Raw genomic sequence first — 56,337 nt, forward strand, 5'->3', positions numbered from 1 at the left:
CCGGGGGTTCAGGCATCCACGCCGATCGGGCAGCTGACGCCGGTGCCGCCGATGCGGGTAAACGGCCCAGCGGCGCGAGATCGGCCGCCCGTGCATCCGGGTAGACGGCCTTGCGGGTGGGAAGTGGGTAGAGCCGAGCCATGCTCGGCTGGCCGGGCGCCAGCCCGGCCGATGTGTCGGCGCAGGCGGTGCGTGGGTGGGGAGGCAGCCGAGCGTGGCTCGGCGCTACCCCACCCGGGGGTTCAGGCATCCACGCCGATCGGGCAGCTGACGCCGGTGCCGCCGATGCCGCAGTAGCCGTTGGGGTTCTTGGCCAGGTACTGCTGGTGGTAATCCTCGGCGTAGTAGTACTCGGGGGCCGGGAATTCGATGTCGGTGGTGATGGTGCCGTGGCCGGCGGCGGTCAGGCGCTGCTGGTAGGCGTCGCGGCTGGCGAGGGCGGCGTCGCGTTGGGCCTGGCTGGTGGCGTGGATGGCCGAGCGGTACTGGGTGCCGGTGTCGTTGCCCTGGCGCATGCCCTGGGTGGGGTCGTGGTTTTCCCAGAACACCTGCAGGAGTTTGTCCAGGGAGATGACCGCCGGGTCGAACACCACCTCGACGATCTCGGTATGCCCGGTCAGGCCCGAGCAGACTTCCTCGTAGGTGGGGTTCGGGGTGATGCCGCCGGCGTAGCCGACGGAGGTGGTGTACACGCCCGGGAGGGTCCAGAACATGCGCTCGGCACCCCAGAAGCAGCCCATCGCGAAGCGGATGCGCTGCAGGCCGGCGAAGCCGTCCTTGAGCGGGTGGCTGTTGACGTAATGCTGGTTGTGCAGCGGCAGCGGATGCTCGCGGCCCGGCAGGGCCTCGTCCGGACGCGGCAGGCGCTGTTTGAACGCGCCGATCCCCAACAAGCCCTTGGCAATGCCCAACATGGCGTTCTCCTAGGCCGGCAACGGGCCGGCGCTTTCGTCACCCTCCACTATGGGGTCGTCCCCGCCGCCGCCCAAGTCGAGGCGGGCGACGATGTCTTCCGCCTCGGGACGGGCGAGGTCGGGCACGCAGACCCGCAGCACTCCGAACAGCGGCAGTTCGCCCATGCCGCCCAGCAGCGACTCGCCGAACACGAACGCCGGGATGCCGGCATCCTCCAGCGCGTGTTTCACCAGATGGGCATCGAACAGGTTGTCGGCCTGGTAGATCACGTGCATGGGTGGGCTCCGAAAGGCGTCCGCCCAGCATACCCCCGGGGCGCCGAAGGGGCGCCGACCGCTGGCCGACTCCCCATGACCCGCCAGACAACCGGTAATGCCGGCCGCTGGCAGGCTCTGCACATCGCCGGCGGTACGGGGAGCCGGCCAGCGGCCGGCACTACCCGGACGGGTCTGGGGGAAAGCCCCCCTGAGTCAGGGGGCGGCGCCGTAGGCGCGCGGGTCTGGGAGACGGTGAAAGGGACCCGCGATGTGCGCAGCAACGCGTGGGGCGAAAGCGCGAATGCGATGGCGCGTCCCCGACAGGCTAAACTGTGGGTCTTTCTGCCTTTCAGACTGCGACCGCGCATCATGTCCGAGCCTACTGCCGCCCCCACCGACGCCCTTCCGGAAACCCAGGAAAAACGGGACTTCATCCGTCAGATCGTTCGCGAGGACCTGGCCGCTGGCAAGCATGCCGCGATCAAGACGCGCTTCCCGCCCGAGCCCAACGGCTACCTGCACATCGGCCACGCCAAGTCGATCTGCCTGAACTTCGGCATCGCCGGCGAGTTCGGCGGCGTGTGCAACCTGCGTTTCGACGACACCAACCCGGCCAAGGAAGACCCCGAGTATGTCGCCGCCATCCAGGACGACGTGCGCTGGCTGGGCTTTGAATGGAACGAGCTGCGCCACGCCTCGGATTACTTCGATGCCTATTATCTGGCCGCGCAGAAGCTGATCACCGATGGCAAGGCCTACGTGTGCGACCTGTCGGCCGAGGAAGTGCGCGCCTATCGCGGCACCCTGACCGAGCCGGGCCGCCCGTCGCCGTACCGCGAGCGCAGCGTCGAAGAGAACCTGGACCTGTTCGCGCGCATGCGCGCCGGCGAATTCCCGGACGGTGCGCGCACCGTGCGCGCGAAGATCGACATGGCCAGCGGCAACATCAACCTGCGCGACCCGGCCCTGTACCGGATCAAGCACGTCGAGCACCAGAACACCGGCAATGCGTGGCCGATCTACCCGATGTACGACTTCGCGCATGCGCTGGGCGATTCCATCGAAGGCATCACCCACTCGCTGTGCACGCTGGAGTTCGAGGACCATCGCCCGCTGTACGACTGGTGCGTGGACAACGTCGATTTCGCCCGCAACGACGCGCTGACCCAGCCGCTGGTCGATCGCGGCCTGCCGCGTGAAGCGGCCAAGCCGCGCCAGATCGAGTTCTCGCGGTTGAACATCAACTACACGGTGATGAGCAAGCGCAAGCTGATGGCGCTGGTCACCGAACAGCTGGTGGACGGCTGGGAAGACCCGCGCATGCCGACCCTGCAGGGCCTGCGTCGCCGCGGCTACACCCCGGCGGCGATGCGCCTGTTCGCCGAGCGCGTGGGGATCAGCAAGCAGAACTCGCTGATCGATTTCAGCGTGCTCGAAGGCGCGCTGCGCGAAGACCTGGACAGCGCCGCGGCGCGTCGCATGGCGGTCATCGATCCGGTCAAGCTGGTGCTGACCAACCTGCCCGACGGCCACGAAGAAACCCTGACCTTCTCCAACCATCCCAAGGACGAAGCCTTCGGTACCCGCGAGGTGCCGTTCGCACGTGACCTGTGGATCGAGCGCGAAGATTTCGCCGAGGTGCCGCCGAAGGGCTGGAAGCGCCTGGTCCCGGGCGGCGAAGTACGCCTGCGCGGCGCCGGCATCATCCGCTGCGATGAAGTGATCAAGGATGCCGACGGCACCATCACCGAGCTGCGCGGCTGGCTGGATCCGGACTCGCGCCCGGGCATGGAAGGGGCCAACCGCAAGGTCAAGGGCACCATCCACTGGGTCAGCGCAGTGCACGCGGTGCCCGCCGAGATCCGCCTCTACGACCGCCTGTTCTCGGTGCCCAACCCGGACGACGAGTCCGAGGGCAAGACCTACCGCGATTACCTCAATCCCGAATCGCGCCGCACCGTCACCGGCTATGTCGAGCCGGCCGCGGCCAGCGCCGCGCCGGAGCAGTCGTTGCAGTTCGAGCGTACCGGCTACTTTGTCGCCGACCGCCGCGACCATACCGCCGCCGCGCCGGTGTTCAACCGCAGCGTGACCCTGCGCGATACCTGGTCGGCCTGAGACCGTCCGGCCGGTGCCTGGCACCGGCCAATGCATGCTGCACGGGCATCCCTGTGATCGCAGGGATGCCGCTCCAGAACGACTGCGACCGGCGCATCCCCCGCGCCGGCACGCGCGTGGCCGCGTTCAGCGCGGGCACGGCATCCCCACGCGCGGCCCGATACACTGCCGCTGCTCCACCTTTGAAGAGGCCCACGTCCCGATGCTGTACGCGCAAGTCCATCTCACCCTGCCCGCCTGGATCCACGACCAGATCGACCTGGGCCGTGCCTATCCCGGTGACGCCGCCAAGGTCGCGCTGGCCATCGAGCTGTCGCGCCTGAATGTCGAGGCGCAGACCGGCGGTCCGTTCGGCGCGGTGGTGTTCGGCCCGGACGACCGCGTCATCGCCGCCGGCGTCAACCGCGTGGTGCCGCACAACACCTCGCTGGCGCATGCCGAAAACATGGCCTACATGCTGGCCCAGCAGCGCCTGCAGACCCCGCGACTGAACGCCGTGCTGAGCCCGATCACCCTGGCCACCTCGTCGCAGCCGTGCTGCCAGTGCTACGGCGCCACCGTCTGGGCCGGCATCGACCGGCTGTTGATCGGTGCCAGCGCGCAGGACGTGGAAGAACTGACCCCGTTCGACGAAGGCCCGCTGCCGGCGGACTGGGTCGGCGAACTCAACACGCGTGGCATCGAGGTCGTGCGCGACATCGAGCGCGACGCCGCGCGCGCGGTACTGCGCCAGTATGGAGAAACCAACGGTGCGCATTACTGATCGCCGCGCTTCGGGCGCGATGGTATGACCGGCCTGCTGTGTCTGTGCCGGCAGGGTTTCGAGCCGGAACTGGCGGGCGAGCTGTCCGAGCGCGCCGCTTATGCCGGTATCGCCGGCTACGCGCGCACCCAGCGCAACGACGGCTATGTGCTGTTTGCCACCGACGAAGGCGCGGCGCTGTCCAAGGCATTGCCGTGGCGTTCGCTGATCTTCGCCCGGCAGAAGATGGTGGTGCTGGCCGAGCTGCCGCAACTGGATGCCGCCGACCGCATCACGCCGATCATCGCGGCGCTGCAGGGCCAGCAGCGTTTCGGCGACATGTGGGTGGAGCACCCCGATTCGGATGAAGGCAAACCGCTGGCCGGCCTGGCCCGCGCCTTCGGCAACGCGCTGCGCCCGGCGCTGCGCAAGGCCGGCCTGCTTACCGACAAGCCCAACACCGGGCTGCCGCGCCTGCACATCGTGTTCGTCGACGGTCGCCATGCCTTCGTGTGCGTGGCCGACACCCGCGACAGCGCGCCGTGGGCGCTGGGCATTCCGCGCCTGAAGCTGTTGCCCGATGCGCCGTCGCGCTCGGCGCTGAAGCTGGACGAGGCCCTGCTCACCCTGATGACCCCGGAAGAGCGCGAGCTGCTGGTCAAGCCGGGCATGCGCGCGGCCGACCTGGGCGCCGCGCCCGGCGGCTGGACCTGGGTATTGACCCGCCAGCACGTCAAGGTGATCAGCGTGGACAACGGCCCGCTGCGCGAGCACGTGCTGGAAACCGGGCTGGTCGAGCACCTGCGCGCCGATGGCTTCCATTGGCAGCCGGAAACGCCGCTGGACTGGATGGTCTGCGACATGGTCGAACAGCCGCGCCGGGTCGCCGAGCGCATGGCCACCTGGTTCCGCGAGGGCTGGTGCAAGCATGCGATCTTCAACCTCAAGCTGCCGATGAAAAAGCGCTGGGACGAAACCCGCCTGTGCCTGGACCTGTTCCAGGAACAGGCCGGCAAGCCGCTGGTGGTGCGTGCCAAGCAGCTGTACCACGATCGCGAAGAGATCACGGTGCTGGCCTCGCCGCTGCGCTGACCCGCGCGCAGCACCGGTAGCGCCGGGCCATGCTCGGCCATGCTTCGATCATTGCCGCGCGTTGCGCGGCCAGCCGGGCATGGCCCGGCGCTATCCCCCACGCCAACAACGGAGTGTCCATGCGACGTCGCCCTGCCCCGGTCCTGCTGCTGTCCCTGCTACCGGTGTTGGGCGGGGCGCAGGTGCACACACCCTCGCCGGCAATCAGCGAACCGCTCCGCGAGGTCCCGGCGAGCGTACGCACCCAGTCGCTGTCGGAAGGACGCGTCACCGAACAGGTGACCCTGCCCGCCGCCGCGGGCGAAGCGCAGGTGACGGTGCGTTCGGTGCAGCCGGTGAGCGTGGTCGGGCAATACCGGTTCGCGTTCAGTACGCTGGACGTGGACGGCGACGGCTTCATCAGTCGTGCCGAGGCCCAGGCCAACCCGGCACTGGCCGATGAGTTCAGCGCGCTGGACGTGAAGCGGCGCGGCAAGCTGGATCGCGCCGACCTGGCCGGTTGGCTGGTGGATTGATGCCGCCGGGCAGCGCCCGGCGCTACAACCCGGCCGCGCGCTTCCAGAACATGGACACCAGCGGCGGCAGCTTGCCGGCACAGCCCAGCGCGCGACCGCGTGCCAGGGTCAGGTGTATCTCATCGTTGGAGAACACCGTGTTGATCGCATCGAAACTGTAGGCGGCGACCGTATTCTCGCTGCGCCGTTCGCGCGCCCAGCGCTGCAACCGGTGCGGCGACATCCAGTCCTGGCGGCGCCGCTGCGCGGCCAGCACCATCGCCTGCAGGGCCGCGACATCGCGCAGGCCCAGATTGACGCCCTGCCCGGCCAGCGGATGCACCACGTGCGCGGCATCGCCCAGCGCCAGCACGCGACCGGCCACATACCCGGTGGCCAGCTGACGACGCAGCGGAAACGCCGCGCGCGGGGACGCCAGCGTCATTGCGCCCAGTCGCCCGGCAAAGGCGTTGGTCAGCTCGCGCCCGAAGGCCGCCTCGTCCAGCGCCAGCACGCGCTCGGCCTCGGCGTCGGGCAGGGTCCACACGATCGAGCTGCGACGCGCGCCGATCGGCAGCACCGCCAGGGGCCCGGTCACCAGGAAGCGCTGCCATGCCGTGGCTTCATTGTCCTTCTCGCTGTCCACATAGGCGACCACGCCGCGCTGGCCGTAGTCCTGGCGCGTGACCTCCAGACCGGCCAGTCGGCGCAGCGTGGATTCGGCACCGTCGGCGGCGATCGCCAGCGAGGCCTCCAGCCGGCGTCCATCCTCCAGCCGCAGGCGCACGCCGTCGGCGTCCTGTTCCAGCGCGTCTACCCGCGCCGGGTAGCACAGTTGCACACCGGCGGTGGACAGCGCCGCCCACAACCGATCCACCAGCAGATCGTTCTCGACGATCCAGCCGAGTTGTTCGCGCCCCAGGCTGTCGGCATCGAAGCGCAGCTCATCGCCACCGGCGGCATCCCACACGCGCATGCGCCGGTAGGCGCAGGCACGCGCGGCGGTGACCGCCGGCCACACGCCGAGCGCGGTGAGCAGCTGCGCGTTGTCCGGGGCGAAGGCATACACGCGCAGGTCCGGTTGTTGCGGCTGCCACGAGGCGGGCTCCCGCCCTTCCACCAGGGTCACCTCCAGCCCGGCCTCGGCCAGTGCCAGCGCGCAGGCCGCACCGACCACGCCGCCACCGACCACGATCACATCGCGCGCGCGCCGGCTCATGCGCCCGCCCCGCGGCACAGCGCCGGCACCTGTCCACGGAAGCCCATCGCACCGCCGACCAGCATCGACTGCATCGGCGTGGCCTGTGCCGCCAGCAGCCCCAGGCTGCGCAGCGGGCGCATCAGCGGCGCCGGATTGCTGGTCAACCGGGCCAGTCCACCGGAGAAGGCGATGGTCTGCTGACGGTCTTCCTCGCGGCGGGCCACATGCGCCTGCAGCAGTGCATCGCTGCCCGCATCGTCGGCCTCGGCGACCAGTTCGGCCAGGGTCAGCGCATCGCGCAGGCCCAGATTGAAGCCTTGTGCACCGAGCGGATGGATGGTCTGCGCAGCGTTGCCGAGCAGCACCGCGCGTTCGCCGACCAGCGCCTGGGCCAGCACCTGGATCAACGGGTAGGCACTGCGCGGTCCGCTCTCCAGCAGCCGCCCGGCACGCCAGCCGATCGCCTCCTGCAGGCGCTGCAGCCACGCCGCCTCGCCCAGCGCCATGACCGCGTCGGCCGCCTCGCGGGCCACGCCATGCACGGCGCCGTAGTGGCGGTCGCCACGCGGCAGCAGCGCGGTGGGGCCGGTGTTGGTGAAGCGCTCGTAGGCGGTGCCGTCCGGCGCACGTGCACTGCGCACCCGCGAGACGAACAGGGTCTGCTCGAAATCGTGCTCGTCCACGCCGATGCCGAGCGCCTCGCGCACGCCGCTGCGGGTCCCATCGGCGCCCACCACCAGCCGCGCCAGCAGACGGCGCTCACCACTGTCATCGGCGATGAACACCTCACGATGGCCGTCGACGGTGCCGCCCAGGCGCACGAAGCGCGCCGGACGGTAGCGGGTGAGATGGGCCAGCGACTGCAGCCGGGTTTCCAGCGCCGCGCCGAAATCGCGCGCCACCACCACCTGGCCAAACCACGGCCGCTGGTACTGGGCCGCGTCCATCTGCACGCGGCCGAAATCTCCGGCACGGCTGACATGGATGCGGGTGATCGCCCCGGTGGCCGATCCCAGCAGCTGCATCACGCCCAAGGCGGTCAAGGCGTTGACCGTGGCTGCGGCAAAGCTGAGGTTGCGCTGGTCGAACACCGCCGGCAGCGTCCCTGCCGGGGTGGCTTCCACCAGCCCGACGTCGCGCCCGGCGCGGTCCAGCGCAATGGCCAGGCTGGCCCCGACCAGCCCGCCGCCCACGATCACTACATCATGTCGTTCACTCATGGCGCCCATGATAAGCGGTCGACCGTTGTAGGCGCGTGCGGCGGCATGCCGCAGCAGGCGCTAGAATGAACGCTGAACCCCTTCCCGTGTCTGCCATGACCACCACTGCCCACCGCGCCTTCGTCCTGTCCGTGCTCGTGCTGCTGATGGCCGCGACCCGGGTCAACCATTTCGCGGCGATCCCGGATGCGTCCTGGGCGGTGTTCTTCGTCGGCGGCTTCTACCTGCGCAGCTGGACCCGCTGGGCGTTCCCGCTGCTGATGGCGCTGGCGATCGTGATCGACGTACTGGTGATCCGCAGCAGCGGTCAGCAGTACCTGCAGCATTACTGCGTATCGCCCGGCACCTGGATGCTGCTGCCGGCGTACTTCTCGATGTGGGCCGGCGGCATGCTGCTGCGGCAGGGCTACCACGGGGCGCGCTGGAGCACGCTGGGCAAGGCGGCGCTGCTGCTGGTGGGCGCGGTGGCGGTATGCCACCTGTTCGCGCAGGGCGGTTTCTACTGGAGCAGCGACATGGTCGCCAACCCGACGCTGGCCGGCTGGCTGCAGAACTACGCCGACTGGTTCGTGCCGTACCTGCGTACCGCCGCGATCTACGTCGGCCTGGCCGCTGCGCTGCAGGTAGCCACCGAGCAGGTCGGCAAGCTGCTGCAGGCCCGCCACGACGTGCTGCACTGAGCCGCCGTCGCGATGGGCAACCGGCTTTCGCGCATCTATACCCGCACCGGCGATGACGGCAGCACCGGGCTCGGCGATGGCAGCCGGGTGTCCAAGGACGACGCGCGGGTCAATGCCTACGGCACGGTCGACGAGGCCAATTCGGCGCTGGGGGTGCTGCTGGCGGTCAACCTGCCCGACGACGTGCGGGCGCTGCTCACCACGGTGCAGCACCAGCTGTTCGACCTGGGCGGCGAGCTGTGCATTCCCGGGCACGCCGCCATCCAGGCCGCCGACATCGACGCGCTGGAGGCGCAGCTGGACCAGTACAACGCCGACCTGCCGGTCTTGAAGGAATTCATCCTGCCCGCCGGTGGCGAGGCCGCCGCGCGCTGCCACCTGGCCCGCACCATCGTCCGCCGCGCCGAGCGCGACACGGTGACGCTGGCGCGGCTGGCGCCGGTCCGCGCCGAGGCCATCGGTTACCTCAACCGGCTCTCGGACCTGCTGTTCGTGCTGGCCCGCGTGCTGGCCCGTGCCGATGGCCACGGCGAAGTGCTGTGGCGGCACGAACGCCGCCACGCCTGAGCGCCCTGGCGCCCGAACGGAACCCCTGCCCGCATGCTGGTCTTTACCCATCCTGCCTGTCTGCAACACGACCCCGGCCGCGGCCACCCCGAATGCCCGCAGCGCCTGCAGGTGGTGCTCGATGCGCTGCGTGCGGCCTTTCCCGACCAGCTCGACTGGCGAGAAGCACCGGCCGCCAAGCTCGGCGAGCTGGCCCGGGTACATGACAGCGAGCTGATCGACCTGGTCCTCAAGCCGCAGTCCGAACCGCTGCGGCTGATCGACATGGACACCCTGACCTCGCCCGGCTCGGCCAGCGCCGCCCTGCATGCCGCCGGTGCCGGCGTGGCCGCCGTGGATGCGGTGATGCTCGGCGATGACCCGGTCGCCTTCTGCGCGGTGCGTCCGCCCGGCCACCACGCCACCGCCAGTACCGCGATGGGCTTCTGTCTGTTCAACAACATCGCCGTGGCCGCGGCCTACGCGCGCGACCGCTACGGGCTGGAGCGCATCGCCATCGTCGATTTCGACGTGCACCACGGCAATGGCACCCAGGACATCTTCATCGCCGACCCCGGGGTGGCCTACTACAGCACCCACCAGGCCGGGCTGTTCCCGAACTCGGGCCTGCGTCGCGACCGCGGCGCCGGCAACCTGATGAACATCCTGCTGCCCCCGGGCAGCGGCGGCTTCCGCTTCCGCAATACCTGGGCCGACGAGATGCTGCCGGCGATCGATGATTTCCGCCCGCAGCTGCTGCTGATCTCGGCCGGCTTCGATGCCCATCTGCGCGATCCACAGGCCGACCTGATGCTGGAGACCGATGATTTCGCCTGGATCACCGCCGAGCTGCGCAGCCTGGCGCGCCGCCATGGCGGCGGCCGCGTGGTGTCGATGCTGGAGGGCGGTTACGACCTGCTGGCCTTGGCCGAGTGCAGTGTGGCCCACGTCGGCCAACTGCGCTGAGTGCCTGCGCGGGCGGCCCCCGCGCATGAACCTGAACCCCCGGCCGGGCAAAGCCTTCATTGCCCCTATGCAAGGGATGGGGCAAGCTACGATCCGTTTTCGCCCGAATCCGACTACCGCGTGCGCCGAGCCCTCCGCCTGCTGCCTCTCCCCCTGAGCATCGCCATCTGCCTGCCGGCCCTGGCCGACGACAAACCGGTGAACTGGGGCCTGTGTCCAGCCACCGATGTCCTGCCGGTGTTCGACGATGCCCCCAAAGCCGACAAGGCTGCTGCCGCCACCCGCGACCAGCAGGACACCGACATCGAGGGGGACCAGCTGTTCGGCACCACCACGGTCCCGCAATACCAGGGCAACGTCGCGCTCAAGCGCGGCGACCAGTTCCTGGGTACCGACCACCTGAGCTTCGACACCGAAAGCGGCAACTACATCGCCGAGGGCAACGTCCGCTACCAGGACTCCTCGATCCGGATGGTGGCCAAGCGTGCCGAGGGCAACCAGGAAGCGGACACCCACAAGATCAGCGACATCAAGTACCAGCTGGTCTCGCGGCGCGGCAACGGCGTGGCCGATTCGGTCGACCTGCAGGGCGCGGTGGGGCAGATGCACCGCTCCACCTACACCACCTGCGACCCGTCGCAGCCGGTGTGGAAGCTGTCGGCGCCGCAGATCGAAGTGGACAACGACGAAGGCTTCGGCACCGCGCGCAACGCGGTACTGCGGATCGGCAAGGTGCCGGTGCTGTGGGCGCCGTACTTCAAGTTCCCGATCGATGACCGTCGCCAGACCGGCCTGCTGTACCCGCAGCTGGGCCTGTCCGGGCGCAACGGCTTCGACTATGCCCAGCCGATCTATTTCAACCTGGCGCCGAACTACGACGACACGTTGACCCCGCGCTACATGAGCAAGCGCGGCCTGATGCTGAGCAACGAGTTCCGCTACCTGTACGAAGGTGGCCGTGGCGAGCTGCAGACCAGCTACCTGCCCAACGACAAACTGCGCGACCGCGACCGCGGCCAGTTCCAGTTCGGCGGTTACCACAACATCAACGCCAACTGGCAGGCCCGTGCCAACCTGGCCTGGGTCAGCGACGAGCGCTACACCGAAGACTTCGCCAACCGCCTGCTCGGGGTGACCGCGTCCAACCTGCAGAGCCAGATCGGCATCTACGGTACCGGTGAAAACTGGACCGGCGGCCTAATGGCCGACTACTGGCAGCTGACCGATTACACCCTGACCGAGGCCGCGCTGCCCTACGCGCGCCAGCCGCGCGCATTCTTCACCTGGGACAAGCCGCTGCTGCCGTGGCTGGAAACCGGCGTGTATGCCGAGGCCGTGCGCTTCACCCACAAGGACATCAACGGCAAGATCCTTGATGCCGAGGGTGAGTACGTGCGCGACGGGACCAGCACCGAGATGTTCGGCGGCTCGCGCCTGGACATCAAACCGTATGTGTCCATGCCCTTCAGTGGCGCGGCCTGGTACGTGACCCCGACCCTGGCCTATCGCTACACCGCCTACCAGCTGGACCGCGGGCTGGCCGACCAGGTCCGCCTGCAGAACCTGAACGCCGCCGGGATCACCAACCCGACCCCGGAACAGCTGCGTGGCGACACCTCGCCCACCCGCAGCCTGCCGATCGTCAGTCTGGACGCGGGCATGTTCTTCGACCGCGAAACCACCATCGGCGGCAAGTCGTTCCTGCACACGCTGGAGCCGCGCCTGTTCTACCTGCGCACGCCCTACCGCGACCAGAGCGACCTGCCGATCTTCGACACCCGCGACTTCACCTTCAGCTGGGGCCAGCTGTTCCGCGATTCGCGCTACACCGGCGCCGATCGGCAGAACGATGCCAACCAGCTGACCATGGCGATGAGCACCCGCTTCATCGACCAGACCACCGGCAAGGAGCGTTTCTCGGGCAGCATCGGCCAGATCCTGTACTTCGACGACTCGCGGGTGACCATCAACAACTCGCAGTCGCCGGTGGAACAGGGCAAGTCGGCGTGGATCGCCGATGCCAATTACGCCATCAACGACCGCTGGAACCTGGGCGCCACCTACCAGTGGGATCCCAAGTACAAGCGTGAGGACCTGGCCAGCGTGCGTGCGCGCTACCTGATGTCCAACGACGGCATCGTCAACATCTCCTATCGCCACCGCCTCAACCCCGATGGCACCGACCTGCTCAAGCAGGCCGACCTGTCCTTCCTGTATCCGCTCAGCCCGCGCTGGAGCCTGGTGGGGCGCTACTACTACTCCATCGAAGACAGGAAGCCGCTGGAAATCATCGGTGGCGTGCAATGGGACAGCTGCTGCCTGGCCGTCCGCGCGATTGCCCGCCGCTACGTGCGCAACCGCGAGGGCGAGCTCAACAATTCCTTCCAGATCGAGTTCGTGCTCAAGGGCCTGAGCTCCATCGGCCAGGACACGGACCGTACCTTGCGCCGTGCTATTCTCGGGTACTACCGAGACGACCTGTATCTCGTGCCGCCCAGCAATACCGGGGCGGACCGTGACGACTATGATCCGAACCTGATCCCATGACCAAGACCCTTCCCGTTCTACTCGCTTCCCTGCTGGCGGTCTCGACCGTCTCCGCACCGCTGCAGGTGCTGGCCCAGCAGAGCCAGCCGCTGGATCGCATTGCCGCCATCGTCGATGAAGACGTGGTGTTGCAGAGCGAACTGGACCGCGCGATCCAGAACATCAAGGCGCAGTACGCCGGGCGCGAGAACCAGCTGCCGCCGGAAGACGTGCTCAGCCGCCAGGTGCTCGAGCGCCTGGTGCTGGTCAAGCTGCAGGTGGCGCGTGCCGAAAGCAGCGGGATCAAGGTCAGCGACCAGGAGCTCAACCAGGCTCTGAACGCGATCGCCCAGCAGAACGGGTCCAACCTGGACGCCCTGCGCCAGCGTCTGGCCCATGACGGCATCGACTTCAACGACTTCCGCGCCTCGGTCCGCGACGAAATCACCGTGCAGCGCCTGCGCCAGAGTTTCGCGCAGAGCCGCATCAGCGTCAGCGAGGGTGAAGTGGACGCCGCGCTGAAGCAGCAGGCCACCGTGGGCACCCAGTACCACCTGGCGCACATCCTGATCGCCCTGCCGGAAGGCGCCACCGCCGATCAGATCAGCACCGGCCAGAAGAAGGCCGATGGCGTCAAGGCACTGCTGGACAAGAACGAGCTGGACTTCAACGCCGCTGCGGTGCGCTATTCCGACAGCCCCAACGCGCTGGAAGGCGGCGACCTGGGCTGGCGTTCGCTGGATGAAATCCCCAATGCGTTCGCGCAGATGATGACCCAGATGAAGGCCGGCGACGTGGTCGGCCCGATCCGCGGCCCAAGCGGCTTCCAGCTGCTCAAGCTGGTGGAAGTGCGTGATGCCAGCGCTGCCGCGGGCGGCCAGACCATGACCGAATACCACGGTCGCCACATCCTGGTGCGCGTGACCGACCAGCAGGACAACGCGGCGGCCAAGGCCAAGATCGACACCCTGCGTGCGCGCATCGCCGGCGGCGCGGACTTCCAGGACGTGGCCAAGGAATCCTCCGAGGACACCAACAGCAAGGGCCAGGGCGGCGATCTGGGCTGGTTCCCGGCCGACGCGTTCGGTCCGGAATTCGGCAAGCAGGTCTCCGGCGTGGCCGACGGCGGCGTCAGCCAGCCGTTCCGCACCGATGCCGGCTGGCACATCGTGCAGCGCGTTGCCACGCGCCAGACCGACGCCACCACCGACAACCAGCGTGCGCAGATCCGCGAAACCATTGGCCGTCGCAAGCTGGAAGAAGAGTACAACCGCTTCCTGCAGGAACTGCGCGGCGAAGCCTACGTGAACCTGCGCACCGGCGCCGACAGCACCACGCCTGCCGCGCCGGCTACCCCGCCGAAGTCCTGAGGCCTGGCCGATGATCCCGCAGCTCGCTCTGGTACCGGGCGAGCCCGCCGGGATCGGTCCGGAACTCTGCCTTCGACTGATCCAGCAGCCGCGCACCGATTGCCGGCTGCTGGCCTTCGCAGACCCGGATACCCTGCGCGCGGCCGCTGCCGCGCTGTCGCTGCCGCTGCAGCTCCTGCCTGAAGACGCCATCGCCCGCCAGCCGGGCGATCTGCCGTTGCGCGAGACCCGCAATGCGGTGCCGTCCCGCTTCGGTGAGGCCGACCCGGCCAATGCCGGTGCGGTGATCGGCGCGCTGCTGGACGCCGGCCAGGCCTGCCTGTCCGGCGCGCTGCACGGGGTGGTGACCGGCCCGGTGCACAAGGCCGTGATCAACCAGGGCGGCATCGCCTACAGCGGCACCACCGAACTGCTGGCCGACCAGGCCGGGGTGGAGGTGGTGATGATGCTGGCCAACGACATCGTGCGAGTGGCCCTGGCCACCACCCACCTCCCGCTGCGTGCCGTTGCCGATGCGATCACCGCCGAGGGGCTGGCCCGCACCTTGCACACCGTGCATACGGCGATGCGGCGCGACTTCGGCATCGCGGCACCGCGTATCGCCGTGCTGGGGCTCAACCCCCATGCGGGCGAAGACGGCCACCTGGGCCGTGAAGAGCTCGACCTGGTCATCCCGCTGCTGCAGCGCCTGCGCGCCACGGGCATGGACCTGATCGGTCCGCTGCCGGCCGATACCGCCTTCCTGCCGTCCAAGCTGGCCGGTTTCGATGCGGTATTGGCCATGTATCACGACCAGGGCCTGCCGGTGCTCAAATACAGCGGCTTCGAACAGGCGGTCAACATCACCCTGGGCCTGCCCTACCCGCGGGTCGCGGTCGACCACGGCACCGCGCTGGACCTGGCAGGCCGTGGCATTGCCGACCCTTCCAGCCTCTTCGCTGCCACCGGCCTGTGTGCCCGGCTGGCGCGGCAACGTACACTGGTGCCATGACTTCACCGTATTCCTCTTCTGCCGCCGGGTTCACCGGACCGGCCAAAAAGCAGCTCGGCCAGCACTTCCTGGCCGACCGCACCTATATCGACCGGATCGTGATGGCGGTCAACCCGAAGGGCGACGACCGCCTGGTCGAGATCGGCCCGGGCCAGGGCGCCATCACCCTGCCGCTGCTGCGTCGCCACCCGCGCCTGACCGTGATCGAGTTCGATCGCGACCTGGTCGGTCCGCTGGCCGCCGCCGCCGCGCCGCTGGGTGAGATGACCATCATCCACCGCGACGTGCTGCAGGTGAACTTCACCGAGGTCGCCGATGGCGGCCAGATCCGCCTGGTCGGCAACCTGCCCTACAACATCTCCTCGCCGATCCTGTTCCATGCGCTCGACCATGCGGCAGTGATCACCGACATGCACTTCATGCTGCAGAAGGAAGTGGTCGACCGCATGGCCGCCGATCCCGGCAGCAAGGTCTACGGCCGGCTCAGCGTGATGCTGCAGGCGTTCTGCAAGGTGACCGCGCTGTTCGTGGTGCCGCCGGGCGCGTTCCGGCCGCCGCCGAAAGTGGATTCGGCCGTGGTGCGGCTGGTTCCGCGCGATCCGGCCACGGTCGGCATCCTCGACCGCAAGCGTTTCGCCGACGTGGTGCGGGCCGCCTTCGGGCAGCGCCGCAAGACCCTGCGCAATGCGTTGAATGGCGTGTGCACGCCCGAGCAGTTCGAGGCGGCCGGGGTGCGCAGCGATGCGCGCGCCGAGCAGCTGGACGTGGCCCAGTTCATCGCGCTGGCCAACGTGCCCTGCAGCGACGACGACGCGGCGAAGTAAGCCACGCAGCGCCGCGCGACCTTGACCGGTCGTACCCCGTACAACTGCTTGAATTCCATGCCGGGGCGCGCAGCCAGCCTGTGCTGCGCTCACCTCAACGTGCACAACTTTCACTAAACTGCCTGCATGAACGACGCTGCCAATTACGCGATCTCGGTCGAGGTCGCCCCGCGTTTCCTCGACGACCAGTCCACGCCGGAGGACGGCCGCTACGCGTTCGCCTACACCATCCGCATCCACAACCAGGGGCGCGTCGCCGCGCGCCTGGTGGCGCGCCACTGGCGCATCACCGACGCCAACGGCCGCACCGAGCTTGTCGATGGCGAGGGCGTCATCGGCGAGCAGCCGCGGCTGCGCCCGGGTGAAGACTTCCGTTACACCTCCGGTGTCATGCTGGAGACTGAACACGGCACGATGCAGGGGCATTACGACATGGTGGCAGACGATGGCACCGAGTTCGCCGCCGCGATCGCGCCGTTCGTGTTGACCGTTCCGCGCACACTGCACTGATGGAGGCGCGCGCATGAGTGTCTGGGCCATCGGCGACCTGCAGGGCTGCTACGACGTTACCCAGCGGTTGCTGGAAAAGATCAATTTCGACCCGGCGGTCGACAAACTCTGGTTCTGCGGCGACCTGGTCAACCGTGGCGGACAGTCGCTGGAAACCCTGCGCCTGGTGCATTCGCTGCGCGACAGCAGCGTCATCGTGCTGGGCAACCACGACCTGTCATTGCTGGCCGTCGGGGCGCGCACCGAGGAAGAACAGCGCAAGGTCAACCCGGACCTGCTGCGCATCGTGCAGGCCGACGACCGCGACGTGCTGCTGGACTGGCTGCGTCTGCAGAAACTGGCGCACGTGGACCGCGAGCTGGGCTGGATGATGATCCATGCCGGCCTCGCCCCGAAGTGGACCACCCAGCTGGCCGAGAAGCACGCCCGCGAAGTGGAGGCCCAGCTGCACGGCAGCGGCTACCGCAAACTGTTCCGCAACATGTACGGCGACAAGCCGAGCTGGTCGCCCGGCCTGGCCGGCTACGACCGTTCGCGCGCGATCATCAACCTGTTCACGCGCATGCGTTACTGCACTCCGCGTGGCCGGATCGGGATTGAGGACAAGGGCACCCCGGGTACGCAGGAACAAGGCCTGTATCCGTGGTTCGAAGTGCCCGGTCGCGCCGAGCGCGACCTGAAGATCGTCTGCGGGCATTGGTCCGCCCTCGGCCTGACCATCACCCAGGGCGTGCACGCCATCGACACCGGTGCGGTGTGGGGCGGCAAGCTCACCGCGCTGCAGTTGGATACCGAGGAACTGCGCGTGGTCCAGGTGCCGGGCCGCGACGTGCCCAAGCCGGTCTCCGCGCCGCGTCCACCGGCACGCCGCCCGGCTGCCGAGGGCGAGCAGAACACTGGCCGGCCGCCGCGCCAGGGCCAGCGCCGTGATCGTGGCCCGCGCAACCCGCAGCGCCGCAATCCGGAACCTGCCGGCGACACCGGTGGAAGCACGCCCACGCCGGCCTGACCAGGCCGCGCGGGGTACCGGCGGAAGACGCCAACGGCGGCGGCGACGCTCAGTCGCGCCGCCGATAGTCCACGAAATCAAACGCGAAGGCGTGGCGTGCATCGGCGGCGTGGTGCTCGCGCGCAAGCTCCGTCCACACCGACGTATCCACCGGCGGGAAGTGCGTATCGGCCGGCACCGTGGTCTGCACCCAGGTCAGGTGCAGATCGGTCGCCTGCGCCATCGCCAGCCGGTAGATCTCGCCCCCCCCGATCACACACAGCTCGTCCGCACCGGCCTCGGTGGCGTACTGCAGTGCCTGGTCGATCGACGCCACCGCCTGCATGCCCGCGAACGGCACCTGCCCGCTGCGGGTCAGCACCAGGTTGGGCCGCCCGGGCAGCGCGCGGCCAAGCGATTCGGCCGTCCTGCGTCCCATCAGGATCGGCTTGCCGAGGGTCAACGCCTTGAAGCGCTTGAGGTCGTCCGGCAGCTGCCATGGCAACTGGTTGTCATGGCCGATGCCAAGATCGCGGTCGAGCGCGGCGATCAGCGAGAGTTTCATTCGGCGGCGTCCATCTGCAGCTGCTCGCAGGCGGTGTCCGCCGCGCCGACCGCCTGCATTGCCGCGGCCAGATCCGGATTGGCGGTCGAATGCTCATCCATGCTGTCGATGATCTTCTGCTGCTGGGCCTCCTGCGCCTCCTTCAAGCCCGGTGCCGACAGCACGTCGGCCGACAGCGATTCAAGCGAGGTGGTGGCGCTGCGGCCAAGGAAGTCCTGCAGCTCGTCGCGGGAATAGGCCGCAGCCAGACGCGTATCGAGGTCACGCTGGAAGACCGGATCATCGATGCCGGCCTGCATGTGCCGGACCATTGCCGCGTACATCCCGCTGACCGCCACGCGCATCTGCGCCTGGCAACCGGCGGGCAGCGTGTCGGGCATCATCGTGCTGCCACTGAATGTCCTCGCGAAGGCGTCGAAATCCTCGCGCATGTGCCGGTGCACGATCTGCGCGTTGACCTGCTTTGCCAGGTCCAGCGTGTCCGCCGCGGCGGCGTGCGCCGCCGCGTGTGGCAGCATGCCGGCGAGCACCAGCAGCGGCACGGCAAGACAGCGACCGCTCATACCGCCACCGGCGCCTTGATCGCCGGATGCGGGTCGTAACCGTCGATGCGGATGTCCTCGAACTGGAAGCCGAACAGGTCGGTCACGGCCGGGTTCAACCACAGCGTGGGCAGCGCGCGCGGCGCACGCGCCAACTGCTCGCGGGCCTGCTCGACATGATTGGTGTACAGGTGCGCATCGCCCAGCGTGTGCACGAAGTCGCCCACGCCCAACCCGGTCGCCTGCGCCACCATGTGGGTGAGCAACGCGTAGCTGGCGATGTTGAACGGCACGCCGAGGAAGATGTCGCCGCTGCGCTGGTACAGCTGGCAGCTGAGCTTGCCGTCGACCACGTAGAACTGGAACAGGTTGTGGCAGGGCATCAAGGCCATCTGCGACAGCTCGCCGACGTTCCAGGCGCTGACCACCAGCCGCCGCGAATCGGGGTTGCGCTTGATCTCCTCCACCAGCCACTGCATCTGGTCGATGCTGCCGCCATCGGCGGTGGCCCAGCTGCGCCACTGCTTGCCGTAGATGGGACCGAGATCGCCGTTGGCATCGGCCCACTCGTCCCAGATCCGCACCTGGTTGTCGCTGAGGTAGCCGATGTTGGTATCGCCCTTCAGGAACCACAGCAGCTCATGGATGATCGAGCGCAGGTGCAGCTTCTTGGTGGTGACCAGCGGAAAGCCGTCGGCCAGGTTGAAGCGCATCTGCCAGCCGAACACGCTGCGCGTGCCGGTGCCGGTGCGGTCGGACTTCTCGGTGCCGTGCTCCAGCACGTGCTGGAGCAGGTCCAGATAGGGCTTCATGCGCGGGCTCCGGCGGCGGCCGGCAGCACCGGCTGCAGCACCGGTGCGCGGCGCGACAGCACCAGCAGCACCAGCCCGAAGGCCACCAGCGGCAGGCTCAGCAGCTGGCCGCGGGTGAACCAGTCGAAGGCGAGGTAGACGCCGTTGTCGGGCATGCGCACGAACTCCACCGCGAAGCGGAAGATGCCGTACATCAACGCGAACAGACCGGAGATCACGTAGCGATGGCGCGGCTTGGCCGACACCGCCCACAGCACCACGAACATCACCAGGCCTTCCAGCAGCGCTTCATACAGCTGCGAGGGGTGGCGGGCATACTCGTTGAGCGCACCGGTAGCGAACTGCGCCCGCAGCATGGTCATGTCCAACTGGGCCAGCGGCGCCGGCAGACCACTGGGAAACACCACGCCCCAGGTGCCGTCGGTGTACTTGCCCCACAGTTCGGCGCCGATGAAGTTGCCGATGCGGCCAAAGCCGAGCCCCAGCGGCACCAGCGGAGACATGAAATCCAGGGTATCGAACAGGTGCAGGCGGTGCTTGCGCGACCAGTACCACGAGGCGAACAGCACGCCCAGCAGGCCGCCGTGGAAACTCATGCCGCCGTCCCACACCTTGAACAGCAGCAACGGGTTATGCAGGAAATCGGACAGCGCGTAGAACAGCATGTAGCCCACGCGACCGCCCACCACCACGCCGAGCATGGCGTAGAACAGCAGGTCGGAGAACCCGTTGGCGTCCACCCCCGGCAGCCTGCCGGCTGCGATCCGCCGGCGCCCCAGCCACCAGGCCGCGGTGAAGCCGAGCAGGTACATGATGCCGTACCAATGCACCTTGATCGGCCCGAGCGAGATGGCGATGGGGTCGATATCGTGGAAATAGATCATGGGCGATGCCTTGCAGGTAAGCGGCTATTCTCGGCCCAGTAGGCCGCCACCTCAACCAAGCAGCTGTGGGGTGTTCGGCAGGCCGTCATCCTGGGACCCGGGAACCGGCGGATAGTGCCCGGCCAGCAGCGTGGAGACCTCCTCGATCGCCTGCAGCACGCCGTCCTGCAGATCGCCCTGGCGCAGCCGCTGCTGCAGATGCGCGCAGATCTCCTGCCACTGCGCCTCGCCGATGCGCCCACGCAGGCCACGGTCGGCGACCAGCTCGATGGCGTGGTCGGCCAGCAGCAGGTAGATCAGGACGCCGTTGTTGTGTTCGGTATCCCAGGTGCGCAGCTGGGCGAAGGCCTGTTCGGCACGCTGGCGCGGGCTGAGCCCTTGCCAAAGCGCCATCCACGGCAGTTCGGCTTCGACGGCGAACATCACCTGGCCGCCATGGCGACGTTCGCCGGCGGTGATCGCCTCGGTGATGGCCTGCAGTCGTGCCGGCGGGAACGTGCGCCGCACCGAGGGTGAGAACAGATGTCGCCACCAGCGCATCACCAGCCCCCCGAGGCGCCACCGCCTCCCGAACGTCCACCGCCGCCGCCCCAGCCGCCACCGCCGCCGAAACCGCCGCCGCCTCCAAAGCCTCCACCACTCCCCCACCCCCCGCCACCCCATCCGCCACTGCGGGCGAAGGCGCCGGCCCGGCCCGAGGACAGGCCGACGACCAGGCCGATCAGGCCGGCCAGGCCGCTGGCCAGCCAGAGCGAGGTGAACAGGAACGCCGCCACGGCCGCACCGCCGCCGCCGAGCAGCGCGCGCACCGGGCGCGGCAGCCAGCCGAGGATGGCGCGCAGGAAACTGCCGACGAAGAAACCGATCACCAGGGCGAAGGTCCAGCCATCGCCATCAGGGTTGCGCGTCGCACGGTGGGTGCTGACCGGCGCCGGCAGTGCCTCGCCATCGATCAGTTTGACCAGCGCCGCACTGGCGTCGGCCAGCCCGCCGGCGTAGTCGTTGTCGCGGAAGCGCGGGGCGAGGTATTCCTGGATCACACGGTTGGCGATCGCATCGGGAATCGCACCTTCCAGGCCGTAGCCCGGCTCGATCCGGACCCGGCGATCGTCCTTGGCCACCACCAGCAGCACGCCATCGTCCACGCCCTTGCGGCCGATTTTCCATTGCTCGAACACGCGCTGGGTGTACTGCTCGATCGTCTCCGGTGCGGTGCTCGGCACCATCAGGATCTGCAGCTGGCTGCCCTTGCGCTGCTGCAGCGCCAGCGCCTGGGCTTCCAGGGCCTGCACCTGGGCCGCATCCAGCGTGCCGGTGGTATCGACCACCGGCGAGCGCATCGGCGGAATCACCGCATCGGCGGCCTGCGCCCACCCCGGCAACGCCAGCCACAGACAGATCAGCAACAGACCACGCAGCAGGCCGATGTTCACCGGCTCAGTGCGCCGGGGCTTGCTGCGGCTGCGGCGCGGGGGCCGGGGCCGGCGCTGGGGCCTGCGAACCGAACTTCACCGCCGGCGGCTGCGAGATCTGCGCTTCGTTGTCCACGGTGAAGTTGGGCTTGACCGCATAGCCGAAGATCTTGGCGGTGATCACCTGGGGGAACGAGCGGATGTAGGTGTTGTAGGCCTGCACCATCTCGATGTAGCGACCGCGCGCCACGGTGATGCGGTTTTCGGTGCCTTCCAGCTGCGCCTGCAGGTCGCGGAAGCCCTGGTCGGACTTGAGGTTCGGATAGTTCTCGGTGACCACCAGCAGCCGCGACAACGCGCCGCTCAGTTCGCCCTGGGCCTGCTGGAACTGCTTGAGCGACTCGGCATCGTCCGCATTGACGTTGATCTGGCCCACGCGCGAGCGCGCATTGGTCACATCGGTCAACACCTGGCGCTCCTGGTTGGCATAGCCTTCCACGGTCTGCACCAGGTTGGGAATCAGGTCGGCGCGGCGCTTGTACTGGTTGAGCACTTCGGCCCAACCCGCCTTGACCTGCTCATCCTTCTGCTGGATGGCGTTGTAGCCGCAGCCGGACAGCAGGGAGGCCAGCACGGCCAACAACAACAGGCGGGAGAACGATCGCATGGCCGGCTCCGGATCTCGATGGATGGGACCCGGAGCATGCCACGTTTGCGGTAAAGCCCGCGTAACCACCCACGCCCCCTGAGCCGGGGGGCTGCCGCGACGCGGCGGGGGCCTGGGCGATGGCGACAGGGGCCCGTGGTTTGCGCAGCAAAGCGTGGGGCGGCAGCGCGCATGCGATGCCGCTTCCGCTTACCAGTTGCCGGCGCCCGGCACGTGGTTGGCCACCGCGCGGCGGCGCATCAGCAGGTTCAGCCATTCCACCAGCACCGAGAAGCCCATCGCGGCGTAGATGTAGGGCTTGGGCACGTGCACGCTCAGGCCGTCCAGGATCAGCACCACGCCGATCAGCAGGATGAAGGCCAGGGCCAGCATCTTCACGGTCGGGTTGGCGTCGATGAAGCGACCCAGCGGGTTGGCGGCCAGCAGCATCACCGCCACCGACAGCAGGATCGCGGCGACCATCACCGGGATGTGGTCGGCGATGCCGACGGCGGTGATCACCGAATCCAGCGAGAACACGATGTCGATCACCGCGATCTGCGCGATGACCATGCCGAATACGGCCGAGGCCTTGGTGGTGGTCGGGTCGGCGTCGTCGCCGCCGGAGATCAGCTCGCGGATCTCCATGGTGCCCTTGATGATCAGGAACAGGCCGCCGAGGATCAGCACCAGATCGCGGATCGAGATGCCCAGGCCGGCCACGGTGAACAGGTTCTGCTCCATGTGCGCCAGGTAGGCCAGCGACACCAGCAGGGCGATGCGGGTGATGCAGGCCACGGCGATGCCGAGCTTGCGCGCGAACGGACGGCGCGCTTCAGGCAGCTTGCTCACGGCGATGGAGATGAAGACCAGGTTGTCGATGCCGAGCACGATTTCCAGGGCGCTCAGCGTGAACAGGGTCAACCAGACGTTCGGGTCGGACAGCAACTCAAGGGACATGGGCGTGGATCCTTACAAGGGGGAATGAGCGGTGGGGCCGCTCAGAAAAATCGCGGCAGCAGGACAAGGCCCCAGCACAGCAGGACGTTCATCATCAGCACGAACACCGCCGCCGAGCCCATGTCCTTGGCGCGGCCAGCCATCTCGTGGAATTCGCTGCCATAGCGTTCGATCACCGCTTCGATGGCGGAGTTGGCCAGTTCCATGGCCAGCACCAGCAGCATCGCGCCGATCATCAGCGCACGCTCGACCGGAGTTTCGCCCAGCCACAGCGCGACCGGCGCCAGCACCACCAGCAGGTAGACCTCCAGCCGGAACGAGGATTCGTGCAGCCAGGCTGCCCGCAGTCCCTGCCAGGACCACACGGCGGCCTTGAAGATGCGCCTGGGGCCGCGCGGCATGTGCCCGATTTCATCAGCCACGGCGACGCGCTCCGCGCTGCGGGGCGGGCCGGGACGTGGGGAACAGCACGCGGCAAGGGGTCATGGGCAGGGCTGAATGGGCAGGCAATCGGTCATTTTGCCACAAGCCTGTCGGCGCATCGTTGAACGCGGCCGGGCCGCTGCCGTGGTAATGGGCCGGGCGGGCGGCGGGACCGGGGGCACTGCGTCGCCAGCGCGGGTAAAGCAGGGCCGTGCGCCAGCTTCTATGATGGGGTTCAACCGATCCAGGCGCCCCCGGTGGGCGCGTTGCCGAGGAGTCTGCCCATGCGTTACCGCTGCACCCGCCCCCTGCTGCTCGCCCTGGCGCTTGGCGCCGCCCTGCCCGCCTTCGCCCTGTCACCGCCCGCGCCACCACAGGTGCCGGCGCAGGTGTCCAACGTGGCCTGGGCGCAGGACATGGCCGACTTCGCCAAGGCGGACGTGACCACCCCGCCGCCGCGTGGCGGCATCGAGTTCATCGGCAGTTCGTCGATCCGGATGTGGCAGAGCCTGGCGGCCGATTTCCCGGGGCAGCCGGTGTTCAACCGTGGCTTCGGCGGTTCGGAGGTGCGCGACAGCACCTGGTACGCCGGCCAGATCGTGGTGCCGTACGCGCCGTGCAAGGTGTTCTTCTACGCCGGCGACAACGACCTCAACAGCGGGCGCACGCCGGTGCAGGTGCGCGATGACGTAGTGGCCTTCGTGCAGCGGGTGCATCGCGACCTGCCGAAGACGACGGTGGAGGTGATTTCGATCAAGCCCAGCCCGTCGCGCGCGCAGTTGCTGCCGGCAGTAGTGGAGGCCAACGGGTTGATCCGCCAGGCGCTGGCCAGGCTGCCGCATACCGGCTTCACCGATGTCTACACGCCGATGCTGGGCGCGGACGGACAGCCGCGCGCGGCACTGTTCCGCGAGGACATGCTGCATATGACGCCAGAGGGGTATGCGATCTGGCGGAAGGCGCTGGCGCCGAAGGTGCAGTGCGATTGAGGTCGTTGGGGACGATCAGCACCGGTTTGCTGCGAGCGTGGCCGGGACGGATGCGGTGGCGGGACACGCCGTAAATACGTCCCTGTAGGCTCGCGTGCGCCATCCATGGCGCACGACGGTCCCGCCACCGCACCCGCCCCGACCCTCGACAGTGGGCCGGCGCGTTGGAGGAAAGTTAAAGAGCATGCCGACCCACGGTCGGCACCTGCCGGGCCGGGATTTCCGTTGATGCCGGTTGCGTGCGTGCCGTTTTTTCGGTGCGGATAAACCAGAGCCACCCAGGTAGAGCCGAGCCACGCTCGGCTGCTCTTGCCTTGCTCCCACCTCCCCAAAGCACCTGCCAACGTTCGATGGGTCGGTGTGGGTGGGTTGGCGGGACCGTCGTGCGCCATGGATGGCGCACGCGAGCCTCCACGGATGGATTCACGGCGTGTCCCGCCAACCCGCCCACACCGACCCAAACACTAGAGAGAGAAATCACCCGGCCATTGCTAAAAAACTCACCGATACACAACCGCCGCCTGCGTCCCCGTCCCCAACGTACTGCTCAGACTCACCTTCCAGCCAAACCGATCGCACAACCGCCGCACGATCGACAACCCCAGGCCCGTGCCCTGCGGCCGCGTCGGCTCGGCACGGTAGAACGGCTCGAACGCGCGGCCCAACGCCTCGGCCGACATCCCGATCCCCGTGTCGCGCACCACTACCCGATCCTCCAGCACATCCACATCGATGCGTCCTTCGTCGGTGTAACTGCACGCATTGCGCAACAGATTGCTCACCACCACCTGCAGCACCCGCGGCGGCGCATGCAGCTGCACCGGACCTGCACTGTGCAGGAAGATTTCCACCGGCCGCCCCGCCATCAGTTCACGCGCGTTGTCCACTTCGTAACGCACGATCTCGTTGACGTCGAACAGCTCGATCTGCGGCTCCACGTCCGCCTCGCGCGCGAGGATCAGGAACGCGTCGATCACCGCTTCCATGTCCCGGCCGGCGCGCTGGATGCGGTTCAAACTGCGCTGCAGGCGCGGCGACAGTTCGTGATCGCCCAGCGCCATGTCGCTGGCCACCCGGATCACCGTCAGCGGCGTGCGCAGCTCGTGGCTCGCATCGCGGGTGAAGTTGCGCTCGCGCGCCACGTGCGCGGTCACCCGCGTGGCCAGGGAATGCAGCGCCGCGGCCAACTGCCGCGTCTCGCCCTGCATGTCCGCCGGCAGCTTGTCCGGCGCCAGGTCCGCCGCCTCCGGGTGACCCGGATTCCAGCGCGACACCCGCCGCGCCAGCCAGTTCACCGGCGACACCAGTCGCTTGGACGCGCGGTAGGTGATCCACGAAGCCCCGTACACCGCCAGCAAGGTCAGCAGCACCGGCACGATGCCGAACCAGAACGCCAGCATCTCCGCGCGCGAGCGCAGGAACACCAGGTACAAACGTCCCTCCGGACGTGCGTCCACCAGCACCAGCTGGTCGTCGCTTTTCAATTCGTGGAAGCCTGGGCGCAGCGCGCGCAGGTTGGCCGGCAGGTTCAACGGCGAGCGCCCGGTCTCCAGCAGGTAGCCGCGGATGTTCTGGGTGTTCGGCGGCGGCTGCGTCGGCGAGGCCTCGTACAGCTGCCAGTAGTAAGCGGCTTCTTCCTGCAGCGCGCTGCTGACCAGGCTGTGCTTGATCACCAACGACACCAGCCATGCGCCCAGCAGGATACCCAGGCTGGCCAGCACGGCTTGGAGGATGAAGACGATACGTATCTTGCGCGGCAGACCGTGCGGCATTACAGGATCCAGAGCGGTTCGCCGCGATTATAGGAAAGCGCGCCGTGATTCCATCGTGCAAAAAACGACAACGACCCGGCAACCGCCAGGTCGTTGTCACCCTCGGGGCCCCGCAGGGCCCGTCCGCTCACGCGCCGGCGGCTGCCGTCCGCGTCAGCTCATCGGCTGGGCGATGTCGGCGATGCGGTAACCGGCGCTCTGCACGGTGTGCAGCAACGGACGGTCGAACGGCTTGTCGATGATCTTGCGCAGGTTGTACAGATGGCTGCGCAGGGTGTCCGAGTCCGGCAGGCCGTTGCCCCAGATCTCGCGCTCGATTTCCTGGCGGGTCACCACGCGGGGCGATTCGCGCATCAGGATGGTCAGCAGACGCAGACCGATCGGCGAGAGCTGCAGCTCGGTACCGGCACGGGTCGCACGCATGCTCACCGGGTCCAGCACCAGGTCGGCGACCTTCAGCACTTCCGAGCCCACCTGGCGACGCTCGCGACGGATCAGGGCACGCAGGCGTGCTTCCAGCTCCTGGATCGCGAACGGCTTGGTCAGGTAATCGTCCGCGCCGAAGCCCAGACCGGTCAGCTTGTCGTCCAGCGTGTCGCGCGCGGTCAGCATCAGCACCGGCGTCGACTTGCGGGCGTCGTTGCGCAGCCGGCGGCAGACTTCGATGCCGTCCAGTCGCGGCAGCATCAGGTCCAGCACCACGACGTCATAGCTGTTTTCCGCCGCCAATCGGTAGCCGTCCAGCCCGTCCTGGGCGTAGTCGACCTCGAACCCACGGCCTTCCAGGTACTCGCCGATCATCTCGGAGATATTGCGGTTGTCCTCGACCACCAGCACCAGGCCGGAGGTCTCCTTTGTCTGACGCATGGGATTCCCTCTTTCTTCAGCTTTGTGAAACATGCCGCATCGGCAGTGGAGGCGGTGTGAAGCCGCTCACACCGGAATCAAAATTTTTGTCAGAGCAGGGGTTTGAGGTGCGGCCACACGTTTTCCAGCACCCGCGGCTGGCCGGCGGCGGTGGGATGCAGGCCGTCGGACTGCATCAGCCCGGGCTGCAGGGCCACCCCGTCCAGCAGGAACGGCAGCAGCGGCACCTTGTACTGGCTGGCCAGCCCAGCATAGACGTCCTTGAGTCGCTGGCGGTAGGCCGGACCGTAGTTGGGCGGCACGTCGATGCCCAGCAGCAGCACCTTGGCCCCGGCCTTCTGGCTGGCCACGATCATCTTTTCCAGGTTGCCGCGCAGCTGCACCGGGGTGAGCCCGCGCAGGGCGTCGTTGCCGCCGAGCTCGATCACCACCACCGAGGGCCGGTGTTTGGCCAGCAGGCCCGGCAGCCGGGTCAGCGCGCCGGAACTGGTCTCGCCGCTGATGCTGGCGTTGATGATGTCCGGGGCCGGCTTGACCTGTTGTTTGACCCGTTGCTGAAGCAGGTTCACCCAGCCCGATTCGGCCGGGATATTGTGGGCAGCACTCAGGCTGTCGCCGACCACCAGTACCGCATTGCGGGTATCGGCACCTTTGGCACAGGCCAGCGCTGGCAGCAGCAGCAACCATGCCATCAGCCAGACCATCGGGGCCGCGCGGCCCTTCCACATCGTTGTGCTCATTGGAGAATCCTCATCGACAGCCTGTCCCCCCGCAGCGCTCCCGTCGCCATCGCCGCCCTGGATGTGGGCAAATCCGCGCGTGGCCCGGAGGGTGAAGTCCACATACTGGACAACATTGGCATGACCGTCCATGAAGGCGAGAGCATCGCCATCGTCGGCGCGTCCGGTTCGGGCAAGACCACCCTGCTCGGCCTGCTGGCCGGATTGGACCTGCCCAGCCGCGGCCGGATCACCCTGGCGGGCGCGGATCTCAACGCACTGGATGAGGAAGCCCGCGCGCAACTGCGTGCGCGTGAGGTCGGCTTCGTGTTCCAGAGTTTCCACCTGTTGCCGGCGCTCACCGCCGAGGAAAACATCGCGCTGCCGCTGGAACTGGCCGGGCGCGAGGATCCGGCGCGCGTGCGCGAGGTGCTGGAGCAGGTCGGGCTCACCCACCGTGCGCGCCACTACCCGCGCCAGCTGTCCGGCGGCGAGCAGCAGCGCGTGGCGTTGGCGCGCGCGTTCGTGGCGCGGCCGCGCATCCTGTTCGCCGATGAACCCACCGGCAGCCTGGATCAGGCCACCGGCCAGCAGATCAGCGATCTGCTGTTCGCGCTCAACGCCACCAGCGACACCACCCTGGTCCTGGTGACCCACGACCTGCGCCTGGCGCAGCGCTGCGAACGCGTCTATCGCCTGGATGGCGGCCGCCTGGTCGACAGCCCGTCCGGCGTGTCCGCATGAATGTCGTCAAGCATGCCGCGCGCGCACTGCGCCGCGAGTTCCTGGCCGGCGACCTGCTGACCGTGTTCGCCGCCCTGGTGCTCGGCGTGGCGGTGATGACCGCGGTCGGCACGCTGGTCAACCGGGTCACGCTGGCCTTGACCGGCAGCGCGGCGGAAATGCTCGGCGGCGACCTTGGCCTGAACGCGCGCGAGGACATCCCCACTTCCTTCGCCGACGCCGCGCGCGAACGTGGCCTGGCCAGCACGCGCATGGTCAGCTTCCCCAGCGTGCTGTTCCATGGCGAGGCCAGCCAGATGGCCAACATCAAGGCGGTCAGCGCCGGGTATCCCCTGCGTGGGCAGCTGCAGGTCAGCCGCACGCTGCACGGCGGTGCCGTCGAGATCGCCGGCACCCCGCCGCCGGGCCAGGCCTATGCCGATCCGCGCCTGATGCAGGCGTTGGGGCTGGGCGTGGGCGATGCGCTGGAATTCGGCGCCGGCCGCTTGACCATCACCCGCGTGCTGCAGGCCGAACCGGATACCTCCGGCGAGCTGATGCAGCTGTCGCCGCCGCTGCTGGTCAACCGCGCCGACGTGGATGCCGCCGGCCTGCTCGGGCCGGGCAGCCGCGCGTCCTACCGGATGATGTTCGCCGGTGCGCCGGAGGCGATTGCCGGCTTCCGCGCGTGGCTGGCGCCGCAGGCCAAGGGCTACCGCATCGTCGGCATCGCCGACACCCAGCGCGGGGTGCGCGGCGCGTTCGACCTGGCCGGCCGCTTCCTGTCGCTGGCCGCGCTGCTGGCGGTGCTGCTGGCCGGCGTGGCCACCGCGCTGGCGGCCAACCGCTTCGCCCTGCGCCGGATCGACCAGGTGGCGATCCTGCGCTGCCTGGGCGCACGCCAGCGCGACATCCTCAGCGCGATGGCGCTGCAACTGGTGATGCTGGCGGTGCCGGCGTGCCTGGTCGGCATCGGGCTGGGCATGGCCGCGCAGGCCGGGCTGGTGCAGGCGCTGGGCGGTCTGATTCCCAACCGCCTGCCGTTGCCGCAGGCGACCCCGGCCTTGAGTGGCGCCGGAATCGGGCTGGTGCTGCTGCTCGGCTTCGGCCTGCCACCGCTGTTGCGGCTGCGCCGGGTGCCGCCGATGCGCGTGCTCAACCGCAGCTTCGCGGCGATGCCACCGAGTTCGCTGCTGGTCTATGGGGCCGCGTTGGCCGCGACCGTGGCGCTGACCGTGCAGGCCACCGGTGACGTGAAGCTGGCCGCCTGGGTGCTGGGCGGTCTGGCCGCATTGGCGGCGCTGGCCGGCGCACTTGGGGCGTTGCTGCTGTGGCTGCTGCGGGGGCTGCAGCCGCGCCTGCGCGGGCGTTGGAAGCTGGGCCTGGCTGCGCTGACCCGCCGCCGGGGGCTGGCGGTGACGCAACTGGTGGGGCTGTCGCTGTCGCTGTGCGCGCTGTTGCTGCTGTCGGTGATCGGGCCGGGGCTGTTGGCGCAGTGGCGCGACCGCTTGCCGGTGGATACACCCAACTACTTCCTGATGAACATCCAGCCGGAGCAGCGTGAGACGGTGCTGGGCACGTTGCACGGGTTGGGCGTGGTCGCGCCGGGCATCGAGCCGTTCAGTACCGGGCGCCTGCTGGCGGTCAATGACCGGCCGCCGCAGCGGCAGCAACGCGAGGACAACAGCAACGACGAGGACGATGCCAACCGTCCGGTCAACTTCTCCTGGCGGCATGATTTCCCGCCGGCCAACACGCTGGTGGGCGGGCGCTGGTGGGCGCCGGGCAGCACCGCGGCGGAGGCCTCGATCGAACAAGGCTGGGCCGAGCGTTACGGGATGAAGCTGGGCGATACGGTGACCCTGCAGATGGGCGACCAGCAACGCAGCTTCACCGTGACCAGCATCCGCAAGGCCGACTGGGATTCGTTCCGGGTCAACTTCTTCCTGCTGCTCAATGAAGGCGCGGTGGGCGATGCACCGTACAACCTGATCACCGCCTTCCATCTGCCGCATGCGCAGGCACCGCAGCTGGCGGCGCTGACCCGCGCGCAGCCGAACATTTCGCTGCTGGATATCGACGGCATCCTGCAGCGCGTGCGCGAGGTGGTGGACCGGGTGACCCAGGCGGTGCAGCTGGTGATGGGCTTCAGCCTGCTGGCCGGGTTGCTGGTGCTGCTGGCGGCCCTGCAGGCCACGGCCGGTGAGCGTCGTTACGACAGCGCGGTGCTGCGCACGCTGGGTGCCACCCGCAGCCAGCTGCGCGGCGCGGTGCTGGTCGAATTTGGCGCGTTGGGGCTGCTGTCGGCGTTGCTCGCGGTGGGCACGGCGGCGTTGTTGGGCAGCGTGGTGGCCCGGCAGGTGTTCGAGCTGACCTTGAGTCCGCCGTGGGGACCACTGCTGACCGACGGCGCGCTCGGCGTGGCATTGAGCATGCTGGCCGGCTGGTGGGGCACGCGGCGCATCCTGCACACCCCGCCCGCGCTGGCACTGCGGGAGGTGTGAGCCCCTGCATCGCGCCGGAGCATTCAGGCCGCGCCGGGTTCGGGCGGACCTTGGTGGGGGAGCAGCCGAGCATGGCTCGGCTCTACCGGGGCGCGCATCGGATCCGGGTAGAGCCGAGCCATGCTCGGCTGCAACGTTCCGTTTTCGTCAGGCGCTACGGCGGTGATCGGGGAAGAGCAGCCGAGCGTGGCTCGGCTCTACCGGGGCGCGCATTGGATCGGGTAGAGCCGAGCCATGCTCGGCTGCAACGTTCTGTTTTCGTCAGGCGCTACGGCGGTGATCGGGGAAGAGCAGCCGAGCGTGGCTCGGCTCTACCGGGGCGCGCATTGGATCGGGTAGAGCCGAGCCATGCTCGGCTGCAACGTTCCGTTTTCGTCAGGCGCTACCGTGGTGATCGGGGAAGAGCAGCCGAGCGTGGCTCGGCTCTACCTGGGCCGCGCATCGGATACGGGTGGTGCCGAGCCATGCTCGGCTGCAACGTTCTGTTTTCGTCAGACGCTACGGTGCTGATCGGGGGAGAGCAGCCGAGCGTGGCTCGGCTCTACCGCGCGGGGTCGGTCGGGGCTTTTTCGACCCACTGTTTGAACACCGCGTCGATCTGTGCATCCTTGACCTTCTTGCCGTCCTGGATGTCCTGCGCCTGGGTAAACAACGGCATGATCATCGCCATCCCGTCCAGCTTGGTCTTCAGGTGTACGCCGGGGGCCTGGCCGAGGAAGCCGTCCCAGCACTGGCGCACCTTTGCCCAGTAGCCCGACGTTGCGGCCCAGTAGTCGTAGGCGGGCTTGAAATCGACCTCGGTGGTCGTGGTGTAGTCGTTGAAACCGAACTCGCGCGCGATTTCCTGCTGGCTGCCGTCGGCGCCGCGCAGGATCTTGGTGTTGAACTGCTCGTGCGTCCAGCCATTGGGCGTCAAGGTGTGGCGGTTGACCACGGCCAGCGCGTTGTAATCGCTGCGGCGGGTGTACTCGCGGCGCGGCAGCGGACGCCAGCTCAGATCGCTGGTCCAGGTCGCCACCTTGTTGCGGTAGTCCCACTTGCCGGTGCCGCAGTAGCGCGGCGCGTCGCTGACTTCGTACACGCACTGCGTCCACGCGCCGGCATTGACCGCCGCCGGAATGGCGCGTACCTGCCAGGTCTGGTCGGCGCTGAACTCGAAACGGTTCGGTGCCTCGTACACCCAATCCTGGCGCCAGTGCTTGGTAACGTGCCCGCTCTTGGGGTCCACCAGCAGGTGCTGCAGCACGACCCGCTTCGGCGTGTCCTCGACCACGATCACCACCTCGTTGCCGCCGCTGCGAACGGCCGGCGCGCGCTCGTAGCCCGGCTTGAGCAGCACGGTTTCATCGAAGGCGAAATCGACCACGTATTCGCCCTTCATCGCCACGATGCTGTCGTGGTCGCGCTGCAGGTCGGAGGGCTGGGCGTGGACGACGCCGCTGCTGGCAAGCAGCAGCCACGCGCTGGCTGTCTGGAGTTTCATCGCAAGGTTCCCTTCAGGAGGTGGCAAGACATTCGGCCATCCGTGGCCAGAAGCGGTCCTTCTTCGTTCGATTACAGGCGGACCAGCGGCATGGCGTTGCCGTTGCCGTGGTCGCGCAGCGGTGCCACGCGCGCAGCCGAGGCGCAGCAGCACGCGTCGATCCACAGCTCGCCATCGGCGCCTTCCACGTGGGCGATGCGCCGCGCGGCGGTGGCGCCCAGCGATGACAGCGAGGCCAGGCTGGCGGACAGGGCCTGGCCGTCGCCGACGTGCAGGCGCAGGGCGCACATCCGCCACGGCTCACCGCCCAGGCGCGTGGCCAGACGACGCCACAGGCGCTCGGCGACGCCGCCGTCGTTGACCGGCTCCGGTCGCGCCGGGAACGCCGACACCAACCGGTCCCAGGCCAGGAAATCGCTGTCCGGCAGCAGGTACAGGCGCCAGCAGCAGCGGCCGCGCGCATCGCTGAAACACAGGCTCTCGCGGATGCCTTCGCTGTCCATGCCCTGGCAGGCATGCGCGGACACCGCGTGTTTCCACCCGCCCAGCTCGCTGCTGTCCGGGCGGTACAGGCACAGCACCGTGCCCAGCGACGCCAGCTGTCGCGCGGTGGGAAGGCGGCCGGGATGCAGCACCCGGTCGGTCGATCGCAATGCGGACAGGGCGCGGCTCATAGGGCTACCAGCTCACGGAGAGATTGGCCGACACGGTACGGCCGGGGTTGGTGAAACGGTCGATCACCGTGCTGCTGGTGGCAAGCGCCGAGGTGATCGCCGAGTAGTCGATATAGCGACGGTCGCCGAGGTTGAACACGCCCACGTTGAGCTTGGCCCCGGGCGCGAACGCCCAGTGCGCCATCAGGTCGAGCACGCCGTAGCCGGCCGGCGCGAACGGCGGGCTGGTGCCGGTGGCCGGCGGCAGGCGGTCCTTGCGCTTGGCGAAGGTGCCGGCCAACTCCACGCCCCAGCTGTCGCGGTCGAAGGCGATGCCGACGGTGCCACGCAGCGGATCGATCGATTCCAGCGGCACGTCTTCGGTCTTGTTCTGGCCGCGCGACCACGCCACCGCGCTGTTCAACGACCAGCCTTCCAGCGCGCCGATGAGCTTGCCGACGTCGACGCCGGCCTTCAGCTCGGCACCGTAGATCTCCGCATCGGCCACGTTCTGCGACTGGAACACGATCAGGCCCTGGCTGTTGACACCCACCTGGCGCTGGGACTCGATGAAGTCCTTGTAATCGTTGTAATAGCCACTGACGCTGACATACGCGGCCGGGCTGGCGAAGCGCACGCCCAGTTCCAATCCATCGCTGGTTTCCGGCTTGAGGTCCGGGTTGGGAATGGCGGTGTAGCCGAACATCACGTTGGTGAAACCCAGGTTGACGTCGTTGTACGGCGGCGAACGGAACCCATGCGCGTAGCCGGCAAACAGCGACCACTGGTCGGCGAAGCGCCACACCATGCCCAGCTTCGGCGACACGCTGGTCTTGGTCAGGTCGGACACGGCCACGCCGGGATTGTCGGTGCCGAAGATGCCGTCCACCTCCGGGCGCAGTTCGTAGTGGTCCACGCGCACGCCCGGTACCAGCGAGAAGCGGCCGTCGGCGAAGCGCATTTCATCCTGCACGTACAGGCCCAGCTCGGTGGTCTTGCTGATCGGGAAATCGCGGACCGGGAAGGTGTCCGGCAGGATCGTCCGGCTGACCGTGCCGTTGGCCGACACCTGGTAGCCGTCGCGCTTCTGGTGGGTGTCGGTCCAGGTGCCTTCGAAGCCGTAGGTCAGCTCGTGCTCGACCGTGCCGGTCTGCAGGCCCTTGTGCAACACCGCCTGCAGGCCGTACACGCGCTGGTCGAAATTGAATGTGCGATCGCGCAGGCTGGCGTTCGCCCCGCGACCACGATCTTCGATCGTGCGCTGGGTAGTCTCGCTGTCCTGACGGTAGACCTGCCAGGACAGGTCGTCGGCGAAGGCCTGGCCGAGGTTGTCCATTTCGTGGGCGAACGACACGCGGGCGCGGGTCTGGTGGTCGTGCGCCTTCATCGCGGTGGTGGTGGTGGCCGACGGCGGCGCGGCCGTGGCCGGCGCGACGGCCGACAACACGTTGGTGTCCACGCTGTCTTCGTTGCCTTCCACGGTCAGCTTGAAGCGCTGGTCTTCGCTGGGCGCGAACACCAGCTTGCCGAGCAGGCTGCGGCCATCGCGGTCCTGCGGGTTGGCGGCGGTGCGGGTGCTGTTCTCGCTGCGGATATCGCCCTTGCTTTCGGTTTCCTGGCCCTGGCGGTGGTTGACGTTGACCATGCCGCTCCAGCGGTCGCCGCCGAAGGCGGTGGTGACCCCGCCGTACAGGCCCTTCCACTGGCCGTCGTAGCCGAACTTCAGGCCGACATAGCTGTCCTTGCCGTCCTTGAGGTAATCGGCCGGGTCCTTGGTGACGAAGGCGACCACGCCGCCGAGCGCGTCAGAGCCGTACAGCGCGCTGGCCGGGCCCCGCACGATCTCGACCCGCTTGAGCGTTTCCAGATCGGTGAAGTTGCGGTTGGCATCAGAGAAGCTGCCGATCGCGAACGCCTTGGGCATGGCGATGCCGTCGGTCTGGATGAGCACGCGGTTGCCGTCCAGGCCGCGGATGCGGAAGCCGCCCAGGCCGAAGCGGGCCGGGCTGCTGGTCACCGAGATGCCCGGCTCGTAGCGCACCAGGTCCTTGATGTCGCGGACCAGGTGGTCGTCGAGCTGCTCGCGGTCGATCACATCGACCGTGGCAGCCACGTCGCTCAGCGCGCGCTCGGTGCGCGTGGCGGTGACCTGCACGCGGTCGAACTCACGCGCGTCGAGCGCGGCATCGGCAGCGGTGGACGCAGCGGCACTGGCGGCCATCGGCAGCGCCAGCCACAAGGCGGCGCTCAGGGCATTCGGGCGGATCTTCATGGATGGGCGGGAATCGGCTGGACGCGGAAGGAGACCCCCGACCAACGCCGACGGCCGGGGCCGCAGGCGAAACGTCGAGGGGGAGAGAGCGATGGGCAACGGCGGGCCCAGGGAGACAGCGCTCGCACGGCCGCGCGAGGGCGAGCCGCCCCGTGGGGGAGGCAGGCCGTTATTTGGTCAGGATCAGCTTGTCGTTGCTGGTATGACGCAGGCGATAGAAGCGGTCGCCGTGCTGGATCAGGATTTCGCGGCGGCCCTTGAGCAGGGCTTCGCTGTCGATCACTTCTTCGGGCGGGACCACGCGGACCGGACGGTCGCGGAGGGTCAGCGTTTCGGGGCGCAGCAGTACAGCAGCTTGAGTATTCATCGTCTGGACTCGTGCGAGGGACGAGTTAAATGATAATGATTCTCAGTTGACAATCAACAACCATTCTCAACTTCATTGATGGAATTGATGATGGGTTTTGTTAAATCGATTGGCTTTATCAATCGTTGGCGCGGAAAAACGCGTCCCGCGCCGCGCGCCCGGTAGAGCCGAGCCATGCTCGGCCGCGGACCCAGGATTGCCCGGGATTGCCCGGGATTGCCCGGGATTGCTGGGATTGCTGGGATTGCTGGGATTGCCGGGATTGCCGGGGTTGCCGGGGTTGCGAGGGTGCCGGCGTGCAGCCGTGCAGGTTTGCAGGCGTTGCGGGATCTGTCGGGGAATGCAGCCGAGCATGGCTCGGCTCTACCCGACCCGGCCCCGGCCCCGGCCCCGACCCCGATCCCGACCGCGGCCCGACCCCGGCCCAGGTCCAGGTCCAGGCCCAGGTCCAGGCCCAGACCCAGCCCGGCCCCGCCCGGCGCCAGTCCGCGCGCCCGCCCCCCCCCTTCCCTTCGGTCAGGCGAAAATCGCCTCGACCTGCTGCCACGTTGCGTCATCGACCTGGTCGAGCAGGTCCAGCGCCCCCAGGTTCTCTTCCAGCTGCCCGACCCGGCTGGCGCCCAGGATCACGCTGGAGACGTTGGGATTGCGCAGGCACCAGGCGATGGCCAGCTGCGCCGGCGACAGGCCCAGGCCGGAAGCCAGCGCGGTGTAGCGGCGCACCCGGTCCAGGCGGCTGCCGGCAGCATCGCCCAGCACCTGTTCCTTGAGCCAGGCCAGCTGGCCCTGGCCCAGCCGCGACTGCGCGTCCACGCCGTCGTTGTACTTCCCGGTCAGCAGGCCCGAGGCCAGCGGTGACCAGATCGTGGTGCCCAGCCCCGGATCGGCGTACAGCGGCGCATATTCCTGCTCAACGCGCTCGCGGTGCAGCAGGTTGTACTGCGGCTGCTCCATCGACGGCAGGTGCAGGTTGTGCGCGCGGGCGACATCCACCGCCTGCTGGATCTGCGCGGCCGACCATTCGGAAGTGCCCCAGTACAGCACCTTGCCCTGGCGGATCAGGGTGTCCATGGCCAGGACGGTCTCGGCGATGGGGGTGTCCGGGTCCGGGCGGTGGCAGTAATACAGGTCCAGATAGTCCACCCGCAGGCGCTTGAGCGCGGCGTGGCAGGCGTCGGTGACGTGCTTGCGCGACAACCCGTGCTGGGTCGGGCGCGGCTCGTCGACCGCCCCGAAGAACACCTTGCTGGACACGCAGAAGCCATCGCGCGGCAGGCGCAGGTCGGCGATCACATCGCCCATCACCTGCTCGGCGCGGCCGCGGGCGTAGCCCTCGGCATTGTCGAAGAAATTGATTCCGTGGTCCCAGGCGCTGGCGATGAGGTTGCGGGCCTCATCGCGGCCGATCTGGTCGCCGAAGGTGACCCAGGCCCCGAAGGACAGGGCCGACACTTTCAGGCCGGTGGAACCAAGACGCCGGTAATGCATGGAATTCTCCTGTGCTGCAGGCCCGCATCCGGGCCGGAACGATGCCCCTCAGTGTAGCCGCCGGGGCGTGCAAACCCTTATGGATACTTGCCCGATCACGGCCGATCGGCCCGTGGACGCTGCTTTTCCTTGCTCCGCCCCTGCCACCGCTATAGGCTTCCCGTTTTTCGCCGCACCCCCAAGGGAAGTCTCATGGTCGAAGGTTTGGGCAGGATTGGCTTCGGCCTGTTCGGGTTGGCAGTGCTGATCGGCATTGCCTGGCTGTTCTCGAACAACAAGCGCGCCGTTGACTGGCGTCTGGTGGTGACCGGTATCACGCTGCAGATCGCCTTTGCGGCGGTGGTGCTGCTGGTGCCCGGTGGCCGCGACGTGTTCGATGCGCTGGGCAAGGGCTTCGTCAAGATCCTTGAGTTCGTCAATGCCGGCTCGAGTTTCATCTTCGGCAGTCTGGTGGATACCAAGCGGGTCGGCTTCATCTTCGCCTTCCAGGTGCTGCCGACGATCATCTTCTTCTCGGCGCTGATGGGGGTCATGTACCACCTCAATGTCATGCAGGCGATCGTGCGCGGCATGGCCTGGGCGATCACCAAGATCATGCGCGTGTCCGGTGCGGAAACCACCAGCGTCTGCGCCAGCGTCTTCATCGGCCAGACCGAGGCGCCGCTGACGGTGCGCCCGTACATCGCCAAGATGACCCAGTCCGAACTGATCACGATGATGATCGGCGGCATGGCGCACATCGCCGGTGGCGTGCTGGCCGCCTACGTGGGCCTGCTCGGCGGCGACGATCCGGTGCAGAGGGCGTTCTACGCCAAGCACCTGCTGGCCGCCAGCATCATGGCCGCCCCGGCGACCATGGTGGTGGCCAAGCTGCTGGTGCCCGAGACCGGCACGCCGCTGACCCGTGGCACGGTCAAGATGGAAGTGGAGAAGACCTCCAGCAACATCATCGACGCGGCCGCGGCCGGCGCCGGCGACGGCCTGAAGCTGGCGCTGAACATCGGCGCGATGCTGCTGGCCTTCATTGCCCTGATCGCCTTGGTCGACGCCCCGCTGACCTGGCTCGGCGAAGTGAGCGGCCTGCAGGCCAGGATCGGTCACCCGATCAACCTGACGACCATCTTCGGCTACGTGCTGGCCCCGATCGCCTGGGTGATCGGAACCCCGTGGGCCGATGCCACCACGGTGGGTTCGCTGATCGGCCAGAAGGTGGTCATCAACGAGTTCGTTGCCTATACGCAGCTGTCCCAGATCATCAACGGTCAGGTGCCGGGCGTGAGCCTGTCCTCCGAGGGCCGCCTGATCGCCACCTACGCGCTGTGCGGTTTCGCCAACTTCAGCTCCATCGCGATCCAGATCGGTGGTATTGGTGGCCTGGCCCCCGAGCGTCGCCATGATCTGGCCAAGTTCGGCCTGCGTGCCGTGCTCGGCGGTACCATTGCCACCTTCATGACGGCGACCATCGCCGGCGTGCTGACGCATTTCAGCTGATATCCGCTTCCTGAGAAACAGTCTTTATGAGTAACACTGTCGTCGTTGTCGGTTCTTTCAATGTGGACCATGTCTGGCGTTGCGAATCGCTCCCGGCCCCGGGTGCGACCATCGCCGGGCGCTACAGCACCGGTCCCGGCGGCAAGGGCTTCAACCAGGCCGTGGCGGCACGCCGCGCGGGCGCGTCGACCACTTTCCTGTGCGCCCTGGGCGATGACGCCGGTGGCGCGATGGCGCGTGGCCTGGCCGAGCAGGACGGCTTCGAGCTGACCGCCGAGGCCAGCAGCGAGCCGACCGGCACCGGTGGCATCTACGTGGACGCGCGCGGCCGCAACACCATCGTGATCGGCCCCGGCGCCAACGCCGCGCTGAGCCTGGACTTCGTGCAGGCCCAGCGCGCGCTGCTGGCCGGTGCCAGGGTGGTGCTGGCGCAGCTGGAATCGCCGGTGGAAACCATCGAGGCGGCGCTGGCGATCGCCCGCGAGGCCGGTGTCACCACCGTGCTCAACGCGGCCCCGGCCGACGCCCCGTCCAGCATCGGCCTGCTCAAGCTGGCCGACGTGCTGACCCCCAATGAAACCGAGTTCGCCGCCCTGCTCGGTCGCCATGTCGGTGAGCGCGTGGATGCCAACGACGTGGCCGCCCTCGACGGCGCCAGCCTGCATGCACTGTGCCGCAAGCTGGTCGGCAACGGCACCGTGGTGGTGACGCTGGGCTCGGTGGGCGTGTTCGTCTCCCACGCCGAAGAAAACCTGCGTGGTGATGCCCAGCCGTATTACCGCGTCGGCGCCGAACAGGTGCAGGTGCTCGATACCACCGGTGCCGGCGATGCCTTCAACGGTGCCCTGTGCGCCTCGATCGCGCAGGACCCGGACGCGGCCTTCATCCGCCACGTGCGCTTTGCCAACCAGTTCGCCGGTCGCTCCACCGAGAAGGAAGGCGCCGCCGTGGCGATGCCGCACTTCACCCCCAGGGATGCTGCAACGGCCTGACCGGCTCGCGCTGTGCGGTAACGATCAAGCCGGCGCCCAGCGCCGGCTTTTTCATGTGCGACACGGCGTCGCAGGCCACCGGCGCTGCGGCCGGAAACTGCCAGCGGATGGCCGCCGCCTGCATTGCCCCGGTGCCACCGCCACTCGACCATGGGTGCCCCCGCTCACGGACGACGCACGACATGATCGACACCCCTGCCTGGATGCTGCTGGCCGCCGCCGGCACCGCCCTTGCCGTGCTCCTGCACATCGGCTGCATCGCCTTCGGTGCGGCCTGGTACGAACGCTTCGGCGCCGGCGAGCGCATGGTGCGGCTGTCCCGCGCCGGCCATCCTTTCCCCACCGCGATCACCACCGCGATCACCCTGGTACTGGCGCTCTGGACCGCGTATGCCCTGTCGGCCGCCGGCTGGCTACCGGTATTGCCGGGCCGTCGACCGGTCCTCGGGACGATCATCGCCATCCTCGGCGGGCGCGGCATCGCCGGGCTGCTGATCGGCTGGCGCCGCCCCGGCTACAACGGCGCGCGCTTCTGGTACGCCAGTTCGCTCACCTGCCTGGCGCTGGCCGGGCTGTACGCCGCCGGCACCGCCTGCGCCTGGCCCACCCTGTAGAGCCGGCCCGGCAACCCACCACCATCGCCGCGCCCTGGGGGCGGGGAAAGCACTCGTCAAGCATATGCTCATGACCTGAGCGCATCAGCCCCTTCCGGATCGGCCTGAACACGCCTGCGGATCGCCGCCGTCTGCCCGGTTGCCGGCCAGCGGCCGGCACTACAATGCGCACATGCAGATTGGTCCCTACAACATCCAGCCGAACGTGGTGCTGGCGCCGATGGCCGGTGTCACCGACAAGCCGTTCCGCCTGCTGTGCAAACGGCTGGGCGCGGGCCTGGCCGCCTCGGAGATGACCATCTCCGACCCGCGCTTCTGGAACACCCGCAAGTCGATCCACCGCATGGACCATGCCGGCGAGCCGGACCCGATCAGTGTGCAGATCGCCGGCACCGAACCACAGCAGCTGGCCGAGGCGGCGCGCTACAACGTCGACCACGGCGCGCAGATCATCGACATCAACATGGGCTGCCCGGCCAAGAAGGTCTGCAATGCCTGGGCCGGCTCGGCGCTGATGCGTGATGAAGACCTGGTCGCACGCATCCTCACCGCCGTGGTGCAGGCGGTGGATGTACCGGTGACGCTGAAGATCCGCACCGGCTGGGATTGCGACCATCGCAACGGGCCGCGCATCGCGCATATCGCCGAAGACAGCGGCATCGCCGCGCTGGCCGTGCACGGGCGCACCCGCGACCAGCATTACACCGGCAGCGCCGAGTACGAGACCATCGGCGCGATCAAGGCCGCGCTGCGCATCCCGGTGATCGCCAACGGCGACATCGACTCGCCGCAGAAGGCCGCGCACGTGCTGGCAGCGACCGGCGTGGATGCGGTGATGATCGGCCGCGCCGCGCAGGGTCGCCCATGGATCTTCCGCGAGGTGGCGCACTACCTGGCCACCGGCGAGCTGCTTGCCCCGCCCTCGCTGATCGAGGTGCGCGACCTGCTGCTGGGCCACCTGCAGGCGCTGCACGACTTCTACGGCGACCCCCAGGGCGTGCGCATCGCGCGCAAGCACCTGGGCTGGTACGCCAAGGACCGCCCGGAAAACGCCGCGTTCCGCGCGGTGGTCAACCGCGCCGACGATCCCGCCAGCCAGATCGCCCTGACCACCGATTACTTCAACGCCCTCGCCGCCGGCGTGCCGTTGTCCTCCGCCGCCTGAGCCTGCCCCCATGACCCCGCCCATCGCCGCCCCGACCTATCTGCACGGCTTCTCCAGCACCGAGCAGCAGCGCCTGATGACCCAGGCCCGCCTCTTCGAATCGAGCATCTTCAGCGGCATCGACTACAGCGGCGCCCAGCGCCTGCTGGAAGTTGGCAGCGGCGTCGGCGCGCAGACCGAAATCCTGCTGCGCCGCTTCCCCGAGCTGCACGTCACCGGGGTGGACCTGAGCGAGGCGCAGCTGGCCACCGCCCGCGGCAATCTTGAAAAAACGCCCTGGTGCAGCGAGCGCTACACCCTGCTGCAGGCCGACGCCGGCGACCTGCCGTTCGGTGCACGCCAGTTCGATTCGGCGTTCCTGTGCTGGGTGCTGGAACACGTGCCGTCACCGGCGCGCGTGCTGAGCGAGGTGCGCCGCGTGCTCGCCCCGGGCTCGCCGGTGTACATCACCGAGGTGATGAATGCCTCCTTCCTGCTCGACCCGTATTCGCCGCACATCTGGCGTTACTGGATGGCCTTCAACGATTTCCAGTACGACCACGGTGGTGACCCGTTCGTCGGCGCCAAGCTCGGCAACCTGCTGCTGGCGGGTGGCTTCCGCGACGTGCACACCGAGATCAAGACCATCCACCTGGACAATCGCGAGCCGGCCCGGCGCAAGACCATGATCGCCTTCTGGGAACAGCTGCTGCTTTCCGCGGCCGATGCGCTGCTGGAAGCGGGCCTGGTCGACCGGGACACCGTGGACGGCATGCGTCGCGAGTTCAGTCTGGTGCAGAACGATCCGAACGCGGTGTTCTTCTTCTCCTTCGTGCAGGCGCGCGCCACGGTGTATTGAGCGCCGCACCCGATCGGCGGTGATCGGGCCGGGCATGGCAGTTGCAGTGACCTGCGACGCGACGGGAAGGGTCAGGGCGTAGCAGCGGGCACCGCGTGCGTGCTGGCCGGATCGACGGCGCCGGGGGCGGTCCAGATCCGCTGCCACAGCCCGGCGAACCGGCGCTTGAGCTGCACCTTGCCCTGCTCAGTTTCGTAGGACGGGCGCAGCTGCCGAGGGGGGATCGCCGACCAGCCGTCACCGTCGGCACGGGCCACCGCAAACGTGAAGGTGTAATCGGGCTCCAGCCCCATGCGCAGGTCGCTCAACTGCAGCTGGCCCTCCACCACCTGGGCACGCATGAAGCCGCGATTGAACCAGTTCAACCGCGCCACCGCCGGGAGGCGGGCCGCCTCGGCCTGGCGCAGTGCCTGCACGTTGGACGGATAGCCCTGGAAGGTCATCGGCCCGCGGTCGGCCACCAGCGAACGCTCGCCGATCACATAGCCGTCCGGGGTCATCGCCACCACCTGCCACAGCAGCGTGTTGAACGGCGTGGCTGCCGAAAAGCGCGGCGCATCGCCCAACCCCATTGCGGTCAGTGCGCGATCGGCCTCGCGTTCGACGGTGTGCTTGGCCAGCAGCGACCAGCCCAGGTAGCCGCTGCTCAGGACCAGCCCGGCCATCAGCGCCTTCTGCGCGATCGGTCGGCTGCGGGCGAACCACGCCACCGCACAGCCGATCAGCAGCCACACGGTATACAGCGGATCGATGATGAACACGCTGGACCACATCGTCGGATGCGGGGTGAACGGCCACCACAGCTGGGTGCCGTACACGGTGAACGCATCCAGCAGGGGGTGGGTGATCAGGGCCAGCAGGATCGCCCAGAACCAGCGCGCGGGCGCCTGCGCGACCCGGCCGTGGCCGAAGCGTTTGAACAGCCACCAGATCAGCGCGGCCACCCACGGCAGCACCAGCAACGAGTGGCTGTAGCTGCGGTGTTCGGTCATCAGCGCCACCGGGTCTGTGGTGGTGAAGCCGAGCAGCAGGGCATCCAGGTCCGGCAGCGTGCCCAGCGCGGCCCCGGCCAGCAGGGCGGCGCGGCGATGACCGGCGGGGGCGATGGCAGCGGCGACGGCGCCGCCCAGTACGATCTGGGTAAAGGAGTCCATCGGCCGATGCTAGCAGCCGCGCCGACCGATGCGGAGCGCTCAGGCCGCCCTGCGCAACCGGGCTGATACGGGCAGTTCCACCAGCGTATGGCCGGTGTGGTCCAGCAGCCGCAGGCTGCCGTCGGGGTCCTCGGCCAGCGCGGTGAGGCTTTCCACCCAATCGCCGTCGTTGGCGTACACCAGCCCGTCGCGCTCGACCAGCGCGGCACGATGGATGTGCCCGCAGACAATGCCATCCAGGCCACGCCGGCGCACATCGTCCAGCCCGGCCTGCACGAAGCGTTCGATGTACCGCTCGGCCGCGCTGCTGCGCTTCTTGAGGAATTCGGACAGCGACCAGTAGCGCCACCCCAGGCGGCGGCGCACGGCATTGAGCAGGTGGTTGCCGGTGAGGATGCGGTAGTACAGCCAGTCGCCGAACTGTTCCTGCAGGCCACCAAAATGGGTGACGCCGTCGTAGTCGTCGCCATGGGCCACCAGCAGCCGGCGGCCATCGGCGGTGACGTGGATCGCGCGTCGGCGCACCTGCATGGCCGGCAGCATCAGGCCGCATACCTTGCGCAGCGAGGCATCATGGTTGCCAGGGATGTAGATGATCTCCGTCCCGCCCGCGCGCAGCGCGTGCAGCGCCTGGATCACCTCGCCGTGGGCCGGTCGCCAACTGGCCCGACGATGCGCCATCCACCACAGGTCGATGATGTCGCCCACCAGGTACAGGCGTGCGCAACGCAGACCGGCCAGGAAGCGCGCCAGTTCGGCGGCGTGGCAGTGTCGCGATCCCAGGTGGACATCGGAGAGGAATACCGCGCGCCGATGGGGCGCCAGCCGCGTGACCGCGTCCGTGCCGACGTTCGTGCCGCACTGCGTCTGCTGCTGCATGGCGTGCTCCCCCGGGCCCGGCGGCCGGATGCGCCGAAGCCTGCGCCTGTCCCACTGCAGCCCGATGTCGCTTTGACGACAGCCCGATGACCGGCCGCGGTGGCGCGCAGCGCTGTGGGAGCTACCGTCCACTGTCACGCGGATGGAACACTGGGCGGTGACGCTGCGCCCAATACCGTCACAACGGGCCCTGCGACGGGCACATGGGCTTAACCTGGGGCAACCCGTGCTGGCGCACAATGCAACCGGGCGGGTTGCCGTGTATCATTCGCACCCATCTTTCCATCCGAATCAAAGGATATTACGCCTGATGTCCAGCTACCTGTTCACCTCCGAATCGGTCTCCGAAGGCCATCCGGACAAGATTGCCGACCAGATCTCCGATGCGGTGCTGGACGCGATCCTTGCCCAGGACCAGCGCGCCCGCGTGGCCTGCGAGACCATGGTCAAGACCGGCGTGGCGATCGTGGCCGGTGAAATCACCACCAGCGCCTGGATCGACCTGGAAGCCTTGACCCGCAAGGTCATCCTGGATATCGGCTACGACAGCTCCGACGTCGGCTTCGACGGCGCGACCTGCGGCGTGCTGAACCTGATCGGCAAGCAGTCCCCGCACATCGCCCAGGGCGTTGACCGCAAGAAGCCCGAAGAAATGGGCGCTGGCGACCAGGGCCTGATGTTCGGCTATGCCACCAACGAGACCGACAGCTACATGCCGGCCGCGATCCACCTGTCGCACCGTCTGGTCGAGCAGCAGGCCAAGATCCGCAAGAAGAAGAACTCGCCGCTGTCCTGGCTGCGCCCGGATGCCAAGAGCCAGGTCACCCTGCGCTATGAAAACGGCGCGGTCTCAGCCATCGACGCGGTCGTGCTGTCCACCCAGCACGCCCCGGGCGTGAAGCAGAAGGACCTCATCGAGGCCGTCCGCGAAGAAATCATCAAGCCCGTGCTGCCGGCAAAGTGGCTCCACAAGGGCACCAAGTTCCACATCAACCCGACCGGCAAGTTCGAGATCGGTGGCCCGGTGGGCGACTGCGGCCTGACCGGCCGCAAGATCATCGTCGACACCTACGGCGGCTGGGCCCGTCACGGTGGTGGCGCGTTCTCGGGCAAGGACCCGTCCAAGGTCGACCGTTCGGCCGCCTACGCTGCCCGCTATGTCGCCAAGAACGTCGTGGCCGCCGGCCTGGCCGACCGTTGCGAAGTGCAGGTCTCCTACGCCATCGGCGTGGCCGAGCCGACCTCGATCTCGGTCACCACCTTCGGTACCGGCAAGATCAGCGATGACAAGATCGAAAAGCTGATCCGCAAGCATTTCGACCTGCGCCCGTACGGCATCATCAAGATGCTGGACCTGATCCACCCGATGTACCAGCAGACCGCCGCCTATGGTCACTTCGGCCGCAAGCCGAAGGATTTCAGCTACCTCAACGCGGCTGGCGAAACCGTCAATGCGACCGCCTTCTCTTGGGAGAAGACCGACCGCGCCGCCGCCCTGCGTGCGGATGCGAAGTTGAAGTAAGAAACGGGCCGCGAAAGAGGCCCTTTTCTTACCGGTAGAGCCGACCGTTGGTCGGCTGGCCGCGCGCAGCGCGGCAATGATCGAAGAAGCCGACGGGCCGCGTAAGCGGCCCGTTGTCGTTTGGGCGGCAACATAACGGCGCATGGCGATGCGTTCCCCTGAAAGGCGCATCAGCACCATCGCGGCGCGGCCGCGAAAGCGGCCCGTTGTCGTTTGGGCATCCCCCGCCGCATCAGCCCGGGTTGGCGTCGGCCGTCGCGCGTACGGCCAGCCGACCAACGGTCGGCTCTACCTGCGGACCTACCGGCGCTACACTTCCCCCCATGCCCGAATTCAAATCCAACCAGCTGTCCATGACCGTGCTGATGTCGCCGGAGATGGCCAATTTCTCCGGCAAGGTCCACGGTGGCGCAGTGCTGCGTCTGCTCGACCAGGTCGCTTACGCCTGCGCCAGCCGCTATGCCGGCCGCTACGTGGTCACCCTGTCCGTGGACCAGGTGATGTTCCGCCAACCGATCGCGGTCGGCGAGCTGGTCACCTTCCTGGCCTCGGTCAACTACACCGGCACCTCCTCGATGGAAATCGGGGTCAAGGTGGTGGCCGAGGACATCCTCAAGCGCAGCGTGCGCCACGCCAACAGCTGCTTCTTCACCATGGTCGCGGTGGATGAGGACGGCAAGCCCACGCCCGTGCCACCGCTGCAGCTGGAAACCAGCGACGAACGCCGCCGGCACGCCGCCGCGTTGATCCGCCGCCAGCTGCGCGAGGAAATGGAGCAGCGGCACCTGGAGCTGCTGGCCTCCAACCCGCCGTCCCCGGAATGACCCAGGGAGGTGCCGGCCGCTGGCCGGCGCTGCACCAGGTTGGAATGACGTGGGGTGCGCAACGCATCACCCGACGGGCAATGCGACAACATGCGATGGCCCGGGGACGCGGGGAGCCGGCCGGCGGCCGGCATTACCCGGTGACCGTCCGCCCCGGGGTAGAGGTCACCCGGTGTTCTGTACCCCCTGCGAAACACCGTTCACGCACGCCACCAGCGCGCGCAGCACGTCGTCGTCCTCGCCACCGCTCTCGCGCCAGCGCCGCAGCAGGTCCACCTGCAGCACGCTGATCGGATCGATGTAGGGATTGCGCAGGCGGATCGACAGCGCCAGCCGCTGGTCGTGCTGCAGCAGTCCGTCCTGCCCGGTCAGCGCCAGGATCTGCGTGGCGGTCAGCTCCAGCTCGCGCTGGATCTGTGGGAAGAACGTGGCATGCAGCCCGCCCGACAGGCGCGAGAACTGCTCGGCGATGGTGAGATCGCCCTTGGACAGCACCATCGCGATGTCGTCCAGGAAGGTGCTGAAGAACGGCCAGTCGCGCGCCATCTCCTTCAGCGTCGCGGCGTGCCCGGCCTCGATCGCCGCCTGCAGGCCACTGCCTACGCCATACCAGCCGGGGATCACCGCGCGCGCCTGGCTCCACGCGAACACCCACGGAATGGCGCGCAGGTTGGACAACGCGGCATCTTCGCCCAGGCGTCGCGACGGTCGCGAGCCCAGCGTCATCCGCTCGATCACATCGATCGGGGTGGCCTGGCGGAAGTACTGCATGAAGTCTTTCTGGCCGACGAACGCGCGATAGGCCTGCGCGCTTTTCTGCGCCACCAGGTCCATCACCGGACGCCACTGCTCCTCGCGCGGCTCCGGCGCACGCGGGCGCAGGCTGGACCGCAGCACCGCCGCGGTCGACTGCTCGAGCGAGCGCAGTGCCAGCGCGCGGATGCCGTACTTGCGGTGGATCACTTCGCCCTGCTCGGTCACGCGCAGGCGCCCGTCGATGCTGCCACGGGGCGAGGCATCCACCGCGTGGGTGGTCTTGCCACCGCCACGGCTGATCGACCCGCCGCGGCCATGGAAGAAGGTCAGGCGGATACCGCTTTCGGCCGCCACCTCGAGCAGTTCCACCTGCGCCCGCTGCAGGCCCCAGCGCGAGGCGGCGATGCCACCGTCCTTGCCGCTGTCCGAATAGCCCAGCATCACCATCTGCACATCGCCGCGTGCGGCCAGGTGCGCGCGGTACACCGGGTCGGCGAGCAGGTCGCGCAGGGTATCGGTGCCGCGGCCGAGATCGTCCACGGTTTCAAACAGCGGGGCGATATCCAGCGGCACCGCGTCGGCGCCGTCCACCAGGCCACCGCGCCGCGCCAGAGCGAGCACGGCGAGCACGTCGCTGCGATCGTGCGCCATCGAAATGATGTAGCTGCCCAACGCGTCGGCACCGTGCCGGCGGCGCGCGTCGGCCAACGCGGCAAACACCGCATCCAACCGCTGCCCGCCCTCTTCGTTGCTGGCCGGCAGCGCCTGCTCGCCGCTGGCGAACGGGGCCAGGCGCGCGGCGCGGGTGACCGCATCGGCGGCATCCCACGCGTCCTGGCCATCGAGCACGCTGGCCAGCGCGCGGCCGTGCACGCTGGACTCCTGGCGCACGTCCAGCCGCGCCAGGTGGAAGCCGAACGTCCGCACCCGCCACAACAGGCGGCGTACCGCGAAGCCGCCGGCATGATCGCCCTTGTTGGCGTGCAGGCTGGCCAGGATCAGTTCGATGTCCTGCTCAAGTTCCTCCGGCGAGGCGTAGGCGCCGTCGGCATCGTCGAGGGTGGCCTGCACGCGCGCGCGCATGCGGTCGTTGAGCAGGCGATAGGGCATGTCGGCATGCCGCGGGCGCGAGGTCACCTGCGGCAGCAGCTGTTCGTAATGCGCCACACGCGCCTGCAACGCATCGCTGACCGCGATCCGCTCGGTCGACTGGCTGAGCAGGCTGGCCAGCTGCAGCAGGTCCTTCTGGTAGCGCCCCAGCACGGCCTGGCGTTGTGCGTCGAGCGTATTGCGGATGGTGCCGGCATCCACGTTCGGGTTGCCGTCCATGTCCCCGCCCACCCACGTGCCGAAGCGCAGCAGCCGTGGCAGCGGCAGGTCCTGTCCGTAGGTATCCAGCAGCGCCTGCTGCAGCGATTCGTACAACACCGGAATCACCCGGTACAGCACCTGCACCAGGTAGAAGCCGACGTGCTCGCGTTCGTCATCCACCGTCGGTCGTACCGGCGAGGAATCGGTGGTCTGCCAGGACGCGGTGAGGGCCATGCGGAAGCGTGCGGCATCGGCGGCGGCTTCACCCGGCGTGCGCTGGCCGTCGAGGTTGTCGACCAGGCTGGCGACCATCAGCTGCTCTTTTTCGAGCAGCGCGCGGCGTACCGCTTCGGTCGGGTGCGCGGTGAATACCGGCTCGATGTCGATGCGCGGCAGCCACTGCGCCAGCTCGTCCAGCGTGACGCCCTGCGCCTTGAGCTTGACCAGTGCGTCCTGCAACCCATCCGGCTGCGGCGCGGCGGTACCGGCGCGCTGGTAGTCGCGGCGGCGGCGGATGCGATGCACGCGCTCGGCGATGTTCACCACCTGGAAGTAGGTACTGAAGGCACGCACCATCGCTTCGGCACGTGCCGGTGGCAGGCCGGTGAGCGCGTCGTTGAGATCGGACAAGGGGGCGTCGCTTTCGCGGCGGGCGATGGCGCGCGTACGCACCTGTTCCACATCGTCGAAGAACTGCGTGGACACCTGCTCGGCGAGCAGGTCGCCGACCAGTGCGCCGAGTCGGCGTACGTCGTCACGCAGGGGGATATCGGGAGTGGCAAAAACGATGCTGCTGCGGTACTCGTTCATCTGCGACGCACTGGCCTCGGGAACGGAATCCACTCAAGCCTACCCCACAACGGGGTCAATGCTGCGTCGCGCAAATAGTTACATCCGGTAATGCCGGCCGTTGGCCGGCTCCCCGTGGTGTCGTGCACCGCGAAGAGCCGGCCAACGGCCGGCACTACCGATCCTTTCCCGTACGGGCCAACGGCCGGTACCTGCCGCCTCAGCGCTTCTTCTTGATCGGCCTGCCCGGACCGACGGTCTGTTCCAGCCAGCGCTCGCTCTCGGCCAGCATGGTCATGATCGATTCGCGCGCGCGGTAGGCGTGCGATTCGTTGGGCAGCATCACCAGCCGCGCGGTTCCGCCCAGGCCTTTGACCGCGGCGAACATGCGCTCGCTCTGGATCGGGAAGGTGCCGGAGTTGTTGTCGTCCACGCCGTGGATGAAGAGGATCGGGTCCTTGATCTTGTCGGCGTAGTTGAACGGCGCCATCTTCTGGTAGACGTCCTGCGCCTGCCAGTAATTGCGCTCCTCGGCCTGGAAACCGAACGGGGTGAGCGTGCGGTTGTAGGCGCCGCTGCGGGCGATGCCGGCCTTGAACAGACGGGTGTGGGCGAGCAGGTTGGCGGTCATGAACGCACCGTAGGAATGGCCACCGATGGCGATGTGCTCGCGGTCGGTCACGCCACGCCGCACCACTTCATCCACCGCCGCCTCGGCGTTGGCGATCAGCTGCGGCAGGTAGGTGTCGTTGGGTTCCTTGTCGCCTTCGCCGATGATCGGCATCGACGGGCTCACCAGCACCGCATAGCCCTTGGCCAGGAATGCCTGCGGGCCCCAGTAGCTGATCGCGTTGAAGCGGTACGGCGAATCGGTGACCTGGCTGGCGGCGGCAGCGGTTTTGAACTCGCCGGGGTAGGCCCACATCAGCAGCGGCAGCGGGCCGTCCTTCTTCGCGTCGTAGCCCGGCGGCAGCATCAGCGTGGCGGTCAGGTCGACGCCGTCGTTGCGCTTGTAGCGGATCTGTTCCTTGCTCACCCCACGCAGCTGCGGCAGCGGATGTTCGAAGCGGGTCAGCGCCTTCGGTGCGGCGTTGGCATCGGCCAGCGACTGCACGTAGAAGTTGGCCGGCGCATCGGGCGACTCGCGGGTCAGCAGCAGCGAGGTGCCTTCCTGGTCGAGCAGCGCCTGCGGCACCGCGTAGCCCGGTGCCTGCGAGTGGAACAGGCGCGTGGTCTGCTTGCTGGTCAGGTCGAGGCGATCCACGAACGGACGGTCGCCTTCGGGCGAGGCGCCCTGCCCGTACAGGAAGATGCTGCGGCCATCGGCGGTGATCTGCAGGCGCGAGCGACCGTTGACGTCGCGCACCATGCCCGGCTTGCCCGGATCGCTGTACCGGTCCTGCGAGGAACGCGCCGACAGCAGTTCCGGCGCAACGTCCGGCTGGTCCGGGGCGATCCGCCACTGCTTCACTTCGCGGCTCTTCCACCACGATTCGTTGAGCAGGGCCAGGTCGCCACGCCCCCACTGGATGCCCGCGTAGCGGCTGCCCAGCTGGGCCAGGGTCACTGGCGGCGTCTCGAACGGTGCCGACTGCATCATGACCGCATCGCGCACCTTGGCCTCGCGGTTCGGGTCGCCGCCGTCCTGCGCTTCGGCCCAGACCAGCGTGGCCGGGGCATCGGCGCGCCAGCCAATGTCGCGCACGCCGGTAGGCACTGCATCGTTGCCGGTCGGCAGGCCTTCCACCAGCGGCAACGTGCTGACCGTGTGCTCAAGTCGGCCATCGGCGGCGGACAGTACTTCGATACGGCGCGGGAAGTCGTCGGCCGGCACCAGGTAGGAGTACGGGCGCAGTACGCGCTCGGCCAGCAGATGGCGGCCATCGGGCGACACGCTCACGTCCAGGTAGACGCCGCCGGTGGACAGCGGCGTGGCCATCCCGTCGAGCGCGATCCGCGCCGGCTGCGCGCTGGCGTAGTAATCGAACAGGCGCGCATCGGCCTCGTTCTTGAGCAGGTCCTGGTAGGTGCGGATCGAGCGGACCCCGGCATCGGCCTCGGTCTGCTGGATCGCCGGGCCGGTCGGGATGCCACCGGCCGCCGGTGCCGGGCCCTGGCCCTTGAGCTGCTGCATCACCAGCAGACCGCGGCTGTCGGGCAGCCAGCTGTAGCCATCGCCAAGGACGGTGTTCAGATCGGCCACCAGCCTGCGCGCGGTGCCAGCGGCGACATCGACGATCCACAGTTCATTGGCACCGGTGGCCGCGTGCACCTGGTTGAAGGCCAGGTACTGCTGGTCCGGCGACCACGCCAGCGTGGCGATCGACAACGGCTGCGGCAGGCCGGTGATCTGGCGCTCCTTGCCGTCGGCCACGTTCATCAGCCACAGCTTGTTGCCGAAGCTGAAACGGCTGAAGGCGTGGGTGGCCGGATTGATGCGCAGCCCGGCCAGCTTCAGCTCCGGCTGGGCCACCTCGGCGATCGACGGCAGCGGCGGGGTCTGCAGCATCGCGGCGATATCGCGGCGCGGCGACAGGCTCAGGGTCGGTGCACGCGGGGCATCGACCACCGCCTGCAGCGCGGCCGAGGGCAGTTCGTAGCCCTGCTCGCCCTTGGCCGTGGCCAGCTGCGGGGCGGAGGTCCTGGCAGCCGGTGCCGCTGCCAGTGCCAGCGGCGCAACCGCCAGCAGTGCCATGCCCACGAGCAGGCTGCCCCAGCGCGCGCGGCGCCGACGATCATTGCGTGTCATCTTCGATCCCTATGCTGATGCAAACCCTGGACCTTAACAGCCGGGCGCAGATCGCCCCCCTGCCGTTGGTTGGGGGCGGCCACCGATTCATGCCAATGCAGCGGGCCGCGATATACTGCACGGCCCTCCACCGAGGGGCGCTGCGACCGTTCCGGACCCCGTCCGGCCGGCCAGGCTCGGTGGCCAGGATTGTTCCAACGGCGCCCGGCGATTGCGAGTTTCTGCCGGTCATGTGGTTGTCGGATTGCCGACATCGCGCTTGACCAGCATGGCTCGTCACTACCGGAGCTTTCCAATGAATGCTGTTGCCAAGACCTTCTCCACCGAAGGTGATTACAAGATTGCCGATATCAAGCTCGCCGACTGGGGCCGCAAGGAACTGGACATCGCCGAGCACGAGATGCCGGGCCTGATGTCGATCCGTCGCAAGCACGCCGCCACCCTGCCGCTGAAGGGCGTGCGCGTGACCGGTTCGCTGCACATGACCATCCAGACCGCCGTGCTGATCGAGACCCTGAAGGACATCGGCGCCGACGTGCGCTGGGCGTCCTGCAACATCTTCTCCACCCAGGACCACGCCGCCGCCGCGATCGCCGCGTCGGGCACCCCCGTGTTCGCCTGGAAGGGCGAGTCGCTGGAGGAATACTGGGACTGCACCCTGGACGCACTGACCTTCACCCTGCCCGACGGCACCCTGACCGGTCCGGAGCTGGTGGTCGATGACGGCGGCGACGTCACCCTGCTGATCCACAAGGGTTACGAGCTCGAAAACGGCAGCGACTGGGTCAACGAAAAGGCCGCCTCGCACGAAGAACAGGTCATCAAGGACCTGCTCAAGCGCGTGGCCAAGGAACGTCCGGGTTACTGGGCCCGCGTGGTCAAGGACTGGAAGGGCGTCTCCGAAGAGACCACCACCGGCGTGCACCGCCTGTACCAGCTGGCCCAGGCCGGCACCCTGCTGATCCCGGCGATCAACGTCAACGACTCGGTCACCAAGAGCAAGTTCGACAACCTGTACGGCTGCCGCGAGTCGCTGGCCGACGGCCTCAAGCGCGCGATGGACGTGATGCTGGCCGGCAAGGTCGCCGTGGTCTGCGGCTACGGTGACGTGGGCAAGGGCTGCGCCGCCTCGCTGCGTGCCTACGGCGCGCGCGTGGTGGTCACCGAGATCGATCCGATCTGCGCCCTGCAGGCGGCGATGGAAGGCTTCGAGGTCAACACCATCGAATCCACCCTGGGCCGTGCGGACCTGTACGTCACCACCACCGGCAACAAGGACATCATCCGCATCGAGCACCTGAGCGCGATGAAGGACCAGGCCATCGTCTGCAACATCGGCCACTTCGACAATGAAATCCAGGTCGATGCGCTGGTCGGTTTCCCGGGCGTGCAGCACATCAACATCAAGCCGCAGGTGGACAAGTACGTGTTCCCGAACGGCAACGCGATCTTCCTGCTCGCCGAAGGCCGCCTGGTCAACCTGGGCTGCGCCACCGGCCACCCGAGCTTTGTGATGTCCAACTCGTTCGCCAACCAGACGCTCGCGCAGATCGACCTGTGGGCGAACAAGGACAGCTACGAGAACAAGGTGTACCTGCTGCCGAAGAAGCTGGACGAGGAAGTGGCGCGTCTGCACCTGGAAAAGATCGGCGTGAAGCTGACCACCCTGAGCCAGGAACAGGCCGACTACATCGGCGTGCCGGTGGAAGGTCCGTTCAAGCCGGAGCATTACCGCTACTGATCGGCCTGCCGATCCGGTTGCGTTGAACACGGACGGGCGCCGAAAGGCGCCCGTTTTTTGTTGGGTTGAACGCCATCACGACCAGCGCTCGTGACCGGCAGGTACCGACCGCTGGTCGGTACGCAACGCCTGGCCGGCTTCTCTTTGCCGATAGCCTCGGTCAAGCCTGCACGCCGCGCGCGCGCTACGATGGCCCCATGACCCCGGCCATCAACCTGCTCAAGAAGCTCGGCATCGCGCACACCGTGCTGTCCTACCACCACGACGCCACTACCGATTCCTACGGTGGCGAAGCGGTACAGCAGCTCGGGCTGGACCCCACGCAGGTATTCAAGACCCTGCTGGCCAGTACCGAGAAGCACGAGCTGCTGGTGGCGATCGTGCCGGTCAGCGGCACGCTCGATCTGAAGGCGCTGGCCGAGGCGGCCGGCTGCCGGAAGTGCGAGATGGCCCAGCTCGAACAGGCGCAGCGCGCCACTGGGTACCTGGTCGGCGGCATCAGCCCGCTGGCGCAGAAAAAGAAACACCGCACGTTCCTGGATGCCAGCGCGCAGGCCCTGCCAGCCGTGCACGTGAGCGCCGGCCGGCGCGGGCTGGAGGTGGCATTGGCGCCGGCCGATCTGCTGCAGCTCACCGCAGGCAGCTATGCCGCCATCGGCAGGGCCCGCTGATGCGCTGGCCCTTCAGCCGGGAAGCGGCCGCTCCCACCGAGGGCCCGGGTGCGCACCATCTGCAGGCGCTGCTGTCTTCCGATCCAGATCGTATCTACCGCGCGGCGTGCGCCATCGCCCGGTTGTTCGATCCGACCGAACTGGACGCGCTGGTGCCGTGGATCGAGCGGATTGAGCGCGCGACCGCGCACATCGCGCTGGGTGGGGCCTTGTTCGCCAACAACCACCATCTGCAGTTCGCGCTGCGTCGACTGCGCTTCTGGCGCGACCGGGCCGGTTGCCTGTGTGCCTTGTATCCGCATTACCCGTTCTTCGATCCCCGCCGGGAAGCCGAACGCGGACACGTCATCATCGATGCAGTGGGCACGGCGGAAGGAGGCTGGGGCGACGCGCACGCCGTGACCTGCGTGAACTGCGCCGCCCACTGGCTCGCCACCGACCGCGAGTACCACTACCCGTGGTGGGAGTGGGCCTTGGCGCGATAGCGCCTTGCGTGGCTGCGATTCGGTCCGGTCGGCGTGCAGCCACCCGTGGGGTGGCTCTAGCGGGTCTGCGCGGGGGCGTTGCCGAGCGTGGCGCTTACGGCCGCCAGTTGGCATTGCACTCCCAGAACGCCACGGTACGCTGGTAGGCCTCGCGGTCCAACGGCACCCCGGAACCGCCCTCGTCCACACCCAGCGCGTTGCGCATCATGGTGATCGGCGCCATCGGCACTTCTTCCGGCTCGGCGGTGTAGATGCAGCCGACGATGCCCCAGTCGGCCTCGATCGGCGAGCCCTCCAGCGCGAGTTGCCCGGCGCTGTACAGGATCACCACCAGGTAATTCGCACGCGGCGATTCCACGCCCTCGAACCAGCGCACCAGCACCGGCAGCTCGTTGCGGTTGCGCGCCTCGTAGCCGGTGTGGAGCTGGTGGCGGTTGGCATCGGTGATCGGCACGGTCAGGCAGCGCGTGGAGGTCCAGTTTTCGTAGACGAACAGCTTGCAGAACGGCGCATAGCCATCGAGCACCTTCAGCGGCGCGTGCGTGTTGAGGTGTGCCTGGAACTGCTCGGCGGTGCAATCCTGGATGGTGTTGCCGCGCGGGGTACGCGGGAACAGGCGGGGACGGGCGAATTCGGTAAGGACGATGGACATGGGGGACGCGGCAGCCAGAACAGGCGCACAGGGTAACCGGTCGCCCCCGCGGCCAATCCACCGGGGGCAATCTTTTACATTCATCGCGATGGAGCGATATGATGTCCCCACACCCGTCGCCGCCGCCGCCATGACCGCCATCAGCTTCGAGTTCTACCCGCCCAAGACCGACGAGCAGCGCGC

52 protein-coding genes, 1 pseudogene and 1 riboswitch (1 of these 54 only partly in view) are annotated in these 56,337 nt (G+C 68.2%); of the genes and pseudogenes, 27 read left to right on the forward strand and 26 right to left on the reverse strand.

Annotated elements, in window-relative coordinates:
• Positions 1-242: 242 nt before the first annotated feature.
• Positions 243-893 (reverse strand): peptide-methionine (S)-S-oxide reductase MsrA, encoded by a 651-nt coding sequence (msrA, locus tag RTO53_RS02115; protein ID WP_312236286.1) that lies wholly within the window; start codon positions 891-893, stop codon positions 243-245.
• Positions 894-923: 30 nt separating this feature from the next.
• Entirely contained in the window at positions 924-1,190 is a 267-nt protein-coding gene (locus tag RTO53_RS02120; protein ID WP_312236239.1) for a DUF2007 domain-containing protein, read from the reverse strand.
• Between the two features lie 351 nt (positions 1,191-1,541).
• Here RTO53_RS02120 and RTO53_RS02125 point away from each other — a divergent pair, with 351 nt between their 5' ends.
• From RTO53_RS02125 to RTO53_RS02140, 4 genes are all read left to right on the forward strand, one after another.
• Complete coding sequence (locus tag RTO53_RS02125; RefSeq protein WP_312236240.1) at positions 1,542-3,290, forward strand: glutamine--tRNA ligase/YqeY domain fusion protein; 1,749 nt, start codon at positions 1,542-1,544, stop codon at positions 3,288-3,290.
• A 202-nt stretch (positions 3,291-3,492) separates the two neighbouring features.
• Positions 3,493-4,053 (forward strand): nucleoside deaminase, encoded by a 561-nt coding sequence (locus tag RTO53_RS02130; RefSeq protein WP_312236241.1) that lies wholly within the window; start codon positions 3,493-3,495, stop codon positions 4,051-4,053.
• A gap of 24 nt (positions 4,054-4,077) precedes the next feature.
• Complete coding sequence (rlmM, locus tag RTO53_RS02135) at positions 4,078-5,124, forward strand: 23S rRNA (cytidine(2498)-2'-O)-methyltransferase RlmM (RefSeq protein ID WP_312236242.1); 1,047 nt, start codon at positions 4,078-4,080, stop codon at positions 5,122-5,124.
• 119 nt (positions 5,125-5,243) lie between these two features.
• Positions 5,244-5,639, forward strand: a complete 396-nt coding sequence (locus RTO53_RS02140; protein ID WP_312236243.1) for an EF-hand domain-containing protein — start codon at positions 5,244-5,246, stop codon at positions 5,637-5,639.
• 22 nt (positions 5,640-5,661) lie between these two features.
• On the opposite strand, the gene RTO53_RS02145 is transcribed toward RTO53_RS02140, so the two are convergent.
• Positions 5,662-6,837, reverse strand: a complete 1,176-nt coding sequence (locus RTO53_RS02145; protein ID WP_312236244.1) for a UbiH/UbiF family hydroxylase — start codon at positions 6,835-6,837, stop codon at positions 5,662-5,664.
• A complete protein-coding gene (ubiH, locus tag RTO53_RS02150) occupies positions 6,834-8,039 on the reverse strand; it encodes a 2-octaprenyl-6-methoxyphenyl hydroxylase (protein ID WP_312236245.1) in 1,206 nt (401 codons plus the stop codon). Before ubiH ends, RTO53_RS02145 begins: the two co-directional genes overlap by 4 nt.
• A 95-nt stretch (positions 8,040-8,134) precedes the next feature.
• Here ubiH and RTO53_RS02155 point away from each other — a divergent pair, with 95 nt between their 5' ends.
• The 9 genes and pseudogenes from RTO53_RS02155 (at position 8,135) to RTO53_RS02195 (ending at position 17,461) form a co-directional block, all read left to right on the forward strand.
• The gene (locus RTO53_RS02155) at positions 8,135-8,719 is read left to right on the forward strand and encodes a hypothetical protein (protein ID WP_312236246.1); all 585 of its coding nucleotides are present in this window, start codon (positions 8,135-8,137) and stop codon (positions 8,717-8,719) included.
• Positions 8,720-8,731: 12 nt separating this feature from the next.
• On the forward strand, positions 8,732-9,286 hold the full coding sequence (locus RTO53_RS02160; RefSeq protein ID WP_312236247.1) for a cob(I)yrinic acid a,c-diamide adenosyltransferase: 555 nt from the start codon (positions 8,732-8,734) through the stop codon (positions 9,284-9,286).
• A gap of 33 nt (positions 9,287-9,319) precedes the next feature.
• On the forward strand, positions 9,320-10,231 hold the full coding sequence (locus RTO53_RS02165) for a histone deacetylase family protein (RefSeq protein WP_312236248.1): 912 nt from the start codon (positions 9,320-9,322) through the stop codon (positions 10,229-10,231).
• Between the two features lie 120 nt (positions 10,232-10,351).
• Positions 10,352-12,778: an LPS-assembly protein LptD gene (lptD, locus tag RTO53_RS02170; RefSeq protein ID WP_312236249.1), complete on the forward strand. Its 2,427-nt coding sequence runs from the start codon at positions 10,352-10,354 to the stop codon at positions 12,776-12,778.
• Positions 12,775-14,079, forward strand: a pseudogene (locus RTO53_RS02175) (peptidylprolyl isomerase); the annotation flags it as partial. The gene lptD and the pseudogene RTO53_RS02175, both read left to right, overlap by 4 nt.
• A gap of 58 nt (positions 14,080-14,137) precedes the next feature.
• Positions 14,138-15,118 carry a 4-hydroxythreonine-4-phosphate dehydrogenase PdxA gene (gene pdxA / locus RTO53_RS02180; RefSeq protein ID WP_312236250.1) on the forward strand — a complete coding sequence of 327 codons (981 nt, stop codon included), beginning with the start codon at positions 14,138-14,140 and terminating at the stop codon, positions 15,116-15,118.
• Positions 15,115-15,942 (forward strand): 16S rRNA (adenine(1518)-N(6)/adenine(1519)-N(6))-dimethyltransferase RsmA, encoded by an 828-nt coding sequence (gene rsmA, locus RTO53_RS02185; protein WP_312236251.1) that lies wholly within the window; start codon positions 15,115-15,117, stop codon positions 15,940-15,942. Before pdxA ends, rsmA begins: the two co-directional genes overlap by 4 nt.
• Before the next feature lie 126 nt (positions 15,943-16,068).
• Positions 16,069-16,452, forward strand: a complete 384-nt coding sequence (gene apaG / locus RTO53_RS02190) for a Co2+/Mg2+ efflux protein ApaG (RefSeq protein ID WP_312236252.1) — start codon at positions 16,069-16,071, stop codon at positions 16,450-16,452.
• A 13-nt stretch (positions 16,453-16,465) separates the two neighbouring features.
• Positions 16,466-17,461, forward strand: coding sequence for a symmetrical bis(5'-nucleosyl)-tetraphosphatase (locus tag RTO53_RS02195; RefSeq protein WP_312236253.1), 996 nt, complete (start codon positions 16,466-16,468; stop codon positions 17,459-17,461).
• Positions 17,462-17,510: 49 nt separating this feature from the next.
• Here RTO53_RS02195 and RTO53_RS02200 read toward each other — a convergent pair whose 3' ends face one another.
• From RTO53_RS02200 to RTO53_RS02240, 9 genes are all read right to left on the reverse strand, one after another.
• Positions 17,511-18,005 (reverse strand): dihydrofolate reductase, encoded by a 495-nt coding sequence (locus RTO53_RS02200; RefSeq protein WP_312236254.1) that lies wholly within the window; start codon positions 18,003-18,005, stop codon positions 17,511-17,513.
• Positions 18,002-18,568 carry a hypothetical protein gene (locus RTO53_RS02205; protein WP_312236255.1) on the reverse strand — a complete coding sequence of 189 codons (567 nt, stop codon included), beginning with the start codon at positions 18,566-18,568 and terminating at the stop codon, positions 18,002-18,004. Before RTO53_RS02205 ends, RTO53_RS02200 begins: the two co-directional genes overlap by 4 nt.
• Positions 18,565-19,359, reverse strand: coding sequence for a thymidylate synthase (locus RTO53_RS02210; protein WP_312236256.1), 795 nt, complete (start codon positions 19,357-19,359; stop codon positions 18,565-18,567). The genes RTO53_RS02205 and RTO53_RS02210 overlap by 4 nt, the downstream gene beginning before the upstream one ends.
• The gene (gene lgt, locus RTO53_RS02215) at positions 19,356-20,243 is read right to left on the reverse strand and encodes a prolipoprotein diacylglyceryl transferase (RefSeq protein ID WP_312236257.1); all 888 of its coding nucleotides are present in this window, start codon (positions 20,241-20,243) and stop codon (positions 19,356-19,358) included. Before lgt ends, RTO53_RS02210 begins: the two co-directional genes overlap by 4 nt.
• 51 nt (positions 20,244-20,294) lie before the next feature.
• Positions 20,295-20,783, reverse strand: a complete 489-nt coding sequence (locus RTO53_RS02220) for a TPM domain-containing protein (RefSeq protein ID WP_312236258.1) — start codon at positions 20,781-20,783, stop codon at positions 20,295-20,297.
• Entirely contained in the window at positions 20,783-21,670 is an 888-nt protein-coding gene (locus RTO53_RS02225; RefSeq protein WP_312236287.1) for a TPM domain-containing protein, read from the reverse strand. Before RTO53_RS02225 ends, RTO53_RS02220 begins: the two co-directional genes overlap by 1 nt.
• Before the next feature lie 10 nt (positions 21,671-21,680).
• On the reverse strand, positions 21,681-22,322 hold the full coding sequence (locus RTO53_RS02230) for a LemA family protein (protein ID WP_312236259.1): 642 nt from the start codon (positions 22,320-22,322) through the stop codon (positions 21,681-21,683).
• Positions 22,323-22,511: 189 nt separating this feature from the next.
• Entirely contained in the window at positions 22,512-23,261 is a 750-nt protein-coding gene (locus RTO53_RS02235; RefSeq protein WP_312236260.1) for a TerC family protein, read from the reverse strand.
• Positions 23,262-23,302: 41 nt separating this feature from the next.
• Complete coding sequence (locus RTO53_RS02240; protein ID WP_312236261.1) at positions 23,303-23,683, reverse strand: diacylglycerol kinase; 381 nt, start codon at positions 23,681-23,683, stop codon at positions 23,303-23,305.
• A 285-nt stretch (positions 23,684-23,968) separates the two neighbouring features.
• Between RTO53_RS02240 and RTO53_RS02245 the strand changes: the two genes are divergently transcribed.
• Positions 23,969-24,673 carry an SGNH/GDSL hydrolase family protein gene (locus tag RTO53_RS02245; RefSeq protein ID WP_312236262.1) on the forward strand — a complete coding sequence of 235 codons (705 nt, stop codon included), beginning with the start codon at positions 23,969-23,971 and terminating at the stop codon, positions 24,671-24,673.
• 500 nt (positions 24,674-25,173) lie between these two features.
• On the opposite strand, the gene RTO53_RS02250 is transcribed toward RTO53_RS02245, so the two are convergent.
• The 3 genes from RTO53_RS02250 to RTO53_RS02260 form a co-directional block, all read right to left on the reverse strand.
• Complete coding sequence (locus RTO53_RS02250) at positions 25,174-26,445, reverse strand: HAMP domain-containing sensor histidine kinase (RefSeq protein ID WP_312236263.1); 1,272 nt, start codon at positions 26,443-26,445, stop codon at positions 25,174-25,176.
• Between the two features lie 153 nt (positions 26,446-26,598).
• Positions 26,599-27,312 carry a response regulator transcription factor gene (locus tag RTO53_RS02255; RefSeq protein ID WP_019182442.1) on the reverse strand — a complete coding sequence of 238 codons (714 nt, stop codon included), beginning with the start codon at positions 27,310-27,312 and terminating at the stop codon, positions 26,599-26,601.
• An 89-nt stretch (positions 27,313-27,401) separates the two neighbouring features.
• Positions 27,402-28,052, reverse strand: coding sequence for an arylesterase (locus RTO53_RS02260; protein WP_312236264.1), 651 nt, complete (start codon positions 28,050-28,052; stop codon positions 27,402-27,404).
• A gap of 120 nt (positions 28,053-28,172) precedes the next feature.
• Here RTO53_RS02260 and RTO53_RS02265 point away from each other — a divergent pair, with 120 nt between their 5' ends.
• Positions 28,173-28,775, forward strand: coding sequence for an ABC transporter ATP-binding protein (locus tag RTO53_RS02265; RefSeq protein ID WP_312236265.1), 603 nt, complete (start codon positions 28,173-28,175; stop codon positions 28,773-28,775).
• Positions 28,772-31,258 (forward strand): FtsX-like permease family protein, encoded by a 2,487-nt coding sequence (locus tag RTO53_RS02270; protein ID WP_312236266.1) that lies wholly within the window; start codon positions 28,772-28,774, stop codon positions 31,256-31,258. The genes RTO53_RS02265 and RTO53_RS02270 overlap by 4 nt, the downstream gene beginning before the upstream one ends.
• 541 nt (positions 31,259-31,799) lie before the next feature.
• Here RTO53_RS02270 and RTO53_RS02275 read toward each other — a convergent pair.
• The 5 genes from RTO53_RS02275 to RTO53_RS02295 all read right to left on the reverse strand — a co-directional run bounded on the left by RTO53_RS02275 (position 31,800) and on the right by RTO53_RS02295 (position 37,521).
• Entirely contained in the window at positions 31,800-32,741 is a 942-nt protein-coding gene (locus tag RTO53_RS02275; RefSeq protein ID WP_312236267.1) for a DUF6607 family protein, read from the reverse strand.
• A gap of 71 nt (positions 32,742-32,812) precedes the next feature.
• A complete protein-coding gene (locus tag RTO53_RS02280; RefSeq protein ID WP_312236268.1) occupies positions 32,813-33,415 on the reverse strand; it encodes a Hemin transport protein in 603 nt (200 codons plus the stop codon).
• Between the two features lie 4 nt (positions 33,416-33,419).
• Complete coding sequence (locus RTO53_RS02285; RefSeq protein ID WP_312236288.1) at positions 33,420-35,627, reverse strand: TonB-dependent hemoglobin/transferrin/lactoferrin family receptor; 2,208 nt, start codon at positions 35,625-35,627, stop codon at positions 33,420-33,422.
• Between the two features lie 208 nt (positions 35,628-35,835).
• The gene (locus tag RTO53_RS02290; protein ID WP_019182448.1) at positions 35,836-36,033 is read right to left on the reverse strand and encodes a hemin uptake protein HemP; all 198 of its coding nucleotides are present in this window, start codon (positions 36,031-36,033) and stop codon (positions 35,836-35,838) included.
• A gap of 516 nt (positions 36,034-36,549) precedes the next feature.
• The gene (locus tag RTO53_RS02295; RefSeq protein ID WP_312236269.1) at positions 36,550-37,521 is read right to left on the reverse strand and encodes an aldo/keto reductase; all 972 of its coding nucleotides are present in this window, start codon (positions 37,519-37,521) and stop codon (positions 36,550-36,552) included.
• Between the two features lie 192 nt (positions 37,522-37,713).
• Between RTO53_RS02295 and RTO53_RS02300 the strand changes: the two genes are divergently transcribed.
• The 5 genes from RTO53_RS02300 to RTO53_RS02320 all read left to right on the forward strand — a co-directional run bounded on the left by RTO53_RS02300 (position 37,714) and on the right by RTO53_RS02320 (position 42,621).
• Positions 37,714-39,012, forward strand: a complete 1,299-nt coding sequence (locus tag RTO53_RS02300) for a nucleoside transporter C-terminal domain-containing protein (RefSeq protein ID WP_312236270.1) — start codon at positions 37,714-37,716, stop codon at positions 39,010-39,012.
• 26 nt (positions 39,013-39,038) lie between these two features.
• Entirely contained in the window at positions 39,039-40,004 is a 966-nt protein-coding gene (locus RTO53_RS02305; RefSeq protein ID WP_312236271.1) for a ribokinase, read from the forward strand.
• A gap of 182 nt (positions 40,005-40,186) precedes the next feature.
• A complete protein-coding gene (locus RTO53_RS02310) occupies positions 40,187-40,618 on the forward strand; it encodes a hypothetical protein (RefSeq protein WP_312236272.1) in 432 nt (143 codons plus the stop codon).
• A gap of 172 nt (positions 40,619-40,790) precedes the next feature.
• Positions 40,791-41,783, forward strand: a complete 993-nt coding sequence (gene dusB, locus RTO53_RS02315; RefSeq protein WP_312236273.1) for a tRNA dihydrouridine synthase DusB — start codon at positions 40,791-40,793, stop codon at positions 41,781-41,783.
• A gap of 10 nt (positions 41,784-41,793) precedes the next feature.
• On the forward strand, positions 41,794-42,621 hold the full coding sequence (locus RTO53_RS02320) for a methyltransferase domain-containing protein (protein WP_312236274.1): 828 nt from the start codon (positions 41,794-41,796) through the stop codon (positions 42,619-42,621).
• A gap of 71 nt (positions 42,622-42,692) precedes the next feature.
• Here RTO53_RS02320 and RTO53_RS02325 read toward each other — a convergent pair whose 3' ends face one another.
• Together RTO53_RS02325 and RTO53_RS02330 are read right to left on the reverse strand one after the other, a co-directional pair.
• Complete coding sequence (locus RTO53_RS02325) at positions 42,693-43,775, reverse strand: metal-dependent hydrolase (RefSeq protein ID WP_312236275.1); 1,083 nt, start codon at positions 43,773-43,775, stop codon at positions 42,693-42,695.
• Between the two features lie 39 nt (positions 43,776-43,814).
• Positions 43,815-44,654 carry a UDP-2,3-diacylglucosamine diphosphatase gene (locus tag RTO53_RS02330; RefSeq protein WP_312236276.1) on the reverse strand — a complete coding sequence of 280 codons (840 nt, stop codon included), beginning with the start codon at positions 44,652-44,654 and terminating at the stop codon, positions 43,815-43,817.
• A gap of 310 nt (positions 44,655-44,964) precedes the next feature.
• Between RTO53_RS02330 and metK the strand changes: the two genes are divergently transcribed.
• Positions 44,965-46,176, forward strand: coding sequence for a methionine adenosyltransferase (metK, locus tag RTO53_RS02335; protein ID WP_038690472.1), 1,212 nt, complete (start codon positions 44,965-44,967; stop codon positions 46,174-46,176).
• A 323-nt stretch (positions 46,177-46,499) separates the two neighbouring features.
• Positions 46,500-47,000, forward strand: coding sequence for an acyl-CoA thioesterase (locus RTO53_RS02340; RefSeq protein ID WP_256774928.1), 501 nt, complete (start codon positions 46,500-46,502; stop codon positions 46,998-47,000).
• 165 nt (positions 47,001-47,165) lie between these two features.
• On the opposite strand, the gene ppc is transcribed toward RTO53_RS02340, so the two are convergent.
• Together ppc and RTO53_RS02350 are read right to left on the reverse strand one after the other, a co-directional pair.
• The gene (gene ppc, locus RTO53_RS02345) at positions 47,166-49,877 is read right to left on the reverse strand and encodes a phosphoenolpyruvate carboxylase (RefSeq protein ID WP_312236289.1); all 2,712 of its coding nucleotides are present in this window, start codon (positions 49,875-49,877) and stop codon (positions 47,166-47,168) included.
• Between the two features lie 199 nt (positions 49,878-50,076).
• Complete coding sequence (locus RTO53_RS02350) at positions 50,077-52,605, reverse strand: prolyl oligopeptidase family serine peptidase (protein WP_312236277.1); 2,529 nt, start codon at positions 52,603-52,605, stop codon at positions 50,077-50,079.
• 126 nt (positions 52,606-52,731) lie between these two features.
• Positions 52,732-52,818: riboswitch (S-adenosyl-L-homocysteine riboswitch) on the forward strand.
• A gap of 82 nt (positions 52,819-52,900) precedes the next feature.
• Here RTO53_RS02350 and ahcY point away from each other — a divergent pair.
• The 3 genes from ahcY (at position 52,901) to RTO53_RS02365 (ending at position 55,502) form a co-directional block, all read left to right on the forward strand.
• On the forward strand, positions 52,901-54,346 hold the full coding sequence (gene ahcY / locus RTO53_RS02355) for an adenosylhomocysteinase (RefSeq protein ID WP_312236278.1): 1,446 nt from the start codon (positions 52,901-52,903) through the stop codon (positions 54,344-54,346).
• A 197-nt stretch (positions 54,347-54,543) separates the two neighbouring features.
• Complete coding sequence (gene ybaK, locus RTO53_RS02360; RefSeq protein WP_312236279.1) at positions 54,544-55,017, forward strand: Cys-tRNA(Pro) deacylase; 474 nt, start codon at positions 54,544-54,546, stop codon at positions 55,015-55,017.
• Entirely contained in the window at positions 55,017-55,502 is a 486-nt protein-coding gene (locus RTO53_RS02365; RefSeq protein WP_312236280.1) for a hypothetical protein, read from the forward strand. The genes ybaK and RTO53_RS02365 overlap by 1 nt, the downstream gene beginning before the upstream one ends.
• 94 nt (positions 55,503-55,596) lie before the next feature.
• On the opposite strand, the gene RTO53_RS02370 is transcribed toward RTO53_RS02365, so the two are convergent.
• Complete coding sequence (locus tag RTO53_RS02370; protein WP_312236281.1) at positions 55,597-56,154, reverse strand: DUF3228 family protein; 558 nt, start codon at positions 56,152-56,154, stop codon at positions 55,597-55,599.
• Between the two features lie 130 nt (positions 56,155-56,284).
• Here RTO53_RS02370 and metF point away from each other — a divergent pair, with 130 nt between their 5' ends.
• Positions 56,285-56,337, forward strand: partial view of a methylenetetrahydrofolate reductase [NAD(P)H] gene (metF, locus tag RTO53_RS02375; RefSeq protein ID WP_312236282.1) — the 5' end (the start) only. The gene runs 775 nt beyond the window's last position; only the first 53 of its 828 coding nucleotides appear in the window; it begins with the start codon at positions 56,285-56,287; the stop codon falls past the right edge of the window.

The organism is Stenotrophomonas sp., from assembly GCF_031995405.1.
GTDB lineage: Bacteria > Pseudomonadota > Gammaproteobacteria > Xanthomonadales > Xanthomonadaceae > Stenotrophomonas.

Coding starts and splice junctions, on each gene's coding strand:
- RTO53_RS02120 (WP_312236239.1), bottom strand. CDS start 1,190: ATGCACGTGATCTACCAGGCCGACAACCTGTTCGATGCCCATCTGGTG.
- RTO53_RS02125 (WP_312236240.1), top strand. CDS start 1,542: ATGTCCGAGCCTACTGCCGCCCCCACCGACGCCCTTCCGGAAACCCAG.
- RTO53_RS02130 (WP_312236241.1), top strand. CDS start 3,493: ATGCTGTACGCGCAAGTCCATCTCACCCTGCCCGCCTGGATCCACGAC.
- rlmM (WP_312236242.1), top strand. CDS start 4,078: ATGACCGGCCTGCTGTGTCTGTGCCGGCAGGGTTTCGAGCCGGAACTG.
- RTO53_RS02140 (WP_312236243.1), top strand. CDS start 5,244: ATGCGACGTCGCCCTGCCCCGGTCCTGCTGCTGTCCCTGCTACCGGTG.
- RTO53_RS02145 (WP_312236244.1), bottom strand. CDS start 6,837: ATGAGCCGGCGCGCGCGCGATGTGATCGTGGTCGGTGGCGGCGTGGTC.
- ubiH (WP_312236245.1), bottom strand. CDS start 8,039: ATGAGTGAACGACATGATGTAGTGATCGTGGGCGGCGGGCTGGTCGGG.
- RTO53_RS02155 (WP_312236246.1), top strand. CDS start 8,135: ATGACCACCACTGCCCACCGCGCCTTCGTCCTGTCCGTGCTCGTGCTG.
- RTO53_RS02160 (WP_312236247.1), top strand. CDS start 8,732: ATGGGCAACCGGCTTTCGCGCATCTATACCCGCACCGGCGATGACGGC.
- RTO53_RS02165 (WP_312236248.1), top strand. CDS start 9,320: ATGCTGGTCTTTACCCATCCTGCCTGTCTGCAACACGACCCCGGCCGC.
- pdxA (WP_312236250.1), top strand. CDS start 14,138: ATGATCCCGCAGCTCGCTCTGGTACCGGGCGAGCCCGCCGGGATCGGT.
- rsmA (WP_312236251.1), top strand. CDS start 15,115: ATGACTTCACCGTATTCCTCTTCTGCCGCCGGGTTCACCGGACCGGCC.
- apaG (WP_312236252.1), top strand. CDS start 16,069: ATGAACGACGCTGCCAATTACGCGATCTCGGTCGAGGTCGCCCCGCGT.
- RTO53_RS02195 (WP_312236253.1), top strand. CDS start 16,466: ATGAGTGTCTGGGCCATCGGCGACCTGCAGGGCTGCTACGACGTTACC.
- RTO53_RS02200 (WP_312236254.1), bottom strand. CDS start 18,005: ATGAAACTCTCGCTGATCGCCGCGCTCGACCGCGATCTTGGCATCGGC.
- RTO53_RS02205 (WP_312236255.1), bottom strand. CDS start 18,568: ATGAGCGGTCGCTGTCTTGCCGTGCCGCTGCTGGTGCTCGCCGGCATG.
- RTO53_RS02210 (WP_312236256.1), bottom strand. CDS start 19,359: ATGAAGCCCTATCTGGACCTGCTCCAGCACGTGCTGGAGCACGGCACC.
- lgt (WP_312236257.1), bottom strand. CDS start 20,243: ATGATCTATTTCCACGATATCGACCCCATCGCCATCTCGCTCGGGCCG.
- RTO53_RS02220 (WP_312236258.1), bottom strand. CDS start 20,783: ATGCGCTGGTGGCGACATCTGTTCTCACCCTCGGTGCGGCGCACGTTC.
- RTO53_RS02230 (WP_312236259.1), bottom strand. CDS start 22,322: ATGCGATCGTTCTCCCGCCTGTTGTTGTTGGCCGTGCTGGCCTCCCTG.
- RTO53_RS02235 (WP_312236260.1), bottom strand. CDS start 23,261: ATGTCCCTTGAGTTGCTGTCCGACCCGAACGTCTGGTTGACCCTGTTC.
- RTO53_RS02245 (WP_312236262.1), top strand. CDS start 23,969: ATGCGTTACCGCTGCACCCGCCCCCTGCTGCTCGCCCTGGCGCTTGGC.
- RTO53_RS02250 (WP_312236263.1), bottom strand. CDS start 26,445: ATGCCGCACGGTCTGCCGCGCAAGATACGTATCGTCTTCATCCTCCAA.
- RTO53_RS02255 (WP_019182442.1), bottom strand. CDS start 27,312: ATGCGTCAGACAAAGGAGACCTCCGGCCTGGTGCTGGTGGTCGAGGAC.
- RTO53_RS02260 (WP_312236264.1), bottom strand. CDS start 28,052: ATGAGCACAACGATGTGGAAGGGCCGCGCGGCCCCGATGGTCTGGCTG.
- RTO53_RS02265 (WP_312236265.1), top strand. CDS start 28,173: ATGACCGTCCATGAAGGCGAGAGCATCGCCATCGTCGGCGCGTCCGGT.
- RTO53_RS02270 (WP_312236266.1), top strand. CDS start 28,772: ATGAATGTCGTCAAGCATGCCGCGCGCGCACTGCGCCGCGAGTTCCTG.
- RTO53_RS02275 (WP_312236267.1), bottom strand. CDS start 32,741: ATGAAACTCCAGACAGCCAGCGCGTGGCTGCTGCTTGCCAGCAGCGGC.
- RTO53_RS02280 (WP_312236268.1), bottom strand. CDS start 33,415: ATGAGCCGCGCCCTGTCCGCATTGCGATCGACCGACCGGGTGCTGCAT.
- RTO53_RS02290 (WP_019182448.1), bottom strand. CDS start 36,033: ATGAATACTCAAGCTGCTGTACTGCTGCGCCCCGAAACGCTGACCCTC.
- RTO53_RS02295 (WP_312236269.1), bottom strand. CDS start 37,521: ATGCATTACCGGCGTCTTGGTTCCACCGGCCTGAAAGTGTCGGCCCTG.
- RTO53_RS02300 (WP_312236270.1), top strand. CDS start 37,714: ATGGTCGAAGGTTTGGGCAGGATTGGCTTCGGCCTGTTCGGGTTGGCA.
- RTO53_RS02305 (WP_312236271.1), top strand. CDS start 39,039: ATGAGTAACACTGTCGTCGTTGTCGGTTCTTTCAATGTGGACCATGTC.
- RTO53_RS02310 (WP_312236272.1), top strand. CDS start 40,187: ATGATCGACACCCCTGCCTGGATGCTGCTGGCCGCCGCCGGCACCGCC.
- dusB (WP_312236273.1), top strand. CDS start 40,791: ATGCAGATTGGTCCCTACAACATCCAGCCGAACGTGGTGCTGGCGCCG.
- RTO53_RS02320 (WP_312236274.1), top strand. CDS start 41,794: ATGACCCCGCCCATCGCCGCCCCGACCTATCTGCACGGCTTCTCCAGC.
- RTO53_RS02325 (WP_312236275.1), bottom strand. CDS start 43,775: ATGGACTCCTTTACCCAGATCGTACTGGGCGGCGCCGTCGCCGCTGCC.
- RTO53_RS02330 (WP_312236276.1), bottom strand. CDS start 44,654: ATGCAGCAGCAGACGCAGTGCGGCACGAACGTCGGCACGGACGCGGTC.
- metK (WP_038690472.1), top strand. CDS start 44,965: ATGTCCAGCTACCTGTTCACCTCCGAATCGGTCTCCGAAGGCCATCCG.
- RTO53_RS02340 (WP_256774928.1), top strand. CDS start 46,500: ATGCCCGAATTCAAATCCAACCAGCTGTCCATGACCGTGCTGATGTCG.
- ppc (WP_312236289.1), bottom strand. CDS start 49,877: ATGAACGAGTACCGCAGCAGCATCGTTTTTGCCACTCCCGATATCCCC.
- RTO53_RS02350 (WP_312236277.1), bottom strand. CDS start 52,605: ATGACACGCAATGATCGTCGGCGCCGCGCGCGCTGGGGCAGCCTGCTC.
- ahcY (WP_312236278.1), top strand. CDS start 52,901: ATGAATGCTGTTGCCAAGACCTTCTCCACCGAAGGTGATTACAAGATT.
- ybaK (WP_312236279.1), top strand. CDS start 54,544: ATGACCCCGGCCATCAACCTGCTCAAGAAGCTCGGCATCGCGCACACC.
- RTO53_RS02365 (WP_312236280.1), top strand. CDS start 55,017: ATGCGCTGGCCCTTCAGCCGGGAAGCGGCCGCTCCCACCGAGGGCCCG.
- RTO53_RS02370 (WP_312236281.1), bottom strand. CDS start 56,154: ATGTCCATCGTCCTTACCGAATTCGCCCGTCCCCGCCTGTTCCCGCGT.